The organism is Paraburkholderia sp. BR10954, assembly GCF_040965775.1.
Lineage (GTDB): Bacteria > Pseudomonadota > Gammaproteobacteria > Burkholderiales > Burkholderiaceae > Paraburkholderia > Paraburkholderia youngii.
The window spans coordinates 1-56,050 of the sequence record NZ_JBFRCK010000029.1 but is presented as its reverse complement, the minus strand read 5'-3'; the positions used below and the strand labels follow the sequence as shown (position 1 = coordinate 56,050).

Sequence of the window (56,050 nt, the reverse complement as noted above, 5' to 3'; positions counted from 1 at the left end):
CGCGGCGAGAAACACTGCGCGCGACAAAGCGCTCGATAAGGCGCTGGATACAGACAGCGGTGAGCGAGGCGAATCGGCGTCGTCGATCGGGCGCGTGTTCGCGATTCTCGGCGCGATCGGCGACACCGGGCAGATCGGCATCAGCGAGTTGTCGCAACGGCTCGGCATGTCGAAGACGACCGTGCATCGCGTGATTCAAACACTGAAGGCGCTTGGCTACGTGACTCAGGAAGTCGAAACCGAGCGCTATCGGTTGACGATCCGCCTGTTCGAGCTCGGCGCGAAAGCGCTCGAAAGCGTCGATCTGATGCGCGAGGCCGACGTCGACATGCGCCGCATCGGCCAGATGACGCGCGAAGCGGTACACCTCGGCGCATTCGACGAGGACGCGATCATCTACATCCATAAGATCGATGCCGACTACGGGCTGCGCATGCAGTCGCGAATCGGCCGGCGCAATCCGCTGCATAGCACGGCGATCGGCAAGGTGCTGCTCGCATGGATGGACCCGGCCGATGCGCGTGACGTGCTCTCGCACATCGAATTCCGCAAGTCGACGCAAAAAACCTTGACCTGCGCCGAAGCGGTGCTGAGCATCCTGCCGCACGTACGCGAGCAGGGCTACGGCGAGGACAACGAAGAGCAGGAAGAAGGCCTGCAATGTATCGCGGTGCCGGTGTTCGACCGCTTCGGCCGCGTGATCGCCGGTCTGTCGATTTCGTTTCCGACGATGCGCTGCGGCGCCGACACGAAGCAGCATTACGTCGCGCTGCTCAAAGAAGCCGGTCTCGCGATTTCGGCGCGGCTCGGCTATCGCGAAGCGACCGCCCAGGAGCCCGCGGCCGCGCAGTAAGACAGCCTGATGACGCTACAGGGGTGGCGTCATTTCATCGTGCTCGCACGAACCCATGGCGAGCCCGATGACCAGTCTGCAACCGAATGTATCTGCGCGGCATAGATAAGGCGAAATTCCATTCGCTTCTTTTTTCAGCAATCGATGCGCCGAACCTTCGCTCCGCATCCATGCATCGCCTGCGCTTGAATGCGGTTTTTTTCATAGCCCCTTCAAGGGTTTGGCCGCACGCCTGACTATCGCCCGGCATTTCGACATCTAGTCCCCGGCGCTTTCCCTCTCCGTTCATCGCACTCGCGTGAACGTATCGATGTGACCTCCAATCGACACGTCCTGTTACACACAAACACATCGGTAATCGCGCCGCTCAGTAGAGTTCGGTTCAAACGAAAGCGGTTTAGATGAAACGCTTCGCACGACAGGCACTCGCATCACAGATTTCAGGGAGCAACATCATGAAAAAAATTCTCGCATTGGTCATTCTCGCCGCCACGCTCGGCGGCGCGTTGAGCGGCTGCATCGTCGTCCCTGGCGGCGATCATCCGCATCACGACCACTACTACGAACGCTATTGATCGGGCCATCACGCGCAGTAGGTGCGAGTCCGGCTCGCCACTCCATCACAGACATCCACACAACAGAGAACAATCATGAGTCTTTCACGCAACCGCTGGATATCGTTGAGCGTCATCGCGGGTCTCGCGATCGGCGCATCGACGGCCGCTTTCGCGCACGTCGATGTCGGCGTGAATATCGGTGTGCCGGGCATCGCGGTCGCGCCCGCCGTGGTCGAGGCTCCGCCGCCCCCGCCGGTCTATGTGCAGCCCGCGCCCGTGTATGCGCCTCCGCCGCCGCCCGCGGTCGTGATCGCGCCGGGCTGGTACGGCGATCGTTACTACGATGGTCGTCGCTATTGGGAGCGTCGCGAGTGGGAACGTCACCACGACGAATGGCGCGATGCACGCGGCCCGCATCGCGACTGGCACGACAACGACTGGCACGACAACGGCTGGCACGGTCACGGGCATGACCATTGATGGAAGCCAGGTGGCGTTAATCGCGCCACCATGCCGCGCTTGCATTCGCGCCACCCCTTTGACAGGAGCGACGACGTGCTACGCAATGATCCGAGACGAGTAAGCGCGCAGGTCGACGGTGCGCACATTTGCGCCGAATACAGCGAGCTGACCGGCCAGCTGTGCCTGCGCCAGGACGGCACGCTGGTGCGCGAATGGTTTCCACCGCATTCGTGGATAGCGATCGCGTCGGTGGCCGGCGCGCGCCACTGGGGCACGCGGCCGACCGACGACGAATTGCTCGCGCTGCTGCACAACGAAATGGCGTTGCTGCGCGCGACCTGAGCGGTCGCGCATTGTTCGAGCGTAGCGGCACGCCCGACGCCGGACTTCACTCGATCGCTATCGCGCTGACGTTGTCATCGACCGATGCGTGATCGAGCGGCTCGCGCCGCATCATCAGCACCACCCCGCCCGCCGCGATCACGGCCGGCACCGCGAGCAGGCTAAACACCGCGCCGAACTGCCAGCCGAGCCCCATCAACGCCGCGCCGACGAACGCGCCCGCCACGCCGCCGACCCGGCCGATTCCCAGCATCCACGCCACGCCCGTCGCGCGCGCCCGGGTCGGGTAGAAACTCGCCGCGAGCGCCGACATCGACGTCACCGCGCTGGTCGCGACCGTACCGGTCAGGAAGATCAGCGTGCCGAGCCAGACCTGATGGCCGACGCCCCGCCCGACCAGCAGCACGAGCGCACCGACGAGCACATAGGTGAACGCGATCACGCGATGGCCGGCGAAGCGATCCATCACCCAGCCGACGCACAGATTGCCGAGGATGCCGCCGAGCGGAAACAGCGAGGTCATCAACGCGGCCTTTTCGCCCGAGAAGCCGGTGTCCTTGAACAGCGTCGGCAGCCAGTTGGTCAGCAGGTAGTAAATCAGCAGCCCCATGAAATAGGCGAGCCACAGCATCAGCGTGCCGAAACGGTAGCGCGCCGACAGGATGATCGCGAGCGCCCACTGCGAGCGCGAGTCGGCGCTATTGCGGCGCACGTCGACCGCGAAGAAGCGGCATCCGTCGAAGCGGTCGTGAGGCGCTATGCGTTGCAGGATTCGCGCGATCCGTTGATCGGCCCGCTTGCGCACCGCGAGGAATTGCGCCGATTCCGGCAGCAGCAGAATCAGCAGCACGCTCAGCACGAGCGGGCCGATGCCGCCCGCGACCAGCACGCTCGGCCAGCCGAGATTCGGAATCAGCCATGCGGACGCAAAGCCACCGAGCGCGAGCCCGCCCGAAAAACCGCAGAACATCGCATTGACCGCGACCGCGCGAATCCGCGCGGGTGCGTACTCGGACATCAGCGTGACCGCGTTGGGCATCGCCGCGCCGAGACCGAGGCCGGTGAAAAAGCGCAGCACGGTCAACGATTCGATCGACGTCGCGCGGGCCGCCGCGAGACTCCACAGCCCGAAGAAGAACACCGACAGCACCAGCACCGTCTTGCGTCCGATGCGGTCCGCGAACGGGCCGGCCGCGAGCGCGCCGATGCCGAGACCGACCAGCGCCGCGCTCATCACCGGGCCGAGCGCGCTGCGCGCGATGCCCCACTGCTGCACGAGCGACGGCGCGATAAAGCCGACCGCGGCGGTGTCGAAACCATCGGCCGCGACGACCAGAAAACACAGCACCAGAATCGTCCACTGAAACGGCGAGAAACGCTGTCCGTCGATGAAGGCCTGCACATCTACACTGCGTTCGGAGCGGCTCATGTGCGCGCTCCTTTCTGCTTGGTCATTGCTATGTCTCCTTGAGATGAAGAGATATTTTCTTGTTGTTCGAATTGCCTGGTCGCCTGCCGCGCCGTAGGCGTGCGAGCTGCCATCGACCCTCAGGACCGCGCCCGCGATATGGCTGGCCGCGTCCGACATGAGAAAGCCGTTCGCGTTGGCGATTGCTTCGGGATGCGCGAGGCGTTGCGTCGGCGTGCGCTTCTCTGGATCATGCCGCGCGGACGGCATTCGGCCGCGTCTTCGATGGAAAAAAGTATAGCCACGCGCTTCGGGACGAAATTGGACAAAGGCAGCGCATCGCAGGACAATTCGAACATAGGAGACCAAACTGCATGAGAAATATCCCTAACTACGATCTGTACGGAGAGTCCGCGCGGCCGCCGTGGTACGACGCGTTCAATTTCGAATGGATCGTCGAGCGCAGTCGGCCGAACGACTGGCATATCTCCGCGCACCGGCACGATGCGTTGCTGCAGATTCTCTATATCCGCAGCGGTTCGGGCTACGTGCTGATCGAGAGCGAAAAGCTCACGATCGAAGCGCCATGCCTGATCCTGCTTCCGGCGCAAACGGTGCATGGTTTCGTATTTTCGCCGGAGATCGACGGGCTCGTGATTACCGCCGCACAGCGCGCGTTGGAGACGATTTCGAAAGCGGTGTCGCCGGGCCTCATGCCGGTGCTGCAACGGCCCGCGCTGATTCCCGTGCGGCCCGCCATCGGCGAGCGCACGTTGATGCCGTTGTTCGGTTTGCTGGAGCAGGAATTTCGGGGCAGCGCGCGCGGCCATATCGCCGCGGGCATGTCGCTGATGATTGCACTTTTTGTGCAGGTCGCGCGTCTGACCGATGCCGCGTTAAGCGCGGGTGCGACCGTCAATGACCGGCGCGCCGCGCAGATCAAACGGCTACGCGAACTGATCGCCGCGCATGTGCGCGAGCATCTGCCAATCGATTTTTACGCGGGAAAGTTGGGGGTGACCGCGGCGCAACTGGGCCGCATCTGTCGTGAGGAGCTTGGCCATTCGCCGCTGTCGCTCGTCAACGACCAGTTGATACGCGAGGCGCAACGCGATCTGGTGTACTCGGGTTCGAGTATCAAACAGATCGCGCATGCGCTCGGTTTCGAAGACGCGGCCTATTTCAGCCGCTATTTCCGCAAGCAGACCGGTGTCACGCCCAAGGAGTTTCAGGCGGCCGCGCATCGGGATCTGTCGATCAATTAGCGATCCCGATGATCGCGCGGTGCTTGCAGTGGCATTTACAGATTCGCCTGCATCTGCGCGCCGGCGGCGCCTACGTAGTTCTCCGCCAGTACCGTCGCGGCCGTGCGCGACGTCGTCACGTACTCGAGCTCGGCAACCTGCAACTGCTGCTCGAACGCCGAAGCGCCTTCGATACGGTGCAGCATGCTGGTCATCCAGTACGAGAAGTGCTCGGCGCGCCAGATGCGCTTGAGCGCGGTTTCGCTATAACGGTCGAGCAGATCGGTGCGGTTTTCCTTGTAGAACGCGTCGAGCGCCTTGCTGAGCACGTTCACGTCGGCGACCGCGAGGTTCAGGCCCTTCGCGCCGGTCGGCGGCACAATATGCGCGGCGTCGCCAGCGAGGAACAGGCGGCCGTACTGCATCGTCGTCGACACGAAGCTGCGCATACCGACGATATTCTTTTGGAAGATCTTGCCGTCGATGAGCTTATGGCCCTCGTCCGAATCGGCGCGCGCATGCAGTTCCGCCCAGATGCGATCGTCGGACCAATTGTCGACCGAGTCCTTCGGATCGCACTGGAAATACATCCGCTGCACGTTCGGCGAGCGCGTGCTGATCAGCGCGAAGCCGCGCTCGTGGCGTGCGTAGATCAGTTCGTCCGACGACGGCGGGCCTTCGCACAGAATGCCGAACCAGCCAAACGGATAGACGCGCTCGAAATCCTTGCGCAGCGCCTGCGGAATAGCCTGGCGCGACACGCCTTGCGAGCCGTCGCAGCCGATTACGAAGTCGCATTGCAGTTCGTGCTCCGCGCCTTCGTGGCGATAGCGGATCGACGGCTTATCGGTATCGATGCCGTGCACCGACGTATCCGACACGCCGAAACGCAGTTCGGCGCCCGCGGCGACACGCGCCGCGACGAGATCCTTGATCACTTCGTGCTGGGCATAAACCGTGATCGCCTGACCGGTGAGATCGGTCAGATCGATGCGGCGGCGCTTGCCGTCGAACGCGAGTTCGAAACCGTGATGCAGCGCGCCTTCGGCTTTCATGCGTTCGCCGACGCCGGTTTGCGTCAGCAGGTCCATCGTGCCCTGCTCGAGCACGCCGGCGCGGATCGTCGATTCGATCTGATCGCGGGTGCGCGTTTCGAGCACGACCGAGTCGATACCGCGCAGATGAAGCAGATGGGAAAGAAACAGGCCGGCAGGCCCTGCACCGATGATGCCAACTTGGGTGCGCATAGATGTCTCCTGAATGCGGTGATGAAATTTGCGCTCAGTGTGACGATCGTGACACCTATCCGGCAATGCGATATGGCGGATAGGCCGTATCGCGCCAGGCGATAGAAGGTGTAAGAGAGGCGCCGGTGCAGCGTCGTTGTATCGGCCAAAAACGCAAGACTGGCGGGCCTTTCCGGCGATTTGGACGACATTCGGCTCGTTCTGCCGGCGTGGCGTCCACTCAGGTAAACCCCGATCCGCTAAACGAGCTTCGACTAGCCGAGAAACAGCCGGTAGACCGGATTTCTCGTTTCTTCCCAGCACGGATAGCCGAGCGTTTCGATGAAGCGCTCGAACGCCGCGTGGTCGCTTTCAGGCACCTGAATGCCGACCAGGATCGAGCTGTAGTCCGCGCCCTGGTTGCGATAGTGGAACAGGCTGATGTTCCAGTTCGGCGCCATCGACGACAGGAATTTCATCAGCGCGCCCGGACGCTCGGGAAACTCGAAGCGGAATAGTCGTTCGTCGCGCGCGAGCGGCGAGCGGCCACCGACCATGTAGCGGATGTGCTGCTTCGACAGTTCGTCGAAGGTCAGATCGACGGTCGCGAAGCCGTGCGCTTCGAAGGCGCCGGCGATCTGCGCCGGTTCGCTGCGGTTGCGGATCTGCACGCCGACGAAGATATGCGCCGAGTTCGCGTCGGCGATCCGGTAGTTGAATTCGGTGACGCTGCGCGTGCCGACCAGTTCGCAGAAGCGCCTGAAGCTGCCGCGCTCTTCGGGGATCGTCACCGCGAAAACCGCCTCGCGGGCTTCGCCCACTTCGGCGCGTTCGGCGACGAAGCGCATGCGGTCAAAGTTCATGTTCGCGCCCGACGTGATCGCGATCAGCGTCTGGTTCTCGATGCCTTCCCGTTCGGCGTACTGCTTGGCGCCCGCCACCGCGAGCGAGCCCGCCGGTTCGAGCACGCTGCGCGTGTCCTGGAACACGTCCTTGATCGCCGCGCACAAAGCATCCGTGTTCACGAGCAGCACTTCGTCGAGATATTCGCTGCACAGGCGGAAGGTTTCCTCGCCGACGAGTTTCACCGCGGTGCCGTCCGAGAACAGGCCCACTTCGTTCAGCGTCACGCGCTCGCCCGCCTTCAGCGACGCGGCCATCGCGCACGAATCATCGGTCTGCACGCCGATCACCTTGATCTCCGGGCGCACCGATTTCACGTATGCGGCGACACCGGCCGCGAGACCGCCGCCGCCGATCGGCACGAAGATCGCGTGAATCGGCCCCTGGTGCTGGCTGAGGATTTCCATCGCCACCGTGCCCTGGCCGGCGATCACATACGGATCATCGAACGGATGCACGAAGGTCAGGCCGCGCTCCTCCTGCAGCTTGACCGCGTGACCGTAGGCGTCGCTATACGATTCGCCGAACTGCACGACCTCGACGGTCGGCCCGCCGTGCGTGCGGATCGCGTCGACCTTGACCTGCGGGGTCGTCACCGGCACGACGATGATCGCCTTCACGCCCATGCGTGCGGCCGACAACGCGACGCCCTGCGCATGATTGCCGGCCGACGCGGTGATCACGCCGCGACTGAGCGCTTCGGCCGGAATATGCGCCATCTTGTTGTACGCGCCGCGCAGCTTGAACGAGAACACCGGCTGGTTGTCCTCGCGCTTCAGATAGACCGGATTGCGCAGCCGCGCCGACAGGTTCGGCGCGCGTTCGAGTTCGGTCTCGCGCGCCACGTCGTAGACGCGCGCGGTCAGGGTCTTTTTCAGATAGTCGTGAGACGGCGCGACGCGCCCGGCCGCTGCGGCGGCCTGTTCGAGTTCGGTTAACAGCACGGCAAGCTCCTGGGTGGCAACGTTCGATGCAACAACGAATCAACCGCGATCGACATCCATCGATGCCAATCGCAGCATGTTCGCCAGGAGGCAGGTAGAGAATGAACCTGAAAGCGGACATAAAAAAACCCGCCTCGTTTGGCGGGTTATGTGTCACTGCAAGTCGACGCGCGCTAACCCACCATTCGATGAATGATGCTAATAATCAGCGCAATACGGATGTCGAGGCAGTTCATGCCGACGATCTTCGTCGACTTGGCAGGCTTTGTCAATCTCCGCGGACCACGGTTCCGGTCAGAACGGACCGGCAAAAAAACGGGGCGCGCCGTCAAGCGCGCCCCGCTGATACAGCCAACGCCGCAATCAATCGCGCACGCCGCTCTGCTTCTTGAATGCCGCGAGAATGCGTCGCTCCAGCGCGTTGTAATCGCGGCCGAAGTGATGGTCTCCGGAGGTGCGGATGACTTCTACACCGCTCTTGTCGAGCGCCGGACACAGCGTGTCGGTCTCGCTCTCGCCATAAAAGCATTGAACGATCGACGGCGGCACATGCGTCAACTCGGGCCGCACGTTCAGCGCCTTGTCGCTCGCGGGCATGCCGAGCCAGCCGCCGACACGGATCTGGAAATCGGCGTCGGGCGCGAAGCCGAGCAGCGACATCAGCGACACCTTATCGCGCTGCGCCTGCGGCAGACGGTTATACGCGAACGGCATCACATCGGCGCCGAACGAGTAGCCGATCAGCGCAACGTGCTGCGCGTGCCAGCGCTCGCCATAGGTTTGCATCACGCGCGCGAGATCGCGGCTCGTTTGCGCGGGCGGCTTCTCGCTCCAGAAATAGCGCAGGCTGTCCCAGCCGACCACCGACACGCCATCTTTCTGCAACGCCTGCGCGATCGTCTTATCGAGATCGCGCCAGCCGCCATCGCCGGAAATCACGATCGCCATCAGGCCGTTCGGATGCGCGGCCGGCAACTCGATCAGCGGCAGGTCGGAGACGTCGTCGGCACTCGTCGAGACCGGCTGCAGATGCGGCGTCAGCAAAGCGACCAGACGCGCGCGATCGGCGTTGCCCGTGCTCGCCGTTTCGACGAAGCCCGGCACCTTGTCGCGGATCACGGTCGGGTCGGGCGGACACGGTTCGAAGCGCGCGTCGAGCGTGCGGTCGGCGTCGACCGACACCGCGCCCGCGATCGTATTGGACGGCGCCTGCTCGAGCACGTGCATCGCCAGCGTTGCGCCCTGCCCCGTACCCGCGACGATCGGCGCGAAGTAGCGGCTCGACTGCGATTGTCGTTCGAGCTGATGGCTAAGCGCCTCGGCGTCGCCCACCAGTTGATGGCAGGTTTCTTTTTTCGCGGCAAGGTTGGCCTCGTAGCGCGCGGTATCGACGCCGACCGTCATTGCGCCCGCTTTCGCGAGCGCATCGGCGCTCTGCTGATCAGCCGCGCTCCAGCCGCTCGCCTGCGAATACAGTACGACGAAGCCGCGCAGCGGCCCCTCGGGCTGCGTGACGCGCACGTCGCCATAGCGGCCGCCCGGTACGGTGGTGGTGGCCGCGTGCGCGAGCGCGCCGCAACTCAGAACGCTCGCCGCGATGGCGAGCCGGAACAACGGATGCAATGTCATGAACGCCGGCCTCCTGCCAGCAGCGACAGGTCCGCGAGCGTGAAGAACACGCCCGAACCGGATGCCGCGAGATACCGCGGCTCCCAGCGCGGCTGAAACTTGCTCTTGAAAGCACGCAGTCCGCGGAAGTTATAGAAGCGGCCGCCGAAGCGCCACACGATGCCGGCCAGCCGATGCCAGCGCGACGCGAGCGGAGTCGGCTGCACGCCGGAGAGCGGCGCAATGCCGAGACTGAGCGAGCGGAAGCCCGCCTGCTTCAGATGCAGCGCGAGCTGCGTGAACAGATATTCCATCGCGTACGGCGACGCGCTTTCGACGTGACGCATCACGCCGACGGTCGCCTCGGTATTCATATCGGTCGTCATGAAGGTGACGAACGCGACCGGTTCGCCGTTCTGGCGCACCAGCATCACCGACTGCGCGGCGAGGTATTCGTCGTGGAAAGCGGCGACCGAGAAACTCTTCTCGCGCGCATCGTGGCTGCCGAGCCAGCCATCGGAAATGCCGCGCAGCGTTTCGAGCGACGCCGGCACACGCGCCTGATCGATCACTTCGACGCTAAAGCCGTCGCGCTCGCCGCGCTTCAACGCATAGCGCAGATGCGCGCGGTGCGAGCCCTTCAGATCGAAGTCGTCGAGCACGACGTGCGCTTCCTCGCCGAGCTTCATCAGCGTGAGGCCGGCGTCGAGATACAGCGGGAGCGCATTCGCGCGCACCTGGTAGAACGCGGCGCGACCGCCGTGCGCATGCGCGAGCGCGACGAACTTTTTGATGAGACCCGCCCACTCTTCGCGCGGCCCCACCGGATCGTGCAACGCGGCCCACGTACGGCCGTATTTCGCGTACATCAGGAACGCCTCGCGCGATTCCGAAAACAGGAAGCTCTTGTCGCCCATCAACGCGAGACCGGCGTCGCTGCGTTCCTGCGCGCGCACGATGCGCGCGGCGTCGAGCAGATCTTCGGGCGCCGGCTTCACGAAGCGGCCCGGCGCCGGACGCAGCAATTGCCAGAACGAAAAGGTCGCGGCGAACACGCTGGCGGCGAGCGTCGCGCGCAGCGCGCGCGGCGCGCGCTCGTCGAACGCGAATTGCCACCACAGGTCGCGCGTGTACGGCACGTCACGGAAAGCGAACAGCATGACCCACGTCGCGAACATCAGCACCATCGCGATCGACACGAGCCAGCCGGCCGTGAAACGCTCGGCGAACAGCGACGAATGACGGTTGAAACGCTTGCGCGTCGCGAGCAGCAGCACGATCAGCATGCCGAGCACACCAGCTTCGACGAATGCGAGACCCTTGGTCAGCGACAGCGCAAGGCTCAGCAATGCGAGCGCGAGCGTCATCCACCATGCCGCATCGAGCCGCCGCAGCAGCCCACGCGCGACGAACAACAGCAGCACGCCGAGCACGCTGCACAGCATCGCCGAGCTTTCGAGCACCCACAGCGGTACCACGTCGCGCAATACATGAATGCGCTGCCAGAACGCCGGCGTCGCGCTCGAGATGACCAGCATGCCGCCGACCACGAACGTAACGAGGCTCAGAAACAGCGGCGCGAGTTCCGACACGCGCTCCGCCTGCAGCATCGACAGACGGTTCTTCAGCGCGCGCCCCTCGAAGCCCGCGAGCAGCGCCGCGGAGACGATCAGCGGCACGCCGAAATAGATCGCGCGATACGCGAGCAGCGCGGCGACCATCTGATGCATCGGCACGCTGCCGCTCAGCGCGAACGCCATCGCCGCCTCGAACACGCCGACACCGCCAGGCGTATGGCCGATCATGCCGAGCAGCATCGCGGCAGCGTAGACGGTGATGAAGCCGATGAAGCTGACGTTCGCATGCGGCAACAACGCCCACAGCGCGAGGCCCGCGGCGATCACGTCGAGCACCGCCAGCGCGACCTGGGCGAGCAGATCGCGGCGCGCTGGAATATCGAACGACAGCCACTGCCAGCGCGTGCGGATCGGCCGGGTTTCGCGGCGGCACGCGGCGGCGGCGAGCATCAGCGCGATCAGCAGCGCCGCGCCGCTCCAGCGCAGCGCGAGCGGCGACAGGTGCAGCATCGGTGCGAGCTGGCCGGCCATGCAGACCATGCCGAGCGCGGTCATCAACACGAGCGCGAGCGCGAGCGACACGCTCGTGAACACGGTCATGCGGCCGATCTGCGCGGGCGTGATGTTCGCGACGCCATACACGCGCGCGCGCACCGCTCCGCCCGTCAGCGCGCCGAAACCGGTCGCATTGCCGAGCGCCGAGCCGGCCGTCGCGCCGACCCACAGCGCCGCGCGCGGCACGCTCGCGCCGAGATAGCGCAGGCCGACCGCGTCGCGCCCGACCAGCGCGACATAGCTAAGCGCGGTCGCGCCGAGCGCGCCGATCCACTCGCGCGGCGACAGCTCGCGCAGTTCGCGCATCACCGAACGGTAATTCACCGCCTCCGACAGATGCTGCAGCACGACCAGCAGCAGCCCGCAAATAACGAGCGCGAGCACGGGCGACAGAAGTCCCCGGCTGCCAAGCACTTTCGCTGCACGGCCGGGCAGCGCGCGCAGGCGCTCGAAGCTGTGTTGAAGTCGGTGGAACATGGTCAATGCGGGCCTTGCGAGAGCGGTCGCGGCGACGGGTGCGTCACGCGCGGTATCGCCTGTGGCGGCGATTACAAAGTGATAACGGCAAAACGTGCAAAAGGTTGACAGCAATAGCAATTTTGCTGTCGATTCACCTACGCGTCGCGCGTCAAAAGCGCGCGAGCGATATCTGGAAGGGAAACGGCGATGGCGGGCCAGAACTGGCCCGCTGGAAGGGGCTACTCTTTGGGGACCGATGTCAACGGCGCGGATGACGCGCTGAACGCGCCCTGCCTGGCGGGGCCAGAAAGCACAATGCCCGCTACACGAGCGGGCATCGACACGGTTGGCGGGTCTCGCTTATTGCGGGCGACGATACGCTTCGGCGATCACCGCGCAGTTCTGCAGATGCAGGTTCAGCGCATGCAGCGCCAGTGCACGCAGCTTGCCGAAGAACGTGGTGGCGGCGGGGGTGGAACGAACGACAGTCGATGCGGTGTTCATGGCGGCTCCTGACTAAGGGTTTGTACCTAAGCAATAACCCGATTATAGCCATCTCGTGCCGCAGCGCAACAAAAATCAATATTTATTGGCGGTGTCGCACCGCCGCCGTCGCGTGTCGGATACAGAAACTGTAAAAGGGTCGGCATCGGCCCAGCAGGTATTAACAATCCGCACCGTACAGGTGCAATAATGCCCCCTTTGCCTGCGACGCTTCGCCGCAGCCTCGCCGCCATGACCGTCGCCCAGACTCAGAAAGCTCTGATTGCGCCCCTTATCGTCGCGTGCGCGATGTTCATGGAAAGCGTCGACGCCAACGTGATCGTCACCGCGCTGCCGGCCATGGCGCGCGATTTCGCCCGCGACCCGGTCACGCTGAAAATCGCGGTCACGAGCTACGTGCTCGGGCTCGGCGTGTTCATCCCGGTCTGCGGCTGGCTCGCCGACAAGTTCGGCGCCCGCACGGTGTTCCGCACGGCGATCGGCATCTTCGTCACGGGCTCGCTGTTGTGCGCAGCGTCGAACTCGTTGGCCACTTTCACGGTTGCGCGTTTCATTCAGGGCGTCGGCGGCGCGATGATGGTGCCGGTCGGGCGGATCATCATCTTTCGCGTGGTGGAAAAAGCCGACTTCATCCGCGCGATGAATTATCTGAGCGTGCCCGCGATGCTCGGCCCCGCTGCCGGTCCGCTGCTCGGCGGCTTCATCACCACGTATCTGCACTGGCGTCTGATCTTCTTCATCAACGTGCCGATCGGCATTCTCGGCATTTATCTGACCAATCGCTATATCGCCAATACGCGCGAACCGGACCCCGGCCCGCTCGACTGGATCGGCTTCCTGCTGTCGGCGGCGGGCGCGGTGCTGCTGCTGCTCGGTTTGTCGCTGGTCGGCGGCGAACTGATTTCGAATACCGACGCGTTCGGCATGTGCGCGCTCGGCGCGATGCTGCTCGCGATCTACGTCGTGTACGCGCAGCGCGTCGCGCTGCCACTGCTCGACTTGCGCTTTTTCAAGGTGCCGACTTTCCAGGCGAGCGTGCTCGGCGGCTCGCTGTTTCGCATCGGTCTCGGCGCGCTGCCGTTCCTGCTGCCGCTGCTGCTGCAGGAAGGCCACGGCATGAGCGCGTTCCAATCGGGGCTGATCACCTGCGCGTCCGCGTTCGGCGGCATGTTCATGCGCACGATCGCCTCCACCGTGCTGCGCCGCTTCGGCTTTCGCCAGGTGCTCGTGTTCAACGCGGCGCTATCGGGCATTTCGATCGCCGCGTGCGGACTGTTTTTCCCGCACACGCCGACGTGGATCATCTGGGTCGTCGTGCTGCTCGGCGGCTTCTTCCCTGCATTGCAATTCACCAGCCTCAATTCGCTCACCTACGCGGAGATTGCGAGCCGCGACGTCGGCCGCGCGACGAGTCTCGGCAGCGTCGTGCAGCAGATGTCGCTCGGTCTCGGCGTGACGGTCGGCGGGATCGTGCTGCAGATTTCGCGCGCGCTGCATGGACATCCGAGCATCACTTGGTCGGATTTCTGGCCCGCGTTTCTGGTGGTCGGGCTGTGCTCGTTCGCGTCGATTCCGGTCACGCTGCGCTTGCCGCGCGGCGCGGGCTCGGAGATTTCGCGAGGCGGCCGCGGCTGAGCCGCGCGTCGAGCCCTTACAGCCCGCCCGCACAAACGCCTCGCCCTTCCCGCGTTCAGGCGCTCACTCGCGCTTGCGTATCACGCTCACCTCGCCATTGCGTTCGAGGATCGCGGCGGCCACGTTGTCCATCGAGCGCGAGCCGGTTTTCTGCCGCACGCTTTCCTCGATGTCGGTGCGCGTGATGAGCGCCGCGTGCATTTCGTTCGCGTGGAACTTGCCGTCGCTGAACACCTCGCGCTCGACGCCGCACACCAGCAACTCGAAACGGCGCGAACGTATGAACGCCCACGCGAGCACCCGGTGACATACGACGATCACCAGCGACGCGACCACGGTCGCGATGAACGGCGACGCCCCGACAATCGCGCGGCTCAGCATCGCGCCGAGCAGAATCACGACGACCAGATCGAACGGCGTGCGCTGACCGAACGAGCGCCGCCCCGATACGCGAATCAGCACGATCGCGATCACGAACACGACGATCGAGCGCAGCCCCATCTGCAACGGGTCGAGCTCCCTGCCCTGGCCGAATAGAACGAAAAACACGTCCATCATGTTCGTCCTCCCCGCGGCGTATTGCCGTGCCAATGCTCCGGTATCCGGATGGTTGCGAGCGAGACCAGCTCGCGGCGCAGCGCCGTCGCTCAGGCCAGCGCGCGATCCGTCGCCCATGCGATGAGCGTATCGCCGAAACCGCCGCGCGCGCGGGCCGCGGTACGCGCGCTCGTGGTCACGCGCGGCGCGGCGCTCCACGCGATGCGCGCGCCCGTCGCGATCAGGCGATCGACGAGCGCAACGTCCTCGCTGCACCTGAGCGGCGGAAAGCCGCCCGCGCGCCGATAGGCTTGCGCGGATACGCCGAGATTCGCGCCGTGCACGTGACGATGTCCGTCGGCGTCGATATAGGTCTTGCGAAAATATTCGCGCACGCTGTGCGGATGCGCGCTCCAGTCGTCGACGGCGATCGAGCCGCACACCGCATCGGCGCCCAGCGCCAATTGCGCAGCGAGCCAATCCGGCGACACGCGGCTGTCGGCATCGGTAAACGCGAGCCAGCGCGCGCCGAGCGCGAGCAGCAGCGAGGCGCCCAGCGCCCGTGCGATCCCGACGTTGCGCGCCTTCAGCGTCAGCGTCTGCACGCCGTAAGCCCGAGCGATCGCTCCGCTGAAATCGCTGCACGCGTCGAGCGCGACGACGATCCGCACCTCCTCGCCGGCGAGCGCTTCGTGTCGCGACGCTTCGAGCAAGGCCGCGAGGCACCCCGCAATCAACGCCTCTTCGTTATGAGCCGGGACGATCACGCCTATCATAGAAGCCCCTCTCGCTGCGCGACCGAACGTGCGTCGCGCGACCACACGTCGATCAGCAAGTCGGCTTCGTCGTGATGCGCGAGACGTGCGAGGCCGCAGCGCGCATCGAATAGCGCGTGCGCGCGGTCGGCCGATTCGCGCGCTTCGGCGAACGGCCGGCGCCAATGGCAGGCGAGCAGCGTGCCATCGGTCGTCAGCGAACCAGCGATGCGCGCGGCCAGCGTTTCGAGCTCGGCCGCGTCGAGGTAGTACGCAAACTCGCTGATCACGATCAGATCGAAAGGCCCGTGCTCCGTCGGCCATTCGCACGGCACGCTGCGCCGTTGGATCCGCACGTTCGATGCGCCCGCGACGCGTTCGCGCGCGAGCTCGACGGCGCGCGGGTGCAGATCGGCAGCGAGCAGCGCGTCGCAGCGCGTCGCGAGCCCGGCCGTCAACTCGCCGTTCGCGCAGCCCGGTTCGAAGCCGTTGCGATAGCGCGGCCGCGGCAGCAGCGCGAGCGTCAGCGAACGCTTGCGGCGTTCATACCAGCCTTCGCGCAAACGCCACGGATCGTCGCTGCGTCGGTAAAGATCATCGAAGTACGGCATCGGCGAGCTCATCGCAGCGATCCTCCGAAGGCTGGGGAATAAAGGTCATAGCGTCCAGGACGTGAGTGTTTGCGACGACGCGTGATCCGATGCCGGCACTGCGGTCGTGTCAGCGCACGCAACGAGCCGTTCGCCAAGCGCGGCGAGATCGCATTCCGCGTGGCTTTGCCGCAGAAACACCGGCAGGTCGGCGAGCGTTCGCGCGAAGCGCGCGTCGCGGCACAACGGACCCGCGCCAAGCGCGCGCGTCGCATGATCGATGACGGCGCTCGCGGCCTGCTCGACGGCCAGACGCGCGCGCAACACGCGCGTCTGCGCATCATCCGAAGGTCGCGCGTCGATCCACGCGGCGGTTTCACGCAACACCGCGGCGGCCGACCGCAACGCGACATCGGTCGCGCCGAGATGAGCCAGCCGATGCGCATCCGCGCGCCGCGCGCACGCGTCGCGCAGCGTGCGGCCGATCTGCGCGGCTGCGCCGTACCAGCACGCGGCGATACCGGCGCCGCCATGCCAGAAGCCCGCGCGCCGCAGATATTCGTGCGGCGCGCCGACGAGCGTCGCCACGGTGTCGTTGAACGTGACATCGGCGCTCGCGGTCGCCCTCATGCCGACGGCCTGCCACTTCGATGTGTCGATCGAGATCGAGCTCTGGTCCAGCGCGACGGCCGCGAGCACCGGCTCCTCTTCGCGCCATGCGGTCACGAGCGCATGGGTGAGCGCCTGCGCGCCGGAGCACCAGGCTTTGGTGCCGGACAAGTGCACCTGAGCGCCCTCGCCGGAAGCGTTCTGGATTCCTTCATTGACCGCGCGCACTCGCGCGTCCGGCGCTTCGGCGGCCCACACGCCCCAGCGGCTTGCCGGCGGCGGCAGCGGACCGTTCAGCTCGGCGAGAATCGCGAGCGCATCGGTATGGCCTTCGAACAGTTTGACGAGACCGAGGTCGCACGCGGCAACGGCGGCCAGCGCGCGCCAGCGCACCAGCGTCTCGCCATGCCCTGGCAACGGCAAGCTCGGCGCGCGATCGTAGCCGCGCTCGATAAGATCAGCGAGCAGTGCTCCGAGAGCAGCGGGATCGTTCGCATCGAAGCGCGCGTCGCGCAGGAAATCGTCGAGCGGCGGTGCGCAGCCGCCGTGTTGATTCGAGATCTGCCGTGACTGGGCCTTGAAGCTGGCCGCGTGGTCGCGCGTATCGAGCATCGTGCCTCCCTGCACCGTTTCGATCCGCGGCCCGCCGAGCGGCGGCGGACCGGAACGTATGCAGAGTCGGAGCAAACATCATGCCCCGGCTGACGAGGCGGCCGCGCAGCGAAAAAGCGCCTACGTCCCCCCGCTTCCGCTCAGTCGACCATCGGCCTTCGTGAGCAATGCGTCGAGGACCGTCATCTCGACCGGCTTCACCAGGTGCGCATGGAAACCCGCGTTGCGAGTGCGATCGAGATCGCTCGCATGACCGAAGCCCGTCATCGCCGCGTACATCGTGCGAGCCATCTCGGGCAGCGCGCGCAACGCCGCGAGCGTCGCATAGCCATCCATCTTCGGCATCGCTAGATCGATCAGCGCGAGATGCGGCGAGAAGCGCGGCGCGACCTGCAGCGCCTGCTCGCCCTCGTAGGCGATACGCACCTCGTGGCCCTTCAGTTCGAGCAGCATCGCGAGGCTGTCGGCCGAATCGCGATTGTCGTCGATTAGCAGAATCCGCAGCGGCTGCACGTGGGGCGCGGCACTGATCGCGCCGCTCTCCGCGGTGTCGGACTGCGCGGAGAGCGGCAGACTCAGCGTGAACGTGCTGCCGAGCCCCGGTCCTTCGCTGCTCGCGACGATGCTGCCACCATGCATCTCGACGAGCGACTTGCACAGCGTCAGGCCGATCCCAAGACCGCCTTCGCCGAAACTTTGCCCTTCCTTCTCCTGCGCAAATAGCTCGAAGATCTTGTCGAGCGAGCGCACCGGAATACCGCAGCCGGCGTCGCGCACTTCGAGCACCGCCATGCGAAAGTCGACCCGTCCACGCATCTCGATCACGCTGCCGTGCGGGGAAAATTTCGACGCGTTGTGCAGCAGGTTTTGCAGCACCTGCACGAGCCGCGTCATGTCGCCGCGAATGCTCACGGGGGCGTCGGTGACCTGCGCGACCACGCGCTGCTCGCGCGAGTCGGTGAACGGCCGCGCCGCTTCGATCGCGCGCGTGACGAGCTCGGTGAGGTCGACGCGCGCAATCCGCAGTTCGACCTTGTCGGACATGATGCGGCCGATATCGAGCAGATCGTCGACGAGTCGCGTCAGGTGCGTGACCTGGCGATCGATCAGATCGCGCGCACGCGCGACCACCGGGCTCAGATTGGCTTCCATCTGCATCGTGCCGACCGCGTTGCGCACCGGCGCAAGCGGATTACGCAGTTCGTGCGCAAGCGTCGCGAGAAATTCGCGCATGCGCTCACCGGAGCGCTCGAGCTCCTCGCGCCGGCGCCGCTCGGTCAGATCGCGCGTGACCTTGGCGAAGCCGCGCAAGCGTCGGGATTCGTCATAGACGGCCGTGATGATCACGTTGGCCCAGAACGTCGAGCCGTCCTTGCGCACGCGCCAGCCTTCGTCTTCGACGGCGGGCGCCGATCTGCCGCGCGATCGCGAGCTCGCGCGCGGGCTTGCCGGCCGCGGCCTCCTCGGGAACATAGAACTGCGAGAAGTGCCGGCCGACGATTTCATCGTGCGTATAGCCCTTGATGCGCGCGGCGCCCGAGTTCCAACTGACGACGAAGCCTTGCGGATCGAGCATGAAGATCGCGTAGTCCTTCACGCTATCGACGAGCAGGCGGAAGCGCTCCTCGCTCTGGCGCAGCGCTTCGAGATACTCGCGCTGCGCGCTCAGATCGCGCGTGATCTTCGCGAAGCCGGTGACCTCGCCCTGCCCGTTGCGTATCGCGGTGATCACGACGTTCGACCAGAACGTCGTGCCGTCCTTGCGCACGCGCCAGTCCTCGTTCTCGAAGCGGCCGGTGAGCGCCGCCTGCTCCAGCTCGTAGCCTGGCCAGCCGCGCGCGACGGCTTCCTCGGTGTAGAAGCGCGAAAAATGCTGGCCGACGATCTCGTTTTCCGTGTAGCCCTTCAGCTTCTGCGCGCCGGCATTCCAGCTCACGACGTGGCCTTTCGCGTCGAGCAGAAAAATCGCGTAGTCCGAGATCGCCTGCACGAGCGACCAATAATCGACGCCGACGAGCGCCGACGGCGCGGCCTCGGCCTGCACTCGAGCGGGCTCGCCGTGGACGCGGAGAGTAGAAGCATCAAGCTGGGTCATGGCGGACACGTAATTGGAATTGTTGTGTTCAGCAAATCTCGCGCCTGGCCGGCGCCGAAGCCTTCGCGCAAACGGTTGCGCGGCCCACGCATGGGCCGGGATACCTCGCGAAGAGCGCTCCGGCGCCGGCTCATCAGGCGCAAAGCTTATAACGGCGGGCCCCGCGATTGCTAGCCGGTCATCACTGAAAGCGTCGCCGCCCGGCGGCTTCGGCTTTCGGTTTCACCCTTCGATAGCAAAAACAGGAGTGTCAATTGAAAAAGGTATTCACGACTTTCGCCATGAACTTCGCGGCCCCGTGTGCCCTCGCCGCGGCATTGAGCTTCGCCTCCACCGTCGCGCGGGCGGAAGGCTGCGCCAAAGGCGCGGTCGTGGGCGGGGTGACCGGCCACGTTGCCGGACATCATGGGACGGCGGGTGCGGCCGCGGGCTGCGCGATCGGCCACCATGAGGCGAAGAAGAAAGAGAAGGCCGCGAGCGCCGCGGCCGCCGCGAGTCAGCCCGCTGGAAAATGACGCCATCGGTCGGTCCGGCTCGACGTTGCTGCGCCTGCGCGCACCCCGTCAACCGGCCGCGCCGATCTTTTCCGCGAGCTTCGTGTCGTAGCTCGAATGGACATGCACGCGTTTCTTGTCGGGATACGCGTATGCATACGCCTTGCGCAGCGCGAGCGACGCCTCGTGAAAGCCTGACAGGATCAGCTTCTGCTTGTTGGGATAGTTCGCGATGTCGCCGACGGCGAAGATGCCCGGCCGCGAGCTTTCGTAGTTCGAGGTATCGACATCGATACGCCCGCCGTGAATCTTCAGTCCCCACTGCGCGATCGGGCCGAGATCCGCGACGAGTCCATACAGCGCGATCAGGTGTTCGGCTTCGAGCTGGGTCTCGCCATGGATCTGCCGCAGCGTCAGCGAACGCAGCGCGCCGTCTTCCACCTCGAGCGCCGCGATCGCGCCGATGATGAAGTCCATCTCACCCGCCTCGACCGCGCGCCGCATCAGCTCGACGCTCGAATCGGCCGCGCTGAAGCCGGCGCGCCGATGCACGAGGGTCACCCGCCGCGCGACCTTGCGCAATGCCAGCGCCCAGTCGAGCGCCGAATCGCCACCGCCCGCGACGACCACGTTCTTGTCGGCGAAATCGGCGAGGCGTGCCACGCTGTAGTGCACATAGCGCTTTTCCAGCGGCACGGCCTCGGGAAGCCCGAGCTTTTGCGGGACGAACGCGCCATTGCCGGCGGCGAGCAGGATCGCCGCGACGTCGAACACGAGCCCGCGCTGGGTGCGCACGGTCCAGCGGCCGTCGTCGCGTTGCTCGACCGTATCGACGCGCTGTTCGAGATGAATCGGCACATCGAACGGCTTGCATTGCGCGACCAGTCGCTCGACCAGTTCGCGCGAAGTGCATGACGGAATCGCGGGGATATCGTAGATCGGCTTGTCGGGATACAGCTCGATGCACTGGCCCCCGACCCTTCCGAGTATGTCGACGATCTGGCAGGTGAGGCCGATCACACCGGCCTCGAATGCCGCGAACAGACCCACGGGACCGGCGCCGACGATCAGGACATCGGTGCGGATCGGCGAGGTGGACACAGAGGACGGGTCGGCGGCAACGGTCATGAGGCAGGTCTCCGGGTCACGGTGAAAGGCGCAAAGCAAGCGTCGATAACTCACCTTACCGAATCGGCCCGCACGCGGCAACGATGCCATCGTCGGCGGTAAGGATGCTATGCGGACCCGCTCAACGCCCCAAAGTGGCTACCTGAAAATATCTGGAATCGGCCATTTTGATGATCCAGATGACGGACTAAGCTAACACCTGTCCGATCCATCGCAGCGTCCCATCCACGCAGGAGCCCATCATGGAACAACGTCTCGACTTCTACAAAGCCAACCCCGCCGCGATCAAATCGCTGCTCGGCGTCGAAGAGCGCATCGGCAAGTCGGCGCTCGAAAAATCGCTGACCGAACTGGTGCGGCTGCGCGCGTCGCAGATCAACGGCTGCGCGTATTGCGTCGACATGCATACGAGCGACGCGCGCAAGGGCGGCGAAACCGAGCGGCGTCTCGCGACCGTCGTCGTGTGGCGCGAAACGCCGTTCTTCACGGACCGCGAACGCGCGGCGCTCGAGTGGACCGAAGCGGTGACGCGGGTGTCGCACGATCACGTGCCCGACGCGGTATGGCAGGCGGTGCGCCCGCACTTCAGCGACGAAGAGCTGGTCGACCTGACACTGCTCGTCTCGGCGATCAATGCCTGGAACCGCTTCGCGATTTCGTTCCGCAAGATGCCGGCCTGAGCGGTGAATGAGTGGCGGCATAAGCGGCGGCATGAGGTGATGCACTGCCCGCCTCACTCGCCGATCCACGACCCGCGCAGATCGCTGTCATGCAGCAACTGCAGCAGCGTGCCGGCCGGGCGGCTCAAGCGCTTCGCCGCCAGCGCAATGAATTCCACCGACGGCAACGTCGGCAACCCGGCCGCATTCAACGGCGGCGCGAGCCCGCGTGCGGCCAGATACTGCGGCCGCACGGTGATGCCGAGTCCGCCGCGCGCAGCCGCGATACAGCCGGAATGACTGCTGCTCGTGCAGACGATCTGCCAGCTCGCGCCGGCTTCGGCGAGCGCATCGAGCACGACCGCGCGCGTCACGCTCGGCTCGGCGACCAGAATTAGCGGCAACGGCTGGCTCAGATCGACGAGCGTGCCGGTTCGCGCGAGCCATTCGAGCCGCCCGGTGAAAAGCGGCACGCCGCGCCGGTCGCCGAGCCGGCGCTTGCCGACCAGCAGATCGATCGCGCCCGCGTCGAGCAGCTCGTAGAGCCTGCCGGTCATGCCGATCGTGATTTCGAGCTCGACGTCGGGATGCGCGTTGCGAAACGCCGCCAGCACGGTGGGCAGCGGGCCGAGCGCGATGTCGTCCGACGAGCCGAGCCGCACGCGCCCCTTCAGACGCGGCGCGCGAAATTGCGACTCCGCGCGCGATAACGCCTGCAGGATCACGCTTGCATGCGCGAGCATCGCTTCGCCGTCGGGCGTCATCGCGAGCGAATGGGTGTCGCGCACGAACAGGCGCCGGCCCACGCTCTGTTCGAGGCGCCGGATATGTTCGCTGACGCTCGACTGCGTCAGGTCGAGCCGCCGCCCCGCCTCGGTGAAGCTATGGCAGGCTGCGACGGTCGAGAAGGTCTTCAGCCAGATCGGATTGAGCATGCGTGATTGTCGCGCTGCTCATCGGTATTGTCGATAACAGTCAGCGAGCTTAGTGGGGTTCCCGATTGACGGGGATGTCAATAAGATGACGGAATTCCGCCTTGCCCCGCTCCGGTGGCGCTTTGCCGCCGCGCCCGCTGTCGAAACCATGACCAAGCATTCGTCTCAAACCGCCCTACTGTGGATCGTCGCCGCCGGCTTCTTCATGCAGTCGCTCGATACGACGATCGTCAACACCGCGCTGCCGTCGATCGCGAACAGCCTGCACGTCGCGCCGCTCGCGATGCAACCGGTCGTCGTCGCCTACACGCTGACGATGGCGATGCTGACGCCCGCCTCCGGCTGGCTTGCCGACCGCTTCGGCACCCGCCGCGTCTATTTCGCCGCGATTCTCGTGTTCGTGCTCGGCTCGATCTGCTGCGCGAGCGCGCACACGCTCGGCGAGCTCGTGATGGCGCGGGTGCTGCAAGGCCTCGGCGGCTCGATGCTGCTGCCGATCGGACGTCTCGCGGTGCTGCGCAGCGTGTCGGGCGAGCAATATGTATCGGCGCTCGCGTTCATTTCGATCGCGGGCCAGCTCGGGCCGATCGCCGGGCCGACGCTCGGCGGCTGGTTCGTGCAGGCGATCACATGGCACTGGATCTTTCTGATCAACGTGCCGATCGGCGCGCTCGGCCTGTACGCGGTGCACCGCTTTCTGCCGTCGCATGACGAGACGCAGGCGCCGCCCTTCGATGTGATCGGCTGCGCGCTGCTGTCGCTGTGCATGATCGCGTTTTCGCTCGCGATCGACGCGCCGGTCCCGTCGCATCGCGCGGCGTGGTCGGCGGGGCTGTTCGCGTTGGCGGTCGCCTGCGCGCTCGCCTACATTCCGTACGCGAGAAACCGCGGCAATCCGCTATTCAGGCTGTCGCTGTTCGGCGAGCCGAATTTCAGCGTCGGCCTGATCGGCAACCTCGTATGCCGGGTCGGTTCGAGCGCGGTGCCGTTCCTCGTGCCGCTCCTGCTGCAGTTGCAGCTCGGCTACTCGCCGCTGCACTCCGGGCTGATGATGCTGCCCGCGGCGCTCGCCGGCACGCTCGCGAAACGCTGGATCGCGCCGCTCGTGCGCCGCTACGGCTACGACACGTTCCTGCTGGTCAACACGATCATCGTCGGCTCGGCGATCATCGCGTTCTCGCTGATTTCGCGCGGCACACCGCTCGTGGTCGAAATCGCGATTCTCGCGGTGTTCGGCGCGGCCAACTCGATGCAGTACGCGGCGATGAATAGCATCACGCTGAAGGACCTGTCGCACGAAGACGCGGGCATGGGCAATAGCCTGTTCTCGATGGTGCAGATGCTGGCGATCGGGCTCGGCGTGTCGATCGGCGGCGGGCTCGTCAATCTGTTCGCGGATCAGTGGGGCTCGGCGGAACTCGGCTTCCGGCTCGCGTTCGTGTGCGTCGGCGTGATCACGCTGGTGTCCGCGTGGATCTTCCGTCATCTGGACGCCCAGTCCGGTACGCGCGTGATTCGCGGCCAGGCTGCGCAGAGCGCGGGGCGTTGAGCCGCGACGCGTTTGCTCGCGTGTCGACGCATGAATTCGAAAGGTCTTCGCGTTAGCATGTCTGGCATCCATGGCTACCCGGCAGGTATCCCCGATGCCATTCGATGAGCGCGTGCTGAACGGCATCGGCGTGCTGACGGCGATCGTCGATTGCGGCAGTTTCGCGGCCGCGGGCGAAGCGCTCGACATGTCGCAATCGGGCGTAAGCCGCTCGGTTGCCCGGCTCGAAGCACGCCTCGGCATTCGCCTGTTCGACCGCACCACGCGCTCGGTTACGCTGACCGACGAAGGCCGGCGTTTCTACGAGCAGATCGTGCCGCTGCTCGGCGGACTCGAGGAAGCGGCGGCCTCCGCCGCGCAGGGTACGACCGCAGGGGCGGCTGACCGTCAACGACGTCGGCACGCTGCATAGCGTATGCGTGGCGGGCCAAGGGATCGCGCAGATTCTCGCGCTCGGCGCGGAGTCGCTGCTCGCGAGCGGCAAACTGATCGAGCTCTTTGCGGATTGGGGCGACGAGGTGTACCCGCTGTATGCGCTGTATCCGTCGCGGCACCACCCGCCGGCCAAAGTGCGCGCATTTCTCGACTTCATCATCTCGCTGACCGGCCCAAGCCGCGCCACCCGGCCGCCTGAGCGCAGGGCTGCTGTTTGCCGCCCGCCGGGGTCCGCGTCTTGCTATCGGAGCTTTGTCTTCCCTCCAGGAGAGCAGCGATGAGCAAGACGACGGAAAAACCCCAAGGCGAAACCAAAAACCCGGGCGAAAACGAAACGAAAAGCGAGGCCGGCACCCAGACCGAGGATTTAGCGCATCCGCACCACGCCGTGCATAGCGACAATGCGAAGAGCAAGATGCCAGAGCGCCACGGCGAGGACCACAAGCAGTCCCCGGCAGACCGTCCGGGCAAAAAGCGCGGCGACGACGAACCGTCTGTCGGTTGAAAAACCCCCGTACCACGGCGGCCTGACTGCTTCATGCATTCAGGCCGCATCACTTTTGGCTTCCAGTGCCTTTCTGTAAGCAAACATTTCTTCCTCATTTTTACCGAATATTTTTTCAGCGCCTTGGACTATTTTGCTGCTAGCAGCGAAGTGTGCGCCCTCCGAACCGGCCGCTCCGCTTTGCGCCAATTCATGCCGCTTCCGATCGTTAAAAGGCGTCATTCATGTCCAACGCGTCCAGTACTCTCCTCGCCCGTGCGGCCATCGCCCAAGTGTCCATCTGTGTGCCGACCTGCAATCGTCCCGAACTGCTCGTCGAGTGCGTCGACTCGTGCCTCGCGCAAAGCTATCCGCATGTGGAAATTGTGATTGGCGATGATTCGACGGACTCCCGCTCACGGCAACTGATCTTGCAGCGTTACCGCGACGAGCCGCGCGTGCGCTACGAGAAGCACGAGCGGCCGCTTGGCCAGGCGCGCAATGTGTCGAGCCTGTTCGAGCGGGCGCGCGGCGACAAGATCCTGTTGATCCACGACGACGATCTGCTGACGAGCGACGCCGTCGGCAAACTCGTGTCGCTCTGGCAGCGCTATCCGGGGCTCGATGCGGCATTCGGCGCCCAGTACGAAGCGGATCACGACGGTGCGATCGACCGCGCCGCGAGCGAGCGCCTGAACGCGGCGTTCCGGCGCACCCAGGCCAATGAGGGGCTGCAGCCGCTCGCGGGCCGCACCGGCCTGATCCAGATGTTTCCGAACAATGGCTGGACGGCCGACGCGCGGCTCGTGAAGCGGATCGGCTACGACGATCGATACGGCGTCTGCTGCGACTACGTGTTCGGCACCGAGCTATGCCTTGCCGCGCGCGAGGTGTTTTATCTGCACGACTACGTGTCGGTGTATCGGAAGACCGCGACGTCGATCTCGCACAGCACGCGCGGCACGAACACGGCAGCGCCGTTGAGCGCCTATGGGTTCGTGAAGTCGCTGCGACTGCCGGCGCGGCTCGAAGCGTCGCGGCGGCTGGCGCTGCGGCGGCTCGTACCGATCGTCGTGTCGATTCACGCGAGAAACGGCGACGCGCGCGCGGGCTGGCGGATCGCGCGCAAGCATCTGTTCGCCTACGACTACGGCTTTAGCGCGCGGCTTTACTACCACCTGCTGATGCTGGCGCGCGCGGCGTGGCGCGCACGTCTGCCGACGGCGAGCGCGGCGGCCGATGCTGCCGCGCGCGGCGCGGCGCCGTCGATCGCGACGGTCGCGGCGAATGAGGCCGCGAGGGTCGAAGAGTTCGTCGACAAGCTGGTCGATGAATTCGTCGGCGACCGCTCGAAGCCGGTGTGAGCAGCGAGAAGCGCGTCGCGAACCGGACGGAGCGCGAGCGCAAGCCGATTTTCTGCTAAGCATTCCCTGCTTAGCAAACGCGTATTCGTTACTTGGTGCCGAGCGCGCCGCTGATTACGATGGGCACGACCCGTCATCGCAGAGGTGCTTCGCCATGTCAGACAATGCGTGTTTCAGACCGCGCGTGATCGAACCGGTCGTCGAAGATCAACCCGAAGGACTCGGCCTCGCGGTCGAGCTATGGTTCGCCCAACCGATCGACGGCATCGCGGGGCGTGCGGTACAGATTCATCTGCGCAGCGGCGCGAGGATGGAACAGGCCGAGAGCTTGCGCGACCTGCTGCATGCGTGGGGGACACGGATCGTCGTCAGTTGAGCGGAGCGCGCTGCTGCCAGTTCGCGTAGTGGCGCGCGAACGTCGATGCGATGAAAAACGGCGGTCCGGTTGCCCCCGGACCGCCGCTCGAATGCTTCATCGCGGCACGGCGTTTCGCCGTGCCCGGCTAGCGGCTCACGGCTCGTGCCGCAGATACCCTTCCGTCGATGGATCACGCATGCGCAGCGACACGATACCCGCGAGTGCGCACAGCGCCGTTACATACCAGAAGAACATCGTCTCGACGCCGGCCGACTTCAGCCACAGCGCGACATATTCTGCCGAGCCGCCGAAGATCGCATTGGCGACCGCATACGACAGCCCCACGCCGAGCGCACGCACTTGTGGTGGGAACATTTCCGCCTTGATCAGGCCGCTGATCGACGTATAGAAGCTGACGATCGCCAGCGCGACGACGACGAGCGCGAACGCCGCGACCGGACTCGTCACGTCCTTCAGCGCATGCAGCAGCGGCACCGTGCCGAGCGTCGCGAACAAGCCGAAGCACAGCATCGAATTGCGTCGGCCGATCCTGTCGGACAGCGCGCCGAACGCCGGCTGCATCAGCATGTAGACGAACAGCGCGGCGGTCATCACCGAGCTCGCGGTCTTCGCGTGCATGCCGGCCGTGTTGACCAGGTATTTCTGCATATACGTGGTGAACGTATAGAAGATCAGCGAGCCGCCGGCCGTGAAGCCGAGCACCGTCATGAACGCGGCCTTGTGCTCCCACAAGCCGCGCAGCGTACCCGCCTCCTTGCGCTGACGGGTCGCGGCGGTGGTGGTTTCGTCGAGCGATTTACGCAGATAGAGCGAGACCAGCGCAGAAATCGCACCGATTGCAAACGGCACGCGCCAGCCCCACGCCTTCAGTTCGTCGGTCGTCAGCAACTGCTGCAGGACCACCAGTACGAGCAGCGCGAACAGCTGACCGCCGATCAGCGTCACATACTGGAACGACGCGAAGAAGCCACGCCGGCCCTTCAATGCGACTTCGCTCATATAGGTCGCGCTGGTGCCGTATTCGCCGCCCACCGACAGGCCCTGGAACAGCCGCGCGATCAGCAGCAGCGCCGGCGCGAGCGCGCCGATCTGCGCGTACGTGGGCAGCATCGCGATCACGAGCGAGCCGCCGCACATCATGAAGACCGACACCATCATCGCGGTGCGGCGGCCGCGCTTGTCGGCGAGCCGGCCGAAGAACCAGCCGCCGATCGGGCGCATCAGGAAGCCGGCGGCGAACACCCCGGCCGTGTTGAGCAACTGCGTGGTGGTGTTGCCGCTAGGAAAGAACGACGGCGCGAAATACAGCGCCGTGAACGAATACACGTAGAAGTCGAACCATTCGACAAGATTGCCCGATGAAGCGCCGACGATCGCGAAGATGCGGCGCCGGGTGTCGTCCGCTTGTGCGACGACGGGTTGGTCGGTTAGATCGTTCATGCTGATGTCGGTCCTTTTTTCTCTAAACGAGGATGACGCTCGTGACGCCGCCTTCATGCGCGTCGCGGACAACCGCACACGCGCGCGCGGCGAATTTTACATAAGTGAAAAGTTCAGATGGGGTTTTGTCTGCGGAACTGCAGGAAAGCCCTGGGTACGGGCCGGCGGCGAATTTAGAACTGCAACCAAAACGAAGCCCCGCCAGCCGCGAGGCTGCGGGGGCTTCGGGTAATCGACGCGGACCGCCCGGGCAAGGTTTCGAACCGTCGCCGCGCTCGGACCGAGACGTCAGATTCTCACGGACGGCGGCACGTACCGGCACTCGTAGCGCTTTCTGACGGTACCGTTTTCGTCGACGCTCTCGAGGTACACATCGAATTGCCACAAGCGCGCCATGTGCTTGAGCACTTCGTCGCTATCCGACGACAGGTGCCGGTTGTCGCTCATGAAATGCCGCAACGTCAGGCTGCGATCGCCACGCGTATTGACGGCCCATACCTGAATGTTCGGCTCGCGGTGATGCATGTCGTACTGCCGCGACAGCGCCTGGCGCACGTACTGGTAGCCGCTGTCGTCGTGAATCGCCGACACCTCCAGCGCGTCGCGCATGTCGTCGTCGAGCACCGAAAACAGGCGCATTTCGCGGATCAGATGCGGCGACAGGTACTGCGCAACGAAGCTCTCGTCCTTGAAGTTGCGCATCGCGTAGTGCATCGAGGGCAGCCAGGGACTGCCTGCCAGATCAGGAAACCACTTGCGGTCTTCGTCGGTCGGCGCTTCGCAGATGCGGCGGATGTCGCTCATCATCGAAAAGCCGAGCGCATACGGATTGATGCCGCTGTAATACGGCTTCGTGACCGGCGGCTGATAGACGACGTTGCTGTGCGAGTGGAGGAACTCCATCATGAAGCCGTCTTCCAGCTTGCCCTGGTTGTACATCGTGTTTAGCAGCGTGTAGTGCCAGAACGTCGCCCAGCCTTCGTTCATCACCTGGGTCTGCCGCTGCGGATAGAAATACTGACCGATCTTGCGCACGATGCGGATCACCTCGCGCTCCCACGGCTCGAGCAGCGGCGCGTTTTTCTCCGCGAAATACAGCAGGTTTTCCTGCGGCTCGGGCGGATAACGCTCCTCGACCTCTTCGGGCAGCGGCGTATGGCGCGTGGGCAGCGTGCGCCACAATTCGTTGACCTGCGACTGCAGATACGCCTCGCGCTCGCGCCGCGCGGCGAACTCCTTCTCGAGCGACAGCTTCTGCGGGCGCTTGTAGCGGTCCACGCCGTAATTCATTAGCGCGTGGCACGAATCGAGCAACTCCTCGACGCGATCGAGCCCATAGCGCTCCTCGCATTCCGCGATGTAGTTCTTCGCGTAGACGAGGTAGTCGATGATCGCGTGCGCGTCCGTCCACAAGCGGAACAGATAGTTGCCCTTGAAGAACGAGTTGTGACCATACGCCGCATGCGCGATCACGAGCGCCTGCATCGTCATCGTGTTCTCTTCCATCAGATACGCGATGCAGGGGTTCGAATTGATGACGATTTCGTACGCGAGCCCCATCTGGCCGCGACGATAGCTTTTTTCGGTAGAAAGAAAGTGTTTGCCGAACGACCAGTGACGGTAGTTCACCGGCATGCCGACGGACGCGTAGGCGTCCATCATTTGTTCAGCGCTGATGAGTTCGAGCTGGATCGGATACACGTCGAGCTCGTATTGCTCCGCAACACGGGCAATATGCGAGTCGTACTCTTCGATCAATTCGAAGGTCCAGTCGGACGGGCACGGCAGAGGCCGTCTATCGGCTACGTTCATACGGACTTCCCTTTGCCCCTCGATGGGCGTTCCGGTGTGTCCCGTGCTGCAGCATTGCGGACTGCTCCGGCGCGAGCGGCTGCCGTGCTAGCCGCTCCTGCCTCGGCATGCCCCGACAGTTGCTGCGGCACGCCTTTGTTGCGCTGCGGCGCAGTCGTACGACGGCTTGCCTCAAGTCGTACGATGCATCGCCGCACGCGTCGTGATCCAGATGCCTGGAGCGCAATCAGCGTTCCATCACGAAGTCGCCGCCTGCTTCTCGAACAGCTCGCGAAACACTGGATAGATATCGGCCGCGGTTTCGACCTTCTTCATCGCCATATGCGGTTGCGATAGCGCCAGTTGCGCGTATTCGAGCCACAGATTCTGCTCTTCGGGCGTCACCTGAATATACGCAAAATACCGCACCTTCTGCAGGATGTCATCCGAGAGTATCTTGCGGCACTTCGGCGAATCGTCGGTCCAATTGTCGCCGTCCGAAGCCTGCGCCCCGTAAATGTTCCATTCAGTTGGCGAGTAGCGTTCCTCCATCACCTTGCGCATCAGTTCGAGCGCGCTCGACACCACCGTGCCACCGCTTTCGGTCGAGTGGAAGAACGTATCTTCGTCGACTTCCTCGGCGCGCGTGTGGTGGCGAATGAACACCACTTCGATGCGCTCGTAGTTACGCTTCAGAAACAGGTACAGCAGGATGAAAAAGCGCTTCGCGAGATCCTTCCGCTGCTCGTCCATCGAGCCGGACACGTCCATCAGGCAGAACATCACTGCCTGACTCGACGGCGTGGGTTGCTTCACGCGATTCACGTAGCGCAGATCGAACGGATCGATGAACGGAATCCGCCAGATGCGTCCTTTCAGATGGTGGATGTCGTCTTCGAGCAGCTTGATCTCTTCGCGGCGATCGGCGGGATCCGCCTTCAGCTCTTCGAGCTGCCGCTCCATCTCGTGCAACTGGTTGACGAGCGGCGCGCCGAGCGCGATGCGCCGGCCGAGCGCGCTGCGCAGCGAGCGCACCACGTCGATGTTGTTCGGCGTGCCCTCCGCGGCCCAGCCCGCGCGGATGCTTTTCCACGTCGGCACGGCCATCAGATGGGTTTTGACGAGACGCGGCAGTTCGAGGTCGTCGAAGAAATACTGCATGAACTCTTCGCGGCTCAGCTCGAACACGAAGTCGTCCTGACCCTCGCCCTCGTTGCTGGCCTGACTGCCGCCTCCGCCGCCACCACCGCCTTGCGGGCGCTGGATCTTGTCGCCGCGGATGTAGTCCGAGTTGCCGGGATGCACCATCTCGCGCCGGCCGCCCGGTCCGTGACGGAACGACGGCTCCGCGATGTCCTTGCGCGGAATGGTGATGCTCTGGGTGTTCTGGATATCTTTGATGCTGCGGTCGCGCACCGCTTCCGAAACGGCGCGACGGATATAGTTTTTGACGCGGCGCAAAAAACGCTCGCGATTCGCAATACTCTTGTTCTTGCCTGCCAACCTGCGGTCGATGATTTGATGAAGCACGCCCGGTCTCCCGTCCGTGCAACCGCGTTTGCTCTGCGGCCGCACTAATATTTCCGGTGCGCGAGACGCCCGCCGCGCAGTGCATGCTATGCGGCTTGCGCCTCGCCGGTTGCCCGTACGGTCGAACCGTACGGGCGGCACATCATGAGTATCATGCGCGCATCACGATGACTTGCGCACGCGCAGATACCAGTCGCACAACAAGCGCACCTGTTTCGGCGTATAGCCCTTCGCCACCATGCGATTGACGAAGTCTTCGTGCTTGCGCTGCTCTTCGGCCGAGCCCTTCGCGTTAAACGAGATCACCGGCAACAGTTCTTCCGTATTCGAGAACATCTTCTTTTCGATCACGACGCGCAGCTTCTCGTAGCTGATCCACGCGGGGTTCTTGCCCGCATTCGCAGCCCGCGCGCGCAGCACGAAGTTCACGATCTCGTTGCGGAAATCCTTCGGGTTGCTGATGCCCGCCGGCTTCTCGATCTTCTCCAGCTCGGCGTTCAACGCGGCACGGTCGAAGCTCTCGCCGGTGTCGTGGTCGCGGAACTCCTGATCCTGGATCCAGAAGTCCGCATACGTGACGTAGCGGTCGAAGATGTTTTGACCATACTCGGAGTACGACTCCAGATACGCGGTCTGAATCTCCTTGCCGATGAACTCCGCATAGCGCGACGCGAGCACGTCCTTGATGAAGGAAAGATACTTCTGCTCGGTTTCCGGCGGGAACTGCTCGCGTTCGATCTGCTGTTCGAGCACGTACATCAGATGCACCGGATTGGCCGCGACCTCGGTCGAGTCGAAGTTGAACACGCGCGACAGAATCTTGAACGCGAAGCGGGTCGACACCCCGGTCATGCCTTCGTCGACGCCCGCGAAGTCGCGGTACTCCTGGTACGACTTCGCCTTCGGGTCCGTGTCCTTCAGATTCTCGCCGTCGTAGACCTGCATCTTCGAGAACAGGCTGGAGTTTTCCGGCTCCTGCAAACGCGTGAGCACGGACATCTGCGCCATCATCTTCAGCGTGCCAGGCGCACAGACCGCGTTGGCCAGCGACGAGTTGCGCAGCAGCTTCTCGTAGATCTTGACCTCTTCGCTATAGCGCAGGCAGTACGGCACCTTGACGACGAAGATCCGGTCGAGCAGCGCTTCGTTGTTACGGTTGTTGCGGAACGCCTTCCACTCCGACTCGTTCGAGTGAGCGAGGATGATGCCGTCGAACGGGATCGCGCCGAAGCCTTCCGTACCCTTGAAGTTGCCCTCCTGGGTCGCGGTGAGCAGCGGGTGCAACACCTTGATCGGCGCCTTGAACATTTCGACGAACTCGAGCAGGCCCTGATTGGCGAGGCACAGGCCGCCCGAGTAGCTGTACGCGTCGGCGTCGTCCTGCGCGTACTGTTCGAGCTTGCGGATGTCGACCTTGCCGACCAGCGACGAAATGTCCTGATTGTTCTCGTCGCCCGGTTCAGTCTTCGAGATAGCAATCTGACGAAGGATCGACGGATAGCGGCGCACCACGCGGAACTTGCGGATGTCGCCGTTGTACTCATGCAGACGCTTGACCGCCCACGGACTCAGGATGCCTCGCAGGTAGCGGCGAGGAATGCCATATTGCTCTTCGAGGATCGGACCGTCTTCCTCGTAGTCGAACAGACCGAGCGGCGATTCATTGACGGGCGAGCCCTTGATCGCATAGAACGGTACGCGCTCCATCAGTTGCTTCAGCCGTTCCGCGATCGACGACTTGCCGCCGCCGACCGGTCCTAACAGATACAGTATCTGCTTCTTTTCTTCGAGCCCCTGGGCCGAATGCCGGAAGTAGGCGACCACCTGCTCGATCACCTCTTCCATTCCGTAGAACTCTCGGAATGCGGGGTATACCTTGATGACCTTGTTCGCGAAGATACGCGATAAACGCGGATCGTTGCGAGTGTCGATCTGTTCCGGTTCTCCGATTGCCGTCAACATGCGTTCGCCTGCAGTGGCGTACGCGGCGGGATTGTCTTTGCAGAGCGCGAGATACTCCTCGAGCGAGAGTTCATCCTCCCGTGTTTTCTCGAAGCGGGTCGCGAAACTGCTGTAGATATCCATGCTACCTCCTCGCCGAAGTCTGGAGCGATGTCGTGCGCGGCGCGCTATTCGGAAACGACATCGCTCGAATTCATCCTAAACCCTTTTAAATTTTTTTTCACGAACTACGTTGCGAAAATCGCTCCGTAACCGCGAAGCTACAGTCCTCACTTGGAAACAAAGAATCGACCACCTACAATTTTTCACTCACGCCGCAACGAATCAAATCATCCGCTGCTCCGCTGTACCGTTACTTTCTTCAGCACCGCATCGCTATTCAGTGCTCCTGCACGACTTCGCTTTACCGCTGCATCGCGCCATGACGTCGCGTTGCTATTGCACATACCGTACCTGCACCGTCGACCCTTCACAAAAATGCGGCTGTCTGCGCACGCACACTTCGTCACAAAAGCAGGCACACCCCTGATCCGTATGACTGGATGACGGCAGCCGCTCGCGCCGCTCTCATAGGTGTATACGGAAAGAAGCGGCAAAGTTGCAACAAATGGAGTCGAACAGGTTAACGATTCAAAGACTGCCACTGTTTTGAATTCGCCAAAATAAAAACGGCTGCACGCGGGCAGCCGTTTGGAATGGATGAAGCGTTGTAATTTGCGGTTACAACCGCCGCAGCATCGATCAGGTCAGTTCAATTTCCACTTCACCCAACCCATCGATATGTCCACGCACGATGCCGGGCTCGTCGATCTTGTGCGCGCCGACGTATGAGCCGGTGGTCAGGGTCCAGTCGCGCTCGATCGTGATCCCCATCGCCGCGCAATGGTTGACGAACCAGACGAGCAGCTCGCGCGGATCGCCGGCCGGATTGCCGGTCACTTCCGGTATCAGCGAACGGCCGTTGAAGCTCAGCTCCAGTTCCGGCGACACGAAGTCGAAGCCGCGCGCGAGGCTCGCATAGACGGCCGGATGGCCAGTGATCAGCGCGCCGTTGTTCTGCGCGTCGGCTAGCTGCGCGAGCGGCGCGACGTTCGGCCACTCGGTGAAGCGGCTGTCGACGATCTCGATGGCCGGCAGCACGGCGCCGAGCCTGGACAGCACCTCGTCGCGCGCATAGGCCTGAGCGCGCGGCTCGATCGTCACGTCGAAGCGAAACGCGATCTCCAGCTCGACCAGCACGCGAAAGAATCCGTCATGCGCGAGCCGCGCCGGCGACGGCACCACCAGCGAGGCCGGAATCGGCGCGCCCGACGCGGCGCCGCCCGGGGACTTCGCGCCGATCTTCCACGCGCCGGTCGATTCGCCCAGCCCCGCGATCACCGCCTGCTGGATCGCGTAGGCGGTGGCCGCGTCGGGCGGCAGGCTGTCGGGGGCGGGAGCGTCGATCGGCAGGTGCTGCCGGCGTGCCTCGACGAGGTGTTGCGCAAGATCGTAACGCGTCATGTCGGTTCTTTGTGGCTGGCGCATGGCAGGTTCGCAGGACGTAGCAATAAGTGGGAACCACCTGTTGAAGGTGCGGGCAGCCGCGCGCCGCGCACGCGGATCGGGGCCGTGCCCGTCAATGTACCGGATCGCGACACGCGCCGGTGAAAGCCACGCCGCGCGCAAACGTTATTTCTTGCGCGAGCCGAAAAAAAGCCGCACCTGGGGCCCCAGGCGCGGCTTTTCGCGAAGCTATCGTCGTTCGTACGACGCGGATCCCAGACAGCCAGCGAGCGGACGGGAACGGATGTTGCAACGAACCGCGCGTGTTCAATCACCTAATGCGCGACAGCGCCGCCGCCCATGTACACGTGAGTCCGAGCCCGCTCAGAAGGTCTCCCAATCCTGATCACCGCCGGCCGTCGCCGCGGACCTGGCCGGCGCGCGGGTGGGCGCGGCGGCAACCTGCGGCGCGACAGCGGCCACCGTCGCTGCCTTCGCCGGCATCGCCGCCTGCGCCGTAGCCGGCGTGAGCTTGCGTGCGCGCGCGGCGACCGGGCTCGTGGACACCGGGCGCTTCGGCGCCGCAAGCGCGGACGCCCCGTCGTGACCGCCACGGCCGCTGTCGTCGAGCTGGAACACCGCGACCACGTTGCGCAAGCGGGCCGCCTGGTCCTCGAGCGACGACGCCGCGGCGGCCGCTTCCTCGACGAGCGCCGCGTTCTGCTGCGTAACCTCGTCCATCTGCGTGACCGCGCGCGCGACCTGGTCGATGCCGCCGCTCTGCTCTTCGGACGCCGACGCGATCTCGCCCATGATGTCGGTCACGCGCTGCACCGCGCCGATGATTTCGCTCATCGTACGGCCGGCCTCGTCGACCAGCGCCGAGCCCGACTGCACGCGCTCGACCGACGTATCGATCAGCTCCTTGATCTCCTTGGCCGCCGCCGACGAACGCTGCGCGAGGCTGCGCACCTCGCCCGCGACGACCGCGAAGCCGCGCCCTTCCTCGCCGGCGCGCGCCGCCTCGACGGCTGCGTTCAGCGCGAGGATGTTGGTCTGGAAGGCGATGCCCTCGATGATCGAGATGATGTCGGCGATCTTCGCCGAACTCTGGTTGATGTCACCCATCGTGCCGACCACCTGGCCGACCACCGCGCTGCCCTTATTGGCGATCTCCGACGCGCTGGCGGCAAGCGCGCTCGCCTGGCGGGCGTTATCGGCGTTCTGGCGTACGGTGCCGGTCAGCTGCTCCATGCTCGACGCGGTTTCCTGCAGCGCGGACGCCTGCTCTTCAGTGCGCGACGACAGATCGACGTTGCCCGCCGCGATCTGCCGCGTCGCGGTCGCGATCGACTCGCTGCCGCCGCGCACGCTGCGCACCGTTTCGGTGAGGCTGCGCTGCATTCTGGCGATTCCTTCGAGCAGTTGCCCCATTTCGTCGCGCGAAGTCACGACCACCGGACGACGCAGATCGCCGCCCGCGATCGCCTCGAAGTGGCCGAGCGCTTCGTCGAGCGGACGCGCGATCGCGCGGCTCAGCGTCAGATACGACAGCGCCGCCGCCAGCACGCCGAGCACCAGCGCGCCGATGCTGACCATGCGGAACACGTGGAAACTGTTCTGCGCGGAGTCGAAGCCCTGCTTCGCCGAATCGAACTGATATTTTCGCAGTGCGTCGTCGGCGCCGACGAGGTCATTGAAGACGGCCTGCAGATTCTTCGCGTGCTCGACCAGCTTGCTCTGATCGTTCGCCTCGATTGCCGTCGCGAACGCTTCGAGCTGCTGATGCAGCGTGTTGCGCTTCGCGGCGACGTCCTGCGCGAGCCGGTCTTCGTCCGCGTCGCGCGGCAGATCGAGATATTTTTTCCACCACATGTCTGACGTGCTGCCGAGCATGCGCGCACGCTCGATCGTGGATGCCGCTTCCGGCGTACCGACGAGGAACGCGGCGCGGTCGAGCGCGAGTCGCTCGCGCGCCGCGTACATTTCCGCGTTGCCGATGTTCACGGCGCTCGGCATCGCATCGGTGAAAGTGGCTTCATGGGCGTCGTTCGAACGGCCCATGCCGAACAGACCGAAAACGCCGATCGCAACCAGCAACGCGGCGAGGAACGCCATCGTGAGTCCAATTCGCGCCTTGATCGTGATGCCTTTATTCAACATGCTTGGTCCTGTGTGCTGTACTCGATGAGAGACTGCTGCTTGCGCAGCGTGGGGGCGGCGTGAGTTTGGGTCCGGCGCTGTTTTTGAGTCATTGCTCTAACTACCGTTTACGGCAGCGCGTTCATAGACTTGAAGCAATTAAAAGGTATGAACAAAGACGATGTAAGACGTTGAAAGCGAGTTGACGGGAGACGTGTGGGTTCGCGTCGCGTTGGGGAAACGCGACGGTATTCGTCAAAGCACGACTTTTGACGTTTGAAAGGCGGGGAATTGGGCGGATTGCGAGCCGTACGGAGTCGCCCGAAGCGATCGCAGCACAGCGCCGCCAGGCGGCCCGCGAGGGCGCTAATGCCGCGATGGCATCAGCCCGACGCGTCGACTTCGGCGCGCGTCGGAATCGACGGCTGTGCGCCCGCGCGCGTCACCGAAAGCGCGGCGGCGCGTTGCGCGAAGCGGATCGCCGCTTCGACGCTCGCACCCTGGGAGAGCTGCGCCGCGAAGCCGCCGATGAAGGTGTCGCCGGCCGCGGTCGTATCGACTGCCTCGACGCGCGGCGCGTCGTACAGCGTCGCGGCCGCGCCTTCGAGCGCCGCGTGCACACCGCGCGCACCGAGCGTGACCAGCACGTTGCGCACGCCGGCCGCGCGCAATGCGGCGGCGGCTCGCGCGGCGTCCGCGGGCGAGTCGACGGCGACGCCGCTCAGCGCGGCGGCTTCGAGTTCGTTTGGAATCAGGTAATCGATCAGCGGCAGCCAGGCGGCCGGCAATGGGCCGGTAGCGGGCGCCGGGTTAAGGATCACGATCTTGCCGAGGCGCCGCGCCGCGGCCAGCGCCGCATGCACCGATTCGGGCGGGGTTTCCAGCTGGCAGATCACGACATCGGCGGCGGCGAGCGCCGCTTCGTGTCGAGCGATGCTGGCCGGCGTGAGTTCGCCGTTGCTGCCCGCGACGATTACGATCGTGTTCTGGCTCGCATCGTCGACGACGATCAGCGCCACGCCGCTCGGTTCGCTGCCGGTCTCGAGCGCCGCACAGTCGATGTGCTCCGCTTCGAGGCCCGCGCGCAGTTGCGCGCCGTTCGCATCGGTACCGACGCAGCCGAGCATCGACACCTGCGCGCCGAGCCGCGCGGCGGCGACCGCCTGGTTGCCGCCCTTGCCGCCCGCGACCTGCGCGAAGCCGCGGCCGGCCAGCGTTTCGCCCGGCTGCGGCAGGCGCGGCGAGCGCACCACGAGGTCCATGTTCAGACTACCGACCACCGTGACGCGTGAACGCGTTGGGTTGCTTGCCACTCGTGTGCCCTCCATTGCGCGACGTGTCGCGTTGGTATCGCAGGCGCGTCAGGCCGCCAGATTCCGTCGTGCGTCTCCCGCCCATGTCGCGGTGGACTCGCGCACGATCAGCCGCGGCGACACCACCCGCCGGCGCGCCGGGCTGCGCGCGGTGCTGTTCGACGCCGCCTCGGCGATCCGGTCGATCAGCGTCTGCGCGGCCGTGTCGCCAAGCGCGCGCACCGACTGCCCGACCGTCGACAGCGACGGGAACGTGAAGCGGCCCAGCTCGATATCGTCGAAACCGATGATCGAGCAATCGCGCGGCACGCTGATATTGCGCTCCGCCGCCGCGCGCAACGCGCCGATGCCCATCATGTCGTTGACCGCGAAAATCGCCGACGGCCTGACCGTGTCGAACAGCTGCGCGGCCGCGCGGTGGCCACCCGTCCCCGAAAAATCGCTTTCGACGATCGCATCGGCGGCAATCTCGATGCCGCGCTCGGCCATCGCGCGAATGAAGCCGTGCACGCGCATCGCGCCGACCGCGGTCTCCACCGGCCCCGTGATGCAGCCGATCCGCACATGCCCGAGCTCGAGCAGATGACGGGTGGCGAGGTAAGCGCCCTTCTCGTGATCGATCTGCACGAGGTCCGCGACGACCCCCTCGATGTTGCGGTCCACCACGACGAGCGGCTCGCGGGAGTCGGCGAGGGTCTGCGCGAGCACGGCGTCGTCACCGGCCGACGCGACGATCAGCCCGTCGATGCGCTTTTCCTGCAACACGCGCAGATAGTTGCGCTGCTTCGCGGGGTCATCGTCGGAGTTGCAGAAGAACACGCAGTAGCCGTTGCGCGCGCAGCCGTCCTCGATGCCGCGCGCGAGCTCCGCGAAATACGGGTTGGTGCTGTTCGGCACCACCAGTCCGATCGTCGCGGTCGCGCGCGCCTTCAGCGAGCGCGCCACCGCCGACGGCACATAGTGCAGTTGACGAATCGCGTGCTCGACTTTCGCGCGCACATCGGCCGACACCGGCCGCGAGTTGTTCACGACGTGCGATACCGTCGTGAACGACACGCCCGCCACGGCCGCTACATCCTTGATCGTCGCCATAACCTGTTGCTCTCCTACTGCCTGTTGTTCCCGCCGGATGCGCCGCCTGGCGACCCGCGGACGTCTTCATCGAAGACACACCACACTGATTCATCGCTGCGCCGCGGCGCACCCCTCAGCCGCGTTTGCGGTGACTGCGGTAGGTATCGAGCACCACCGCCACCACGATCACCGCGCCGGTGATCATGCGCTTGGTCGGCTCGTTCGCGCCGATCTGCGCGAGGCCCGCCGCCAGCACCGAAATGATCAGCACGCCAAAGAACGTGCTGATCACCGAACCACGCCCGCCCATCAGACTCGTGCCGCCGATCACGACCGCCGCGATCACCTGCAGCTCGAGGCCGACGCCCGCATTCGGATCGGCCGCCTCGAGCCGCGAAATCTGGAACAGCGCCGCGAGTCCCGACAGCGCGCCCATCAGCGCGAATACGATCACCTTGTACGGCCGCGGATTGACGCCCGCGAGCCGCACCGCTTCCTCGTTGGTGCCGATGCCGACCAGATAGCGCCCGAACACCGTGCGCGTCAGCACCAGCTGCGCGATCACCATCACCGCGACCGCGACCAGAAAGGCCGGCGAGATGCCGAGCGCGATCGGGTTCGACAGAAAATCGAACGCGTCGCCGATATACGCGGTGCGCGAATTGGTCATCTGGTACGCCATGCCGCGCGCCGCCTCGAGCACCCCGAGCGACACGATGAACGACGGAATCCGCCAGCCCACCGTCACCGCGCCGGTCACGGTGCCGGTCAGCGCCGCGACCGCGACACCGAGCAGCGCCCCCGCGGCCGGCCCCCAGCCCCACTTCAGCGTCACCACGCTGACTACCGACGCCCCGAGCGCGAGCACCGAGCCGACCGACAGATCGATCCCGGCGATGATCAGCACGAAGGTCATGCCGACCGACATCACGACGAGATCCGGAATCTGGTTCGCGATCGTGCTGAACGTGTCGTAGGTCAGAAAGTGCGAACTCAGCAGCGAGAACAGCACGATCATCGCGAGCAGTGCGCCGGCGAGGCCCAGGTAGTTCGAAAAGCCGAGCCGCGTGCCGGCCGGCTTGCCGCTCGCGAGCGGCGCCGACGGATCGGCCGGCGGTGTCACGACGGGCGCGTCTGGCGCGCCGGCTGGCTTTTCGCCCTGCTTGCCGCCCTGCTGGTCACCCTGCTTGTCGCCCCGTTTGTCACCCTGCTTGACACCCGCCGCCTCGCGCCACGGTTGATCGGTCATCACAGACTCCCTGCTTCGTTGACGCCGTGCGTGTGCAGCAGCGCCTCGCGGCCGCGGTAGCCGGCGAACGCGGCCGCGAGCAGCGCATCCTGGCTCCAGCTCGCGCGCTCGAACACTCCGCTCATGCTGCCCGCCGACATCACGCCGATCCGGTCGCAGATCAGCATCAGCTCGCGCAGATCGCTCGACACCACGACCAGCGCGCGGCCGTCGCGCGCGAGCGCGCCCATCAGGCCGTAGATATCGAACTTCGCGCCGACGTCGATGCCGCGCGTCGGTTCGTCGAACAACAGCACGCGGCAGTCGCGCGCGAGCCAGCGGCCGATCACGACCTTCTGCTGATTGCCGCCCGACAGCTCGCCGACGATCTGCGCGGGCCCCGAGCTGCGAATCCGCATCGCGGCGATCTGCTTGTTCGCCAGCGCGTTCTCGCGCTTCGCGTCGACCACGCCATGCCGCGCGACGCTGCCGAGATTGCCGAGCGACAGGTTGGCCGCGATCGGCTGCGGCAGCAGCAGGCCTTCGCCTTTGCGGTCCTCGGTGATCAGCGCGATGCCCGCGCGCACCGCGTCCGCCGGCGAGTCGATCTGCACCGGCGTGGGCGGCGCGCCCGGCGTCGCGGCGAGCGACACGCTGCCGCCGTCCTTGCGGTCGGCGCCGTAGATGAGCCGCATCAGCTCGGTGCGGCCCGCGCCGATCAGCCCGCTGACGCCGAAAATCTCGCCCGCGCGCACCTCGAACGACACGTCGCGCACGACCTTGCCGCGCGCGAGCCGCTCCACTTTCAACAGCGGCGCGCCGATGTTGCGCGCGCCGAGATCGATATGCTCGCCGAGCTCGCGGCCGACCATCCACGTGACGATCTGCTCGCTCGTCAGGTTCGCCATCGCGTCGACGTGCACGAGGCGGCCGTCGCGCAGCACCGCGACCCGTTCGGCGACCCGCGCCAGCTCTTCGAGCCGATGCGAGATATAGACGAGCCCGACGCCGCGCGCCTTCAACCGCCCGATCTGCTCGAACAGCAGATCGACCTCGCGCGCGGTCAGCATCGCGGTCGGCTCGTCGAGTATCAGCACGCGGCAGTCGCCGATCAGGTTGCGGGCGATCTCGACCATCTGCTGATGACCGATACCGAGCTCGCCGACCAGCGTGTCGGGATCGATCGCGTCGAGCCCGACCTGCGCCATCGCCTCGCGCGCGTTCTCCCGCAGCTTGCCGCGATCGATCCAGCCGAAGCTGAACGCGCCCGCGCGCGGCAGCCGGTTCAGGAACAGGTTTTCGGCGACCGACAAGGTCGGCAGCAGATTCAACTCCTGCATCACCATGCGCACGCCGAGCGCCTCGGCCTCGGTGCGGCTCGCGGGCGCGTACGGCGCGCCGGCGAGCTGCATCGTGCCCGCGCTCGGCTCGACCAGCCCGCCGACGATCTTCGACAGCGTGCTCTTGCCCGCGCCGTTCTCGCCGGTCAATGCCAATACCTCGCCTGCTCGCAGCGACAACGATACGTCGGCGAGCACCGGTTCGGCATAGGTCTTGCCGATGCCGCTGACGGTCAGCACGACAGGCAAGGCGTCGTGGTCGGTCGAATCCATCGCGCTCCTGATTGCATGGCGCCTCTGGCGCCTTCGTGACACCCTGGCGGTGGTCCGCTGCGCTTGCCGCACAGCACATCGCTCCTGGCAGCCACGAGTCATGCCGGGCCCACTGCGCGGAATGCGCAGGCGCTCACGGCCGCGCCTCTCTCACCGCGCGAGCCGCCGTCATGACGCTTATCTCTGGAAATAACGGCGGCCGGGCGGAATTCTTGAGCGTTCGTTGAATAAAAGCGGATCGGCGGGTTGCCGCATTGCCGCTGAAGCGTGCGGTGCGCGCTTCGCGGCGGCATTGGCGGTTTCCCGCGAGCCTGTCCGGCCGCGCCCGGCTCGCGCTCGACGCCGGGCGCGCCGCGCTTACTTCAGCGTGTCCTTCGTCACCAGCACGACCGGCGTTTCGACGACGCCCGACAACTCCGACTGCTTCCTGTTTTCGCTCAACGCCTTCAGCGCGGTATCGATGCCGAACACTGCCTGCTTCGCCGCGAACTGGTCGGCGGTGGCGAGCACGCGGCCGTCCTTCAGCATCGGATGGATCGCGTTGATGTTGTCGTAGCCGACCACCTGCACCTTGCCCTGCTTGCCAGCCGCACGCACGGCCGACACCGCGCCGATCGCCATGTTGTCATTGCCGGCGAGCAGCGCCTTCAAGTTCGGATATTCATTCAGCATCGCCGATGCGACCGCATTGCCCTTGTCGATTTCCCACTCGCCCGACTGCACCGACACGATCTTCGCGCCGACCGCCTGCATCGCGTCCTTGAAGCCCGCGGTACGCTGCTGCGCGTTGGTGGTGGTCGATACGCCTTCGAGGATGCCGACCTCGTCGCCAGCCTTCAGCCGCTTCGCGAGGTAGTCGCCGACGAGCCGAGCGCCCTTGCGGTTGTCGGGGCCGACGAACGGCACGTTCAGGTCTTTCGACTTCAGCACGTCCTGATCGAGCCGGTTGTCGATGTTGACGACGATGATGCCCGCGTCGACCGCCTTCTTGACGACCGGTACGAGCGCCTTCGAATCGGCCGGCGCGAGCACGATCGCGTCGACCTTCGACACGATCATCTGCTCGACTATGCGGATCTGGTTGGCGGTGTCGGTTTCGTCCTTGATGCCGTTGGTGATCAGGTCGAACTTGGCCGGGTTCTGCTTCTGATAGTCCTTCGCGCCGGTCTCCATGGTCAGGAAGAACTCGTTGGCGAGCGACTTCATCACCAGCGCGACCTTGGGTTTATGAGCCGGGGCGTTCTGCGCGTGGGCGACGGAAAAAGGCAGGACGGCGGAGGCGGTGGCGAGAACTGCGGCGGCAAGAATGCGACGACGGGTTCGATGGCTCATGCGTATCTCCAAGTTTGTCAGGCTCGCGGGCGAGCCGTATTTTTTGTGATGCGCAAACGTTTGCGAGGCCTATTCTCAGCGCAAGCTTTTCGGAATGTCAACGATTCGCGGTGTTGCAACGCACCGGCGCGCAGCATGTGCGGCGCCGCGATGCGCTCGATCGATCCGGGCAGCGTGTGGCAAGGTCCCCTCGCTCAGTCCGTGCAGTCGAGAACGCCGATGCGTCGCGTGCGGCGCGACACACCGGCCGCTTATGCTGGCCTGGTATTGCGCGCGCTGCAAGCGAAACCGCGAGGATCTTGAAAGGCGTGCCGGCTACAGCCAGCCGGCTTTGCGAAAGCGCCGGTACAGCACGAAGTCGATCGCCAGCATCACGATCAGCACGACCGGATAGCCGAACTTGAAATGCAGTTCGGGAATGCGCTCGAAGTTCATCCCGTAGATACCGGCGATCATCGTCGGCACCGCGAACAGCGCTGCGAATGAGCCGAGCCGCTTGGTGATTTCGCTCTCGGCGAGCGAGATCATGCCCAGGTTCACCTGCACCGCCGTGACGACGATTTCGCGGCGCCCCTCGATGGTTCTGACGATCCGGTCGAGGTGGTCGTAGACATCGCGGAAGTACGCCTGCATGCCGGAGCAGATGCTCGGAATGCGCCCGCCGGTCAGTTTGCCCACCGCTTCACGCAGCGGCAGGATGTGGTGTTGCAGGGTCACGAGCCGGCGCTTCATCGTGTACAGGTCCTGCACGATCGCGCGCGAGGCGGCCGAATCGTTCTTCTCGAAGATGCGGTCCTCGAGCGCTTCGAGCTCGGTGCTCATCGCCTCGACGATCGGGAAATAACGGTCGACCACGTCGTCGATCAGCGCATACAGTACGAACGCCGAGCCTTCCTTCAACAGATGCGGCTCGTGCTCGCAGCGCGTTCGCACGCTCTGAAAACCGGCGCGCGTGCCGCGCCGCACCGACAGCACATAGTTGCTGCCGACGAATACGGCGACTTCGCCGATCACGAACTCGCCGTTCTCGTCCATCTCGACCGTGTGCATCACGGTGAACAGCGAATCGCCGTACTCCTCGATCTTCGGGCGCTGATGGCCGTGTTGCGCATCTTCGATCGCGAGTTCGTGCAGATCGAACTCCTCTTTCATGACCGCGAGTTCTTCGGGGCTCGGGTCTTTCAATGCGACCCAGACGAAGCACTCGGGCCGCGCGACGTAGTCGCTGATGGCGTCGATATCGATGTCGGCGAGCTTACGGCCGTCCTGATAGGCGGCGCAATTGATCAACATGTTCGGATTACCCTCGAAACGAAAACAGACCGGGCCGCCCTCTCGCGTAAGCGTTGCGTAAGACGGGCAACCTGTGTCGCGTGAACGGACAAGCACACTTTCAGCAGGCTTGGATCAGCCGCCATGTTAAGGCGCGCTGCATAAGGTGCGCGTTTCGAATTGTTAATGCGCGGCCGCATTGCTACTGCGGCTACCGCGGCTACTGCGCGACCCGCTGCAGGCCGATGCGGTGATCGTCGTTGAACGTGACCGACGCGCGGTTCGTGTAGCGCGGGTCGGCCGTCACGACGAAGTTCAGCTCGACGACCGGATCGAACTGCGTCGATACGCCGATCCGATGCGTGCCGGGCGGCAGATAGAACACCACGTGCTCGCCGTTCATCAGGTCGGTCACGCGCTCGCCGTCGATATAGACGAGCGCATCGCGGAACCGCACGATCACGTCGCGCGAACGCTCGCGCCGCACGTCCACCGCGACGAGGCCGGGGCCCGGCTGCGTATAGCCCTGTCTGACGATGCGCTCGGCCGGCACCGATTTGAACGGCACCGGCTCGGCCGGGGTCGACGCGCAGCCGGCTAGCGTGAGCACGCTGAGCACGCTGAGCGCGACGCATGCGGCCAACGCGGCGCGGCGTGCGGCCCGGCCGCGGCGAGACAGGCGCATCGGCATGCTGGTTCTCCTGTGTGCTCTCGATGGTGGGCCGAGTTTGTGACTACGCGGTGCGGGTCTTACGCATGACTGTCCCGCATCATAGCAACGCGCGCGGAACTCGGGCGCCGCGCCCTCTTGCATGGCGCGGCGTTCTTCTTCATGATCGTTGAAGGCGGCCGCGCTCACGGCTGGCCGTCGTGGGTAACTGGCAAGCCTGTCGATTGGCGTCGCCGGACGCACGATCAAGGAGACTGCGATGTGGTATTTCACCTGGATTCTCGGCGTGGGTGTGGCGCTCGGCTTCGGCATCATCAACGTGATGTGGCTCGAGACCAACGGCAAGTTCGCGCGCGACCCGCGCCCCGATGCGGCCGCCGCTCCGCGTGAGGACAAGCCTGCGTGACTTCTCTGGTTTTCTTTTGCGGTCATGCGGGCACGGGCAAGACGACGCTGGCGAAAAAACTGTTCGGCCCGCTGATGAGAGCGAGCGGCACCCCCTTCTGCCTGCTCGACAAGGACACACTGTACGGCGGCTATAGCGCGGCCGCGATGGCGATGGTGACCGGCGATCCGAACGATCGCGACAGCCCTCTTTTCCTGGAGCATCTGCGCGACCCCGAATATCGCGGCCTCATCGATACCGCGCGCGACAATCTCGAACTCGGCATCAGCGCATTGGTCGTCGGCCCGCTGTCGCGCGAGGTGCGCGAGCGGCGACTGTTCGATCATGCGTGGCTCGGCGTCGCGCCGGACGTGAGATTGCGTGTCGTGTGGGTGCGGACCTCGGAGGACGTGGCGCGGCAGCGGATCGTCGCGCGCGCGAATCCCAACGATGCGTACAAGCTCGCGCACTGGGACGATTACCGACGCCGGCGCTTCGAGCCGAGCGGCGCGAGCCGCGAGGGTCTGCTGATGTTCGACAATACCGCGCCCAGTTCGGCGGACTATCAAGCGCTCGTTGCGCAAATCGTGGCTGGATGACGGCCACGCGAGTGCGGTGCAGCGCAGCCCCGCTGATCGGCTGAAAAACGAAAAATCCCCGTACGTCAGTGACGTACGGGGATTTTCATTTGGCGCGAACGATTCGAACCTCAAACCGTCGCCATCGCCTCCAGCGACTGCCCTTCGTACAGCTTGCCGAAGCGGTTCGCGAGGAAATCGCCAAGCGACACCTGCTCCTGCCGCACGAAGCCCTTTTGCGGCAGCTTGCGCTCGCGGAACAGATCGAGCACCGCGCACATCGCGCCGGCGGTGGTGATCTGGATCGCGCTCATCGGCACGCCGCAGACGGTCTTCGCGAAGATCTTGCGCGTGAAGACCTCCTGCACGAGCTGGCCGTCGCGCATGCCGCTCACGGTGATGAACACCAGCACGACGTCCTGCGCGGTCGATGGCACCGAGCGGCGCATGATGCTCTTCAGCGTATCGCGGTCGCTCGACAGACGCAGGTCTTCCAGCAGGAACTGCATCAGGTTGCGATGCCCCGGATAGCGCACCGACTTGTAGTCGAGAGATTCGACGCGGCCCGCCAGCGTCTCGCACAGCGTGCCGAGGCCCCCCGACGTATTGAACGCTTCGTACTCGGTGCCGTCGAGCGAGAAATGCTCGAGGCCTTCGAGCGGCTGCACCCATTGCGTGCGGCCGTCGCGGATCGCCTCGCACGGCTGGCAGTACTCGTTGATCAGGCCGTCGACGCTCCACGTCAGGTTGTACTTCAGCGCATTGGTCGGAAACTCGGGCAGCGCGCCGACGCGCATCTTAACGTCGCGGATTTCCGTGAAGCGATTCGCAAGCTCGTGCGCGGCAATGCCGATGAAGCCCGGCGCGAGACCGCACTGCGGCATGAACGCGTGATCGGCATCGTCGGCGATCGCGCGGATCGCGTGCGTCGCGCGCACGTCCTCGGTCAGGTCGAAGTAATGGACACCCGCGCCCTTCGCGGCCGATGCGACGTTCACCGCGAGGTAGTACGGCAGCGCGTTGATCAGCACGTCGAAGCCCTGGATCGCGGCGCGCAGCACGGCGGCGTCGGCGGAATCGATGCGGCGGGTCGGAATGCCCTGGGCGGCGAGCTTGTCGAGTGCGTGCTGATCGCGGTCGAACGCGACGACTTCGTAGTCGCCCGTCTCGCGCAGCATATGAGCAATGGTGTGACCGATCAGACCTGCGCCAACGATAGCTACTTTCATCTGCTTCTCCTTGTTATCCATGTGCTGTCTGTGAGCTTGGGAAGTACGCCGCGTATTGCGCGCGGCGCCTGCGGGCCGAACCCTTGAATGACAGTGTAGGAAGAAGCAAAAACAGTTCATACGCGCAAAATGCTGCGGTATGACCATCAGGCTCGACGTTCCGACGAACTTCTCAAACGATTCGTCGAAAACGCGCAAAAAACGCGTAAACGACAGACCGTCGAAGCATTCGCGAAGAGGTTACGCCGCGCGCCGACTCACACCGTGCCGCGGTCGATCTTGCGCGCGAGAATGATCGACGTCGTGGTCCGCTCGACACCTTCGAGCCCGCCGATCTGATCGAGCAGATCGTTGAGCCGCTCGGGCGAATCGGCACGCAGCCATGCCACGTAGTCGTACTCGCCGCTGACCGCGCACAGCAGTTGCACCTCGGGCATCTTGCCGAGGCGCTTCTGCACGGCCGGCCCGTGCTTCGGCGCGATGATGATGCCGACATAAGCGACGATGCTCGAATCGAGCACGTCCTGGCCCAGCCGCACGCTGTAGCCGGCGATCACGTTGCTGCGTTCGAGCCGCGCAATGCGTGCGATCACGGTCGTGCGCGCGACGCCGAGTTGTCGCGCGAGATTCGCGACGCTCTCGCGCGCGTTGGCTTGCAGCAGTGCAACGAGATTACGGTCGAGGTCGTCGAGCTGGTCGAGGCGCGGAGGTCTCATCGAAGGGACGGAAAGTTGGTATGGAATGTCGCGGATTATCGCGCGTCTGCGCGGGCAGCGGCGCTGTGTGATGGTGTGCGGTCACCGCTGCCCGGCACACTGTGGGGCGTCCTCGGCGCGACAGATCGGCGCACTTGCCGCTCAGGCGCGAGCCGTTTCCCGTTCGTTTCGGTTGTAAGCGTTTGTCGCACAGCGGCCGTATTGCAGGGATATCGTGTTACTAATAGCGGCGACGGGCGAATGCGGCAGCTGGTTGCGGCGCGCCGCTATTCGTCGCTGGCGCGAGGCGATACGCACGCCGCGCGCCGAGTCTCAATACGAACAGACATCAGGAGTTTCGATGAAAAAAGCACTCGTTATGCTGGCTACGGCCGTTTCGATGGGCGGCGCGTTCGCTCAAACCGCCGCGCCGGCCTCGGCCTCGGCACCGGACACCACGGCAACGGCTTCCGCGGCCAAGGCCGGCCATGAACGCAACGTCGAAGACCGCATCGCTTATCTGCATTCGCAACTGAAGATCACGCCCGCGCAGGAAACGCAATGGAAGGCATTCGCCGACGTGATGCGCAGCAATGGCGAAACGATGGGCCAGCTGTTCGAGCAGCGCAAAGCCGCCACCAACGTGAGCGCGCTCGACGACATGAAACAGTACGCAACGATTGCGCAGGCGCATGCGGACGGCATGAAGAAGCTCGTCGATGCGTTCGAGCCGCTGTATGGCAGCCTGTCTCCGGAGCAGAAGAAGCTCGCCGATGCGACGTTCCACCATGGCGGCCCCGAGGGTCATCAGCGCGCCCACCATGGCAAGGGCAGCAAGCCCGCGGCCGAAGCCGCGAGCGACGCGGCCGTCAAGCCGTAATGAAAGAGCGCCCGCGGCGGGGGTTGCCCCGTTGCGGGCATCTGGCATGATTCGGGTTCGCAAAGCGGCGAGTCTCGCCGCAACGCCCACCCCCTAATCTCCCACCCGCTTCATGACCGAACTCAGGAATCTCGATCTGCGTGACGATCCGCACGCCCAACGCGTCGTCAAGGACGAAACGGTAAGCGTCGAATTCGCCGCCTCCGAAGGCCAATTGATGAGCCTCGAAGGCCCGAACCGCTATGTGCGCGGCGATGCGCTGATCACCGGTTCGACCGGCGACCGCTGGGTCGTGTCGCGCGAGCGCTTCGACGCGAAGTACCTGCCCGCCGATCCTGCGCTCGCGCACGGCGAAGCCGGCGCCTATCGCAACATCCCGGCAGTCGTGCTTGCCCGCCGGATGGACGAGCCCTTCTCGCTCGCGCGCTCGGCCAGCGGCGGCGACGTGCTGCACGGCGCGGCCGGCGACTGGGTCATGCAGTACGCGCCCGGCGACTATGGCGTCGTGCAGGCCGCGCGTTTCGCGAAGGTCTATCGTCTCGCGGATTGAAGCAGATTCACCCGCGCTTCATTTGCGCATCACCCGCGCTTCATGCGAACTCGTCGCCGAGCTCGACCGTGACTTCGCGCGGCACCGCCTCGCCGTTCGCGTACATTTCTTCGAGCGAGCCCAGGCTCGCTTCGACGTACGCGCGCAAAACCGCGAAGCTGCGGCCACGCAGCCGCGCCGGCATCGCGCGATAACGCGCGAGCGCCGCCGGCGCAATCGCGACCGTCATCTCGATGCGCCTCGCGGTCGAGCCGAAGCGCATCGCTACCCAGTGAATCGTCAGTGTGGGCGCGCCATCGTCGGTGGCACGCTCGATGAACTGCGTCTGCTCGGGAAACAGATCGCTGATGACGCGCGCGAGCTCGCCGAACTCCGGATGCGCGCAGTCGTATTGGTAAGCTTCCATGAAGGCTGCCGGGAAAAGAAGATCCTGAAACGTAGGCGCATTTTAGAGAAACGCTGAAGGGATGGCGAGGCGCCAGCGATCCAGCGGTTCATCCACTCACGCCGCCGCTGGCCGCCGGTAACTGCGGATCAACAGTCCCGCGACGAACACCGCCGCCACCGCATAGATCGTATCGACCGCCGCGAGCGGCAGCAGCCGCGCCTGCGTCATCGCCGCGGGCGTGTCGATCAGCGCGTGCACCACGATCGCGAGCGGCAGGATGGCGCGCGAGCCGGCCCGCACTCCGCGCCACATCAGCACCGACAGGCCGATCTGGAACACCAGCGCGGCGGCGCGTTCGAGCGCGAAAATGCCGGCCAGTTGCGGCGTCAGGCTTGCGAGAATCAGATGCACGCGCATCACTGCTTCGGCCGGCAGATTGCCGAGGTAATCGCCGAGCTGGCCGCGGTTTTCGAGGACCGCGAACACGAGCCACTGGAACTGCACGAGCACGCCGACCATCCATGCTTCCGCGCCGCCGTGGCCGAGGCCGTAGCTCAGCGCGGCGCCATCGTCGGCGCGCAAGGCGGCGGTGCGGGTGTCGGCGTCGGCGTCGGCGCTCGGGCTGGCGGCGGCGTTGGCGCCCGCGCTTGCAGCGACGCCGGTGGGCGCTTCCACGCTCGACTTTTTGCGCACGACCGGCCGCGTCGCCGCCCGCTTCATCAGCAGCCGCATGCCGAAGAACCGCCCCACTTCCTCGCAAACGCCCGCGACCAGAGCTCCATAGACGACGAACGCGAGCGGCTGCGAAAGGAACGCCGCCGTCGCCGCGTTACCGCGCAGCAGATAGTCGTTCAGCGCCCGCTCGATCACCATCGCGAACAGCGCAAACACCGCGACGCCGGCGATCGCGTCGCGCGGCCTGAGCGCGAGCGGACGGCGCAACTGCCGGTAAAGCAGAAAAGGTAAAGCGGCGATGACGAGGGTGGCGAGCGCGAGGCTCGCGAGGGTAAGCGGTGGCACGACCATGAGTATCCTTGCGGGGTTCCTTGCAATCCCCGGCGCGCAACCGCTGCGCGCCGCAGCCCCGAATGATCGCAGATTGACCGGAAATCAGCGCGCGGTCGATGCACGCACGACCAGCTCCCCGGGCAGCAGGCAGTCGCGCGCGCCCGTCTGCGCGCCTTCGATGCGCTCGTGCAGGAATTCGACCGCGCGATAACCGATGTCATAGGTCGGCTGACGGATCGTCGTGATGCCGGCGAGCTCGGCCCAATCCGGATCGTCGATCGAAAGCAGCGCGACGCGGCTCTGCCAGTGCGCGCCGTAACGCGCGTTCAGGTGCAGCGCGAGGCGCAACGCGACCGGCGCGTTGGCCGCGAACAGCGCGACGCGTGGGGCTGTGCCGGCCCCGTCCAGCGAGTCGATCGCACGATCCAGCTCCGCAAGGCCGCGTTCGACAGCAGTTTCATCGGCGAGATCGAGCACCAGCGTATGACCGCGCGCGCGACCTGCGTCGCGCATCGCGCGATCGAACGCGTCGACGCGCTGCCGCCGCGAGCTGACCCGCTCGAACGGCTGCACGACGAACCAGATATGCTCGAAGCCCCGTTCTAGCAGATGCCGCGTGCCAAGCTCGGCGGCCGCGCCATTGTCGAGACCGACCATGTCGGCGACCAGCCCCTCCACTCGGCGATCGACCAGCACCGCCGGAATCCCGCCGTCGCCGACCGGGCGCAACATCTCCTCACGCACGCCTAGCGCGTTGACGATCACGCCTTCCACGCGATACGTGGTCAGCAGTTGCAGGTAACGGCGCTCCATCTCGACTTCGTTCGCCGCGTGGCAGATCAGCGGCATCAAACCGAGCGCGTGGCACGCGGCCTCGACGCCTTGCAGCACTTCGACGGAGTACGGATTGGTCAGGTCGGCGACCAGCATGCCGATCAGCCGGTTGCGGCCGCGCTTCAGGCCGCGCGCCATCTGATTCGGCTGGTAGTCGAGGCGCGCGATCGCGGCTTCGATGCGCGCGCGCAGCTCGGGCGACAGCGCGCTGAACTCGCCGTTCAGATAGCGCGAGATGCTGGTCTTGCCGGTGCCGGCTTCGCGCGCGACATCGGTGATCGTCGCGCGGCGCGTCGGCGCGGTCGGCGGATTGGGTGGCGTGCCGGGCGGGGTCGTGCTCATTCGCTGATCGCTCGTGTCGGTCCGAGGGCGGCAGCTTGCGCGCCGCCCTGCGATTCACTTCGCCAGGACTTCACGGTTGACGATGTTGGTCGTCAACGTGCCGTTGAGCGCGGCGACCAGGTTCTCCGCCGCGTTGAGCGCCATCGCATGACGGGTCTCGTGCGTCGCCGAACCGATATGCGGCAGCGCGACCACGTTCGGCATCGACAGCAACGGCGAGTCGGCCGGCAACGGTTCGGTGTCGAACACGTCGAGGCCCGCACCGTGAATCGTGCCGTTCTTCAATGCCTCGATCAGCGCCGCTTCGTCGACGGTCGCGCCGCGCGACGCGTTGATCAGGATCGCGCTCTTCTTCATCGCGCGCAGTTCGGCCGTGCCGATCAGATGCCGCGTTTGCGGCGTGAGCGGCACCTGCAGACAGACGAAATCGGACTGCGCGAGCAATTCGGCCAGTTCGACGCGCCGCGCGCCATACGCCTCTTCCGCCTGGCGGTTCGGGCTGCGGTTCGTGTACAGCACCTTCATGTTGAAGCCGAGCGCAGCGCGCCGTGCGACCGCGCCGCCGATCCGCCCCAGGCCGACGATGCCGATCGTCTTGCCCTGCACATCGACCCCGAACTGCGCGGGCCCGATGCTCGTGCGCCACTGGCCCGCCTTGACCCAGTCGGCCAGCTCGACCACGCGCCGCGCGGACGCGAGGATCAGCGAGAACACGGTATCGGCGGTCGATTCGGTCAGTACGTCCGGCGTGTGCGCGAGCACGATGCCGCGGCGCGTGAGGTCGTCGACGTCGAACTGGTCGTAGCCGACCGAGATCGTCGACAGCGCCTTAAGCCGGCTCGCGCCTTCGAGCATCGCCGGCGCGATCTTCACGCTCGCGCCGATGCCGCCGTCGGCATCGCGCAACGCGGCGACGAAAGCATCATGCTGTGACGGATCGACCTGCACGACCTGCGCATGCTGTTGCAGCCAGGCGAGCACATCCTCGGGCAGCGACTTCCAGGCGACGATCTTCTTCATCAGCTAATTTTCCTTGCGACGGTGGGACGAGCGGGGTCGCGTCGTTCGGCGGCGGCCGGCTTGACTGCGAGCGTCAGGATCACCGCGGCGACGAGCGCCACGCTCATGAACGCATACGATGCCGCGGGCGAGCCGGTCGCGCCGTTCAGATAGCCGACCACGTACGAGCCGACGAACGAACCGAGCGCGCCCATGCTGTTGATCAGCGCCATCGCGCCGCCCGCGACGTTCTTCGGCAGCAGTTCCGGCACGATCGCGAAGAACGGGCCGTACGGCGCGTACATCGCGGCGCCCGCGATCACGAGCAGCGCATACGAAATCCAGAAATGCGCGGAGCCGAGCCCGTACGACGCCGCGAACGCAATCGCGCCGACCAGCAGGAACGGCCACACGAACACCTTGCGGCGGTTGAGTTTATCCGATGCCCACGAAGCTGCAAGCATCGCGATCGTCGCGGCCGCATACGGCAGCGCAGACAGCCAGCCCGTCTCGACCATGCCGATCGACGAGCCGTTCTTCAGGATCGACGGCAGCCACAGCACGAAACCGTACACGCCGATGCTCCAGCAGAAATACTGCGCGCACAGCTTGATGACCGCGGGCGTGCGAAACGCCTCGCTGTAGTTGCGCACCGGCTTGATCGCGGCCTGCTCGGCGCGCAATGTCTGCGCGAGCGCATCCTTTTCCTGCTGCGTGAGCCACGACACCTGCTCGGGCTTGTCCTTCACGAGGAACCACCAGCACACCGCCCAGAGGATCGCGGGCGCGCCCTCGGCGATGAACATCTGCCGCCATCCGAACGAATGCACGAGGTAGCCCGACACGACCGACATCCACAGCACCGTGACCGGGTTGCCGAGAATCAGGAACGTGTTCGCCCGCGAGCGTTCGCTCTTCGTGAACCAGTTGCTGATGAAGATCAGCATCGCCGGCATCACCGCGGCTTCGACGACGCCGAGCACGAAGCGGATCGCCATCAGCGATGGGATGTTGCTGACCATGCCGGTCAACGCCGCGCAGCCGCCCCACAGGATGAGACTCCAGAACACGAGCTTCTTCACGCTGCGGCGCTCGGCGTAGATCGCGCCCGGAATCTGGAAGAAGAAATAGCCGAGGAAGAACAGCGCGCCGATCAGCGACGCGAGCCCCTTGCTGATGCCGAGATCCTGGTTGATGCCGGCCGCCGCCGCGAAGCCAAAATTCGCGCGATCCAGATACGCGAGGCTGTAGGTGATGAACACGATCGGCATGATCGTCCACCAGCGGCGAATCGCAAGTGATGAGGTCATGGAAGTCTCCTTGGACGGCGTCGTCCCGAATCAATGATGAAAAAATCTTGGCGCGCTGAGGGCGCTCTTGTTGTCGTGTGGATGCTGGTCGTGTGTGCATCGCTATCGATGCAGTCCGAGCCGCGTCAGGCCGCGCTTGCGATGCCCGGCACCTCGGCCAGTTCCAGCGCGTCCAGTTCGGCGCGGTTCGGCAAACCTTCCGAATCGCCGATCACCTGAATCGCGAGCGCGCCGATCCGGTTGCCGCGCGCGACCGCCTGCGCGAGCGTGCGGCCTTCGAGCAGTGCGCTGATCACGCCGACCGCGAAACCATCGCCGGCGCCGACCGTATCGACGACGTTCGCGACCGGCCGGCCGGCGATCGTCGCGGCATCGGTCGCGGTGCGGTAGTACGCGCCCTGCGCGCCGAGCTTTACGATCACGCCGCGCGCGCCGCGCTCGAGGTAGAACTGCGCGATGTCCTCCGGCTGCGTGTAGCCGGTCAGAATCTCACCCTCGCCAATGCCGGGCAGCACCCAGTCGGCGAGTGCCGCGAGCGCGTTGAGGCCTTCGACCATCGCCGCGCGCGACGGCCACAGCGTCGGGCGCAGGTTCGGGTCGAACGAGATCGTCCTGCCTGCCGCACGCATTTCACGGGCCAGATGGAACGCGAGTTCGCGCGAACTCGCCGAGATCGCCGGCGCGACGCCGGTCAGATGCAAATGACGCGCGGGCAGCACGTAGTCGGCGACGTAGTCGTCGCGCGACAGATGGCTCGCCGCCGAGCCTTTGCGGAAGTATTCGACCGCCGGATCGCTGCCGTCGTCGTTCTTCGACTTCAGCTGGAAGCCGGTCGGATAGCGCGCGTCGGTGCTCACGCATTGCTGGTCGATGCCCTCCTTCGTCAGCGTGTCGCGCACGTACTGGCCGAACGAATCGTCGCCGACGCGGCTCATCCAGCCCACCCTGAAGCCGAGTCGCGACAAGCCGATCGCGACGTTCAGATCCGCGCCGGCGATGCGCTTCGTGAAGTGTCCGACGCCTGCCAGCGGGCCGGTTTCGGTGGCGACGAACATCGCCATCGCTTCGCCGTAGGTGATCACGTCGAGGGCGGGGTGC

General features: G+C 65.2%; 49 protein-coding genes and 2 pseudogenes (1 of these 51 cut by a window edge). 16 read left to right on the top strand and 35 right to left on the bottom strand.

Translation table 11 applies throughout. The features are described from left to right. The 3 genes from kdgR to AB4Y34_RS30850 form a co-directional block, all read left to right on the top strand. Positions 1-853, top strand: partial view of a DNA-binding transcriptional regulator KdgR gene (kdgR, locus tag AB4Y34_RS30860; protein WP_368718150.1) — the 3' portion only. It extends 35 nt beyond the left edge of the window; the window shows 853 of its 888 coding nt (coding positions 36-888); its start codon lies off the left edge, out of view; the stop codon is at positions 851-853. A 650-nt stretch (positions 854-1,503) separates the two neighbouring features. Beyond that, positions 1,504-1,890 carry a hypothetical protein gene (locus AB4Y34_RS30855; RefSeq protein WP_176369194.1) on the top strand — a complete coding sequence of 129 codons (387 nt, stop codon included), beginning with the start codon at positions 1,504-1,506 and terminating at the stop codon, positions 1,888-1,890. Positions 1,891-1,965: 75 nt separating this feature from the next. After that, the gene (locus AB4Y34_RS30850; RefSeq protein WP_026228520.1) at positions 1,966-2,214 is read left to right on the top strand and encodes a hypothetical protein; all 249 of its coding nucleotides are present in this window, start codon (positions 1,966-1,968) and stop codon (positions 2,212-2,214) included. Positions 2,215-2,260: 46 nt separating this feature from the next. Here AB4Y34_RS30850 and AB4Y34_RS30845 read toward each other — a convergent pair whose 3' ends face one another. Then, positions 2,261-3,643 carry an aromatic acid/H+ symport family MFS transporter gene (locus AB4Y34_RS30845; protein ID WP_176384843.1) on the bottom strand — a complete coding sequence of 461 codons (1,383 nt, stop codon included), beginning with the start codon at positions 3,641-3,643 and terminating at the stop codon, positions 2,261-2,263. Positions 3,644-3,996: 353 nt separating this feature from the next. Here AB4Y34_RS30845 and AB4Y34_RS30840 point away from each other — a divergent pair, with 353 nt between their 5' ends. After that, a complete protein-coding gene (locus tag AB4Y34_RS30840) occupies positions 3,997-4,887 on the top strand; it encodes a helix-turn-helix domain-containing protein (protein ID WP_176384845.1) in 891 nt (296 codons plus the stop codon). 35 nt (positions 4,888-4,922) lie between these two features. Here the strand turns inward: AB4Y34_RS30840 and AB4Y34_RS30835 are convergent, their stop codons facing one another. The 5 genes from AB4Y34_RS30835 to AB4Y34_RS30815 form a co-directional block, all read right to left on the bottom strand. Beyond that, positions 4,923-6,113: a 4-hydroxybenzoate 3-monooxygenase gene (locus tag AB4Y34_RS30835; RefSeq protein ID WP_176108393.1), complete on the bottom strand. Its 1,191-nt coding sequence runs from the start codon at positions 6,111-6,113 to the stop codon at positions 4,923-4,925. Positions 6,114-6,367: 254 nt separating this feature from the next. After that, complete coding sequence (gene ilvA, locus AB4Y34_RS30830) at positions 6,368-7,939, bottom strand: threonine ammonia-lyase, biosynthetic (protein ID WP_368595031.1); 1,572 nt, start codon at positions 7,937-7,939, stop codon at positions 6,368-6,370. A 363-nt stretch (positions 7,940-8,302) separates the two neighbouring features. After that, a complete protein-coding gene (locus AB4Y34_RS30825; RefSeq protein ID WP_368718149.1) occupies positions 8,303-9,568 on the bottom strand; it encodes a virulence factor family protein in 1,266 nt (421 codons plus the stop codon). After that, positions 9,565-12,156, bottom strand: a complete 2,592-nt coding sequence (gene mprF / locus AB4Y34_RS30820) for a bifunctional lysylphosphatidylglycerol flippase/synthetase MprF (protein ID WP_368718148.1) — start codon at positions 12,154-12,156, stop codon at positions 9,565-9,567. The genes AB4Y34_RS30825 and mprF overlap by 4 nt, the downstream gene beginning before the upstream one ends. Before the next feature lie 342 nt (positions 12,157-12,498). Further along, complete coding sequence (locus AB4Y34_RS30815) at positions 12,499-12,642, bottom strand: hypothetical protein (RefSeq protein WP_013089588.1); 144 nt, start codon at positions 12,640-12,642, stop codon at positions 12,499-12,501. 231 nt (positions 12,643-12,873) lie between these two features. On the opposite strand from AB4Y34_RS30815, the gene AB4Y34_RS30810 reads away from it, so the two are divergent. After that, positions 12,874-14,277, top strand: coding sequence for an MFS transporter (locus AB4Y34_RS30810; RefSeq protein WP_176385009.1), 1,404 nt, complete (start codon positions 12,874-12,876; stop codon positions 14,275-14,277). Positions 14,278-14,340: 63 nt separating this feature from the next. Here AB4Y34_RS30810 and AB4Y34_RS30805 read toward each other — a convergent pair whose 3' ends face one another. The 5 genes and pseudogenes from AB4Y34_RS30805 to AB4Y34_RS30785 form a co-directional block, all read right to left on the bottom strand. Continuing rightward, positions 14,341-14,835 carry a DUF421 domain-containing protein gene (locus tag AB4Y34_RS30805; RefSeq protein ID WP_176385011.1) on the bottom strand — a complete coding sequence of 165 codons (495 nt, stop codon included), beginning with the start codon at positions 14,833-14,835 and terminating at the stop codon, positions 14,341-14,343. A gap of 89 nt (positions 14,836-14,924) precedes the next feature. Then, positions 14,925-15,590: a glycosyltransferase family 2 protein gene (locus tag AB4Y34_RS30800; protein WP_176385013.1), complete on the bottom strand. Its 666-nt coding sequence runs from the start codon at positions 15,588-15,590 to the stop codon at positions 14,925-14,927. Beyond that, positions 15,587-16,192, bottom strand: a complete 606-nt coding sequence (locus tag AB4Y34_RS30795; RefSeq protein ID WP_368718147.1) for an SAM-dependent methyltransferase — start codon at positions 16,190-16,192, stop codon at positions 15,587-15,589. Before AB4Y34_RS30795 ends, AB4Y34_RS30800 begins: the two co-directional genes overlap by 4 nt. Before the next feature lie 33 nt (positions 16,193-16,225). Beyond that, complete coding sequence (locus AB4Y34_RS30790) at positions 16,226-17,380, bottom strand: acyl-CoA dehydrogenase (protein WP_368718146.1); 1,155 nt, start codon at positions 17,378-17,380, stop codon at positions 16,226-16,228. 120 nt (positions 17,381-17,500) lie between these two features. After that, positions 17,501-19,475, bottom strand: a pseudogene (locus tag AB4Y34_RS30785) (PAS domain S-box protein). 281 nt (positions 19,476-19,756) lie between these two features. Between AB4Y34_RS30785 and AB4Y34_RS30780 the strand changes: the two are divergent. After that, positions 19,757-19,990, top strand: a complete 234-nt coding sequence (locus tag AB4Y34_RS30780; protein ID WP_176385065.1) for a hypothetical protein — start codon at positions 19,757-19,759, stop codon at positions 19,988-19,990. Between the two features lie 48 nt (positions 19,991-20,038). Here the strand turns inward: AB4Y34_RS30780 and AB4Y34_RS30775 are convergent, their stop codons facing one another. Beyond that, positions 20,039-21,097, bottom strand: coding sequence for an NAD(P)/FAD-dependent oxidoreductase (locus AB4Y34_RS30775; protein WP_176385021.1), 1,059 nt, complete (start codon positions 21,095-21,097; stop codon positions 20,039-20,041). A 242-nt stretch (positions 21,098-21,339) separates the two neighbouring features. On the opposite strand from AB4Y34_RS30775, the gene AB4Y34_RS30770 reads away from it, so the two are divergent. Next, complete coding sequence (locus AB4Y34_RS30770) at positions 21,340-21,777, top strand: carboxymuconolactone decarboxylase family protein (protein WP_368718145.1); 438 nt, start codon at positions 21,340-21,342, stop codon at positions 21,775-21,777. A gap of 53 nt (positions 21,778-21,830) precedes the next feature. On the opposite strand, the gene AB4Y34_RS30765 is transcribed toward AB4Y34_RS30770, so the two are convergent. Then, the gene (locus AB4Y34_RS30765) at positions 21,831-22,691 is read right to left on the bottom strand and encodes a LysR family transcriptional regulator (RefSeq protein ID WP_018435610.1); all 861 of its coding nucleotides are present in this window, start codon (positions 22,689-22,691) and stop codon (positions 21,831-21,833) included. Between the two features lie 85 nt (positions 22,692-22,776). On the opposite strand from AB4Y34_RS30765, the gene AB4Y34_RS30760 reads away from it, so the two are divergent. The 3 genes and pseudogenes from AB4Y34_RS30760 to AB4Y34_RS30750 all read left to right on the top strand — a co-directional run bounded on the left by AB4Y34_RS30760 (position 22,777) and on the right by AB4Y34_RS30750 (position 25,180). Beyond that, positions 22,777-24,240 carry a DHA2 family efflux MFS transporter permease subunit gene (locus AB4Y34_RS30760; RefSeq protein ID WP_368718144.1) on the top strand — a complete coding sequence of 488 codons (1,464 nt, stop codon included), beginning with the start codon at positions 22,777-22,779 and terminating at the stop codon, positions 24,238-24,240. Between the two features lie 94 nt (positions 24,241-24,334). Beyond that, positions 24,335-24,848 (top strand): annotated as a pseudogene (locus AB4Y34_RS30755) (LysR family transcriptional regulator); the annotation flags it as partial. Positions 24,849-24,952: 104 nt separating this feature from the next. After that, the gene (locus tag AB4Y34_RS30750) at positions 24,953-25,180 is read left to right on the top strand and encodes a hypothetical protein (RefSeq protein ID WP_368718143.1); all 228 of its coding nucleotides are present in this window, start codon (positions 24,953-24,955) and stop codon (positions 25,178-25,180) included. A gap of 39 nt (positions 25,181-25,219) precedes the next feature. On the opposite strand, the gene AB4Y34_RS30745 is transcribed toward AB4Y34_RS30750, so the two are convergent. After that, positions 25,220-25,402: a hypothetical protein gene (locus AB4Y34_RS30745; RefSeq protein ID WP_368718142.1), complete on the bottom strand. Its 183-nt coding sequence runs from the start codon at positions 25,400-25,402 to the stop codon at positions 25,220-25,222. A 2-nt stretch (positions 25,403-25,404) separates the two neighbouring features. On the opposite strand from AB4Y34_RS30745, the gene AB4Y34_RS30740 reads away from it, so the two are divergent. Both AB4Y34_RS30740 and AB4Y34_RS30735 read left to right on the top strand, forming a co-directional pair. After that, on the top strand, positions 25,405-26,523 hold the full coding sequence (locus AB4Y34_RS30740; protein WP_368718141.1) for a glycosyltransferase family 2 protein: 1,119 nt from the start codon (positions 25,405-25,407) through the stop codon (positions 26,521-26,523). Positions 26,524-26,677: 154 nt separating this feature from the next. Further along, positions 26,678-26,899, top strand: coding sequence for a hypothetical protein (locus AB4Y34_RS30735; RefSeq protein WP_176108377.1), 222 nt, complete (start codon positions 26,678-26,680; stop codon positions 26,897-26,899). Between the two features lie 135 nt (positions 26,900-27,034). Here the strand turns inward: AB4Y34_RS30735 and AB4Y34_RS30730 are convergent, their stop codons facing one another. The 13 genes from AB4Y34_RS30730 to AB4Y34_RS30670 form a co-directional block, all read right to left on the bottom strand. After that, positions 27,035-28,342 carry an MFS family transporter gene (locus AB4Y34_RS30730; protein WP_368587241.1) on the bottom strand — a complete coding sequence of 436 codons (1,308 nt, stop codon included), beginning with the start codon at positions 28,340-28,342 and terminating at the stop codon, positions 27,035-27,037. A 288-nt stretch (positions 28,343-28,630) separates the two neighbouring features. Next, the gene (locus AB4Y34_RS30725; RefSeq protein WP_176385035.1) at positions 28,631-30,154 is read right to left on the bottom strand and encodes a SpoVR family protein; all 1,524 of its coding nucleotides are present in this window, start codon (positions 30,152-30,154) and stop codon (positions 28,631-28,633) included. A gap of 237 nt (positions 30,155-30,391) precedes the next feature. Then, on the bottom strand, positions 30,392-31,663 hold the full coding sequence (locus AB4Y34_RS30720; protein WP_176126235.1) for a YeaH/YhbH family protein: 1,272 nt from the start codon (positions 31,661-31,663) through the stop codon (positions 30,392-30,394). Between the two features lie 162 nt (positions 31,664-31,825). Further along, positions 31,826-33,748: a PrkA family serine protein kinase gene (locus AB4Y34_RS30715; RefSeq protein WP_176126234.1), complete on the bottom strand. Its 1,923-nt coding sequence runs from the start codon at positions 33,746-33,748 to the stop codon at positions 31,826-31,828. A 618-nt stretch (positions 33,749-34,366) separates the two neighbouring features. Next, positions 34,367-35,128 carry a 2-keto-4-pentenoate hydratase gene (locus AB4Y34_RS30710; protein WP_176385037.1) on the bottom strand — a complete coding sequence of 254 codons (762 nt, stop codon included), beginning with the start codon at positions 35,126-35,128 and terminating at the stop codon, positions 34,367-34,369. Between the two features lie 366 nt (positions 35,129-35,494). Further along, positions 35,495-37,273, bottom strand: coding sequence for a methyl-accepting chemotaxis protein (locus tag AB4Y34_RS30705; protein ID WP_368718140.1), 1,779 nt, complete (start codon positions 37,271-37,273; stop codon positions 35,495-35,497). A 362-nt stretch (positions 37,274-37,635) separates the two neighbouring features. Then, positions 37,636-38,580, bottom strand: a complete 945-nt coding sequence (gene rbsK, locus AB4Y34_RS30700; RefSeq protein ID WP_217709924.1) for a ribokinase — start codon at positions 38,578-38,580, stop codon at positions 37,636-37,638. 33 nt (positions 38,581-38,613) lie between these two features. Beyond that, positions 38,614-39,657: a LacI family DNA-binding transcriptional regulator gene (locus AB4Y34_RS30695; RefSeq protein ID WP_176385041.1), complete on the bottom strand. Its 1,044-nt coding sequence runs from the start codon at positions 39,655-39,657 to the stop codon at positions 38,614-38,616. 115 nt (positions 39,658-39,772) lie between these two features. Beyond that, entirely contained in the window at positions 39,773-40,888 is a 1,116-nt protein-coding gene (locus tag AB4Y34_RS30690; protein ID WP_176385043.1) for an ABC transporter permease, read from the bottom strand. Then, positions 40,888-42,480, bottom strand: a complete 1,593-nt coding sequence (locus AB4Y34_RS30685) for a sugar ABC transporter ATP-binding protein (protein WP_368718139.1) — start codon at positions 42,478-42,480, stop codon at positions 40,888-40,890. Before AB4Y34_RS30685 ends, AB4Y34_RS30690 begins: the two co-directional genes overlap by 1 nt. A 357-nt stretch (positions 42,481-42,837) precedes the next feature. Continuing rightward, entirely contained in the window at positions 42,838-43,812 is a 975-nt protein-coding gene (locus AB4Y34_RS30680) for a sugar ABC transporter substrate-binding protein (RefSeq protein WP_176108367.1), read from the bottom strand. Between the two features lie 315 nt (positions 43,813-44,127). Then, entirely contained in the window at positions 44,128-45,105 is a 978-nt protein-coding gene (corA, locus tag AB4Y34_RS30675) for a magnesium/cobalt transporter CorA (RefSeq protein ID WP_176385047.1), read from the bottom strand. A 199-nt stretch (positions 45,106-45,304) separates the two neighbouring features. Then, positions 45,305-45,775, bottom strand: a complete 471-nt coding sequence (locus AB4Y34_RS30670) for a hypothetical protein (protein WP_368718138.1) — start codon at positions 45,773-45,775, stop codon at positions 45,305-45,307. A 238-nt stretch (positions 45,776-46,013) separates the two neighbouring features. Here AB4Y34_RS30670 and cydX point away from each other — a divergent pair, with 238 nt between their 5' ends. After that, positions 46,014-46,160: a cytochrome bd-I oxidase subunit CydX gene (gene cydX / locus AB4Y34_RS30665; protein WP_026228716.1), complete on the top strand. Its 147-nt coding sequence runs from the start codon at positions 46,014-46,016 to the stop codon at positions 46,158-46,160. After that, positions 46,157-46,738, top strand: a complete 582-nt coding sequence (locus AB4Y34_RS30660; protein ID WP_368718137.1) for an AAA family ATPase — start codon at positions 46,157-46,159, stop codon at positions 46,736-46,738. The genes cydX and AB4Y34_RS30660 overlap by 4 nt, the downstream gene beginning before the upstream one ends. Before the next feature lie 110 nt (positions 46,739-46,848). Here the strand turns inward: AB4Y34_RS30660 and AB4Y34_RS30655 are convergent, their stop codons facing one another. Continuing rightward, positions 46,849-47,946, bottom strand: a complete 1,098-nt coding sequence (locus AB4Y34_RS30655; protein ID WP_176385053.1) for a saccharopine dehydrogenase family protein — start codon at positions 47,944-47,946, stop codon at positions 46,849-46,851. Positions 47,947-48,203: 257 nt separating this feature from the next. Then, entirely contained in the window at positions 48,204-48,662 is a 459-nt protein-coding gene (locus AB4Y34_RS30650) for an Lrp/AsnC family transcriptional regulator (protein WP_176108362.1), read from the bottom strand. A 340-nt stretch (positions 48,663-49,002) separates the two neighbouring features. On the opposite strand from AB4Y34_RS30650, the gene AB4Y34_RS30645 reads away from it, so the two are divergent. Continuing rightward, positions 49,003-49,521 (top strand): Spy/CpxP family protein refolding chaperone, encoded by a 519-nt coding sequence (locus AB4Y34_RS30645; protein WP_368610725.1) that lies wholly within the window; start codon positions 49,003-49,005, stop codon positions 49,519-49,521. Positions 49,522-49,633: 112 nt separating this feature from the next. Next, entirely contained in the window at positions 49,634-50,071 is a 438-nt protein-coding gene (locus AB4Y34_RS30640) for a PGDYG domain-containing protein (RefSeq protein ID WP_176108360.1), read from the top strand. Between the two features lie 40 nt (positions 50,072-50,111). Here the strand turns inward: AB4Y34_RS30640 and AB4Y34_RS30635 are convergent, their stop codons facing one another. The 6 genes from AB4Y34_RS30635 to AB4Y34_RS30610 form a co-directional block, all read right to left on the bottom strand. Next, positions 50,112-50,477 carry a DUF3022 domain-containing protein gene (locus AB4Y34_RS30635; RefSeq protein WP_368718136.1) on the bottom strand — a complete coding sequence of 122 codons (366 nt, stop codon included), beginning with the start codon at positions 50,475-50,477 and terminating at the stop codon, positions 50,112-50,114. Positions 50,478-50,573: 96 nt separating this feature from the next. Continuing rightward, positions 50,574-51,485 (bottom strand): YhfC family intramembrane metalloprotease, encoded by a 912-nt coding sequence (locus AB4Y34_RS30630; protein WP_176385059.1) that lies wholly within the window; start codon positions 51,483-51,485, stop codon positions 50,574-50,576. 84 nt (positions 51,486-51,569) lie between these two features. Next, positions 51,570-52,643 (bottom strand): LacI family DNA-binding transcriptional regulator, encoded by a 1,074-nt coding sequence (locus AB4Y34_RS30625; protein WP_368718135.1) that lies wholly within the window; start codon positions 52,641-52,643, stop codon positions 51,570-51,572. A 54-nt stretch (positions 52,644-52,697) separates the two neighbouring features. Further along, positions 52,698-53,663 carry a 2-hydroxyacid dehydrogenase gene (locus AB4Y34_RS30620; protein ID WP_368718134.1) on the bottom strand — a complete coding sequence of 322 codons (966 nt, stop codon included), beginning with the start codon at positions 53,661-53,663 and terminating at the stop codon, positions 52,698-52,700. Then, entirely contained in the window at positions 53,663-54,952 is a 1,290-nt protein-coding gene (locus AB4Y34_RS30615; protein WP_176108355.1) for an MFS transporter, read from the bottom strand. Before AB4Y34_RS30615 ends, AB4Y34_RS30620 begins: the two co-directional genes overlap by 1 nt. A 125-nt stretch (positions 54,953-55,077) precedes the next feature. Continuing rightward, a partial coding sequence (locus tag AB4Y34_RS30610) for a sugar kinase (protein WP_368718133.1) occupies positions 55,078-56,050 on the bottom strand: 973 nt, incomplete at its 5' end.

What these genes read in the sequence shown, in the direction of transcription:
- AB4Y34_RS30695 (WP_176385041.1), bottom strand. Translation starts at nt 39,657, where the DNA reads ATGGCGACGATCAAGGATGTAGCGGCCGTGGCGGGCGTGTCGTTCACG.
- AB4Y34_RS30655 (WP_176385053.1), bottom strand. Translation starts at nt 47,946, where the DNA reads ATGAAAGTAGCTATCGTTGGCGCAGGTCTGATCGGTCACACCATTGCT.
- AB4Y34_RS30810 (WP_176385009.1), top strand. Translation starts at nt 12,874, where the DNA reads ATGACCGTCGCCCAGACTCAGAAAGCTCTGATTGCGCCCCTTATCGTC.
- AB4Y34_RS30835 (WP_176108393.1), bottom strand. Translation starts at nt 6,113, where the DNA reads ATGCGCACCCAAGTTGGCATCATCGGTGCAGGGCCTGCCGGCCTGTTT.
- AB4Y34_RS30845 (WP_176384843.1), bottom strand. Translation starts at nt 3,643, where the DNA reads ATGAGCCGCTCCGAACGCAGTGTAGATGTGCAGGCCTTCATCGACGGA.
- AB4Y34_RS30640 (WP_176108360.1), top strand. Translation starts at nt 49,634, where the DNA reads ATGACCGAACTCAGGAATCTCGATCTGCGTGACGATCCGCACGCCCAA.
- AB4Y34_RS30740 (WP_368718141.1), top strand. Translation starts at nt 25,405, where the DNA reads ATGTCCAACGCGTCCAGTACTCTCCTCGCCCGTGCGGCCATCGCCCAA.
- AB4Y34_RS30680 (WP_176108367.1), bottom strand. Translation starts at nt 43,812, where the DNA reads ATGAGCCATCGAACCCGTCGTCGCATTCTTGCCGCCGCAGTTCTCGCC.
- AB4Y34_RS30800 (WP_176385013.1), bottom strand. Translation starts at nt 15,590, where the DNA reads ATGATAGGCGTGATCGTCCCGGCTCATAACGAAGAGGCGTTGATTGCG.
- AB4Y34_RS30645 (WP_368610725.1), top strand. Translation starts at nt 49,003, where the DNA reads ATGAAAAAAGCACTCGTTATGCTGGCTACGGCCGTTTCGATGGGCGGC.
- AB4Y34_RS30735 (WP_176108377.1), top strand. Translation starts at nt 26,678, where the DNA reads ATGTCAGACAATGCGTGTTTCAGACCGCGCGTGATCGAACCGGTCGTC.
- mprF (WP_368718148.1), bottom strand. Translation starts at nt 12,156, where the DNA reads ATGTTCCACCGACTTCAACACAGCTTCGAGCGCCTGCGCGCGCTGCCC.
- AB4Y34_RS30750 (WP_368718143.1), top strand. Translation starts at nt 24,953, where the DNA reads ATGAGCAAGACGACGGAAAAACCCCAAGGCGAAACCAAAAACCCGGGC.
- AB4Y34_RS30745 (WP_368718142.1), bottom strand. Translation starts at nt 25,402, where the DNA reads ATGACGCCTTTTAACGATCGGAAGCGGCATGAATTGGCGCAAAGCGGA.
- AB4Y34_RS30730 (WP_368587241.1), bottom strand. Translation starts at nt 28,342, where the DNA reads ATGAACGATCTAACCGACCAACCCGTCGTCGCACAAGCGGACGACACC.
- AB4Y34_RS30725 (WP_176385035.1), bottom strand. Translation starts at nt 30,154, where the DNA reads ATGAACGTAGCCGATAGACGGCCTCTGCCGTGCCCGTCCGACTGGACC.
- AB4Y34_RS30775 (WP_176385021.1), bottom strand. Translation starts at nt 21,097, where the DNA reads ATGACCGTTGCCGCCGACCCGTCCTCTGTGTCCACCTCGCCGATCCGC.
- AB4Y34_RS30635 (WP_368718136.1), bottom strand. Translation starts at nt 50,477, where the DNA reads ATGGAAGCTTACCAATACGACTGCGCGCATCCGGAGTTCGGCGAGCTC.
- AB4Y34_RS30795 (WP_368718147.1), bottom strand. Translation starts at nt 16,192, where the DNA reads ATGAGCTCGCCGATGCCGTACTTCGATGATCTTTACCGACGCAGCGAC.
- AB4Y34_RS30805 (WP_176385011.1), bottom strand. Translation starts at nt 14,835, where the DNA reads ATGATGGACGTGTTTTTCGTTCTATTCGGCCAGGGCAGGGAGCTCGAC.
- AB4Y34_RS30630 (WP_176385059.1), bottom strand. Translation starts at nt 51,485, where the DNA reads ATGGTCGTGCCACCGCTTACCCTCGCGAGCCTCGCGCTCGCCACCCTC.
- AB4Y34_RS30855 (WP_176369194.1), top strand. Translation starts at nt 1,504, where the DNA reads ATGAGTCTTTCACGCAACCGCTGGATATCGTTGAGCGTCATCGCGGGT.
- AB4Y34_RS30650 (WP_176108362.1), bottom strand. Translation starts at nt 48,662, where the DNA reads ATGAGACCTCCGCGCCTCGACCAGCTCGACGACCTCGACCGTAATCTC.
- AB4Y34_RS30710 (WP_176385037.1), bottom strand. Translation starts at nt 35,128, where the DNA reads ATGACGCGTTACGATCTTGCGCAACACCTCGTCGAGGCACGCCGGCAG.
- AB4Y34_RS30765 (WP_018435610.1), bottom strand. Translation starts at nt 22,691, where the DNA reads ATGCTCAATCCGATCTGGCTGAAGACCTTCTCGACCGTCGCAGCCTGC.
- AB4Y34_RS30825 (WP_368718149.1), bottom strand. Translation starts at nt 9,568, where the DNA reads ATGACATTGCATCCGTTGTTCCGGCTCGCCATCGCGGCGAGCGTTCTG.
- AB4Y34_RS30705 (WP_368718140.1), bottom strand. Translation starts at nt 37,273, where the DNA reads ATGTTGAATAAAGGCATCACGATCAAGGCGCGAATTGGACTCACGATG.
- AB4Y34_RS30670 (WP_368718138.1), bottom strand. Translation starts at nt 45,775, where the DNA reads ATGCCGATGCGCCTGTCTCGCCGCGGCCGGGCCGCACGCCGCGCCGCG.
- cydX (WP_026228716.1), top strand. Translation starts at nt 46,014, where the DNA reads ATGTGGTATTTCACCTGGATTCTCGGCGTGGGTGTGGCGCTCGGCTTC.
- AB4Y34_RS30840 (WP_176384845.1), top strand. Translation starts at nt 3,997, where the DNA reads ATGAGAAATATCCCTAACTACGATCTGTACGGAGAGTCCGCGCGGCCG.
- AB4Y34_RS30815 (WP_013089588.1), bottom strand. Translation starts at nt 12,642, where the DNA reads ATGAACACCGCATCGACTGTCGTTCGTTCCACCCCCGCCGCCACCACG.
- corA (WP_176385047.1), bottom strand. Translation starts at nt 45,105, where the DNA reads ATGTTGATCAATTGCGCCGCCTATCAGGACGGCCGTAAGCTCGCCGAC.
- AB4Y34_RS30685 (WP_368718139.1), bottom strand. Translation starts at nt 42,480, where the DNA reads ATGGATTCGACCGACCACGACGCCTTGCCTGTCGTGCTGACCGTCAGC.
- AB4Y34_RS30625 (WP_368718135.1), bottom strand. Translation starts at nt 52,643, where the DNA reads ATGAGCACGACCCCGCCCGGCACGCCACCCAATCCGCCGACCGCGCCG.
- AB4Y34_RS30690 (WP_176385043.1), bottom strand. Translation starts at nt 40,888, where the DNA reads ATGACCGATCAACCGTGGCGCGAGGCGGCGGGTGTCAAGCAGGGTGAC.
- AB4Y34_RS30615 (WP_176108355.1), bottom strand. Translation starts at nt 54,952, where the DNA reads ATGACCTCATCACTTGCGATTCGCCGCTGGTGGACGATCATGCCGATC.
- AB4Y34_RS30790 (WP_368718146.1), bottom strand. Translation starts at nt 17,380, where the DNA reads ATGCTCGATACGCGCGACCACGCGGCCAGCTTCAAGGCCCAGTCACGG.
- AB4Y34_RS30770 (WP_368718145.1), top strand. Translation starts at nt 21,340, where the DNA reads ATGGAACAACGTCTCGACTTCTACAAAGCCAACCCCGCCGCGATCAAA.
- AB4Y34_RS30780 (WP_176385065.1), top strand. Translation starts at nt 19,757, where the DNA reads ATGAACTTCGCGGCCCCGTGTGCCCTCGCCGCGGCATTGAGCTTCGCC.
- AB4Y34_RS30760 (WP_368718144.1), top strand. Translation starts at nt 22,777, where the DNA reads ATGACGGAATTCCGCCTTGCCCCGCTCCGGTGGCGCTTTGCCGCCGCG.
- AB4Y34_RS30715 (WP_176126234.1), bottom strand. Translation starts at nt 33,748, where the DNA reads ATGGATATCTACAGCAGTTTCGCGACCCGCTTCGAGAAAACACGGGAG.
- rbsK (WP_217709924.1), bottom strand. Translation starts at nt 38,580, where the DNA reads ATGGAGGGCACACGAGTGGCAAGCAACCCAACGCGTTCACGCGTCACG.
- AB4Y34_RS30620 (WP_368718134.1), bottom strand. Translation starts at nt 53,663, where the DNA reads ATGAAGAAGATCGTCGCCTGGAAGTCGCTGCCCGAGGATGTGCTCGCC.